We start from the raw sequence: 57,671 nt of genomic DNA on the forward strand, positions 1-57,671 counted from the left end.
CTAGTAGTCACAAATGATGACTGGAAGCACTGGATAAAAATTATGGGAGCAGAACCATTAGCAGAAGATGTGAACCCTGAAGATATTAAACGTCAAATTTCACGTCCTCGTCCAGGACATGCAGATCTAGTAGGGGGCATGAAATATGGACACCGTGATTTACGTAATGTGTTAGAGCGTTCTTCAGCGCGTGAGACAACAGTTCGTGTAGCTGTAGGTTCTGTTGCAAAAGCGCTTTTAAATGAATTAGGTATTTCCATAGTGGCACATGTAACAGAAATCATTGGTATTAAAGCAGACACTTCCTTAGTAGAAGGAAAATCAGTAGATGAAATTCGTGCCATTGTTGAAGCTGATCCTTGCTATTGTGTTGACCCAGAGGCTTCCGCAAAAATGGTGGCAGCAATCGATGAAGCGAAAAAAGCAGGAGACTCAATTGGCGGTGTTGTTGAAGTCATTGTAGAAGGAATGCCAGCCGGTGTAGGTTCTTATGTTCATTATGACCGAAAGCTAGATTCGAAATTAGCAGCTGCCATGTTATCTATCAATGCATTTAAAGGTGTTGAATTTGGAATCGGATTTGAAATGGCACGCCGTAAAGGCTCTGAAGTCCATGATGAAATTATTTGGTCAGAGGAAGAAGGCTATACACGTGCAACGAATCGACTTGGCGGCTTAGAAGGTGGAATGTCTACTGGAATGCCAATTGTTGTACGTGGTGTAATGAAGCCAATTCCTACATTATATAAACCGTTACAAAGTGTTGATATTGAAACGAAAGAGCCATTTAAAGCTAGTGTAGAACGCTCTGATAGCTGTGCAGTACCAGCAGCATCAGTTGTTGCTGAGCACGTTATTGCCTGGGAAATAGCGAATGCGATTGTAGAACAATTCCATAGCGATCAATTACCTCAACTAAAAGCTCAAATCGACGAACACCGTCGATCTACAAAGGGGTTCTAATTTATGCGAGTACCAGTAGCGACGAAGTCACATCAATATGAGGTTGTCATTGGTCATAATTTTTTGGCAGAAGCAGTAAAAGAATTCGATGATCAGCTTCAAAAAGCCGATAAACTCATCGTTTTTACGGATGCTAATGTGTGGGCAGCGCAAGGAGATTATTTCAAGGCTAATTTCCCTTATCATTTTGAGGTCTTTGTCTTACCAGGTGGTGAGGCATGTAAAACCTTCGAACAATACTTTGCGGCACAAACGTTTTTACTTGAACAAAAATGCTCACGTAAATCATTTGTTTTTGCATTTGGTGGGGGTGCTGTAGGTGATTTAACAGGCTTTGTTGCTGCCACATATATGCGAGGGGTGCCGTTTATTCAAATTCCAACAACGATTTTAGCACATGACTCAGCGGTAGGCGGTAAGACAGCTATTAACCATCCACTAGGTAAGAATATGATTGGGGCGTTTTATCAACCTGAGGGAGTCATTTACGATACTATATTTATCGACAGCTTACCTGAGCGTGAAGTACGTTCAGGAACAGCTGAAGTGATCAAGCATGCGATGATTTCGAATGCAGCGTGGTTAGAGGAATTAATGGCTGTAGAGACGGTTATTCATTTCAGCACAGAAGAATTAGCGAAGCAGCTTAGAAAAGGAATTGAAGTAAAAGCGCAAATAGTAGCAGAGGACGAAACCGAGCAATCCGTGCGGAAATTTTTAAACTTAGGTCATACTTATGGTCATGCCATTGAAGCGGCCGCTGGTTATGGAAAAGTAGCGCATGGCGAGGCTGTAATGATTGGACTCGTGTATTGTTTATTATTAAGTGAAAGATACGGAAAATTAGACCGTAACTTCACTACAGCATTTTTACATTTTGCAGTGAAGAATGGCTATCCATTTGAATCTGTGAAAATGTATACTTTTGATCAGTTAACAGAGTATTTAATGAAAGATAAAAAAGCGGAGTATGGTATTTTACAATTTGTATTATTGGATGAAATTGGTAAACCTTTCGTGCAACCAATTGATTTAACAGAATGCAGAGAAGTAGACACCGAATTCCGACAGCTATTAGCGGAGGTGCTTGTATGATTCGTGGACTTAGAGGAGCAATTACAATTGAATCTGACAGGCCAGAGCTTGTATGGGATGAGACAGCAAGATTAGTGCGTGAAGTAGTAACAGCAAATAACGTGGAAATCGATGATATTGCTTCCATACTTATTTCCACAACACCTGATATTACGTCAGCATTTCCTGCACGTGCTGTACGGTTAATGGACGGATGGCAATATGTACCTGTCATGTGTACGCATGAAATGGACGTGCCAAACGCACTGCCACTTTGTATTCGTGTATTAATACATGCGAATGTAGAAGTGGCACAAAAAGATGTAAAACACTTGTATCTCAATGATGCAGTGAAATTAAGACCAGATTTAGCCCAAGCTAAATAATTAGAGGAGATGTTTAAGATGAAATGGAAACAACAACTGGACGGTATGCAAGCATATAAGCCTGGTAAACCAATTGAAGAAGTACAACGAGAATATGGCTTACAAGAAGTCGTAAAATTAGCATCTAACGAAAACCCATTTGGGTGCTCACCTAAGGTAACTGCTTATTTACAAAATAATTCAGTAAATCATGCTATCTATCCAGACGGCTATGCGCAAAATTTACGTACAGCTGTTGCAAATAATCTAGGTGTCAAAGAAACACAGCTTCTTTTTGGTAACGGCTCCGACGATATCATTGCGATTATTACTCGTGCATTGTTGTATCCAGGTGTAAACACAGTGATGGCAGACCCATCTTTCTCTCAATACTGGCATAATGCTGCAATAGAAGGTGCGGAGGTACGTAAAATTCCTTGTATCGAAGGTACACATGACCTAGCAGCAATGATAGCAGCAATTGATGAAAACACATCGGTCGTTTGGGTTTGTAGTCCAAATAATCCAACAGGTGTTGTGATACCAGATGTTGAATTACGAGCATTTTTAGCTAAAGTACCAAGTGATGTGCTAGTAGTATTAGATGAAGCTTACATCGAATACGTAACACATCCTGGTCACAGAGATACTCTACCTATTATTGACGAGTTTCCAAATGTACTATTGTTGCGTACATTCTCAAAAGCATATGGTCTTGCTTCTTTCCGAGTTGGTTATGCAATTGGGCAACCAGACGTGATTGCTAAACTAGATCCCGTAAGATCGCCATTTAATAATACAATTCTAAGTCAAGCGGTTGCGACAATCGCTTTAAGTGATCAAGATTTTATAAAGGCTTGCCGAGAAGCAAATGAAAAAGGTAAAAAACAATATGTTGATTTTTGTGAAAAGCATAATTTGCAATACTTCCCGTCTGATACGAACTTTATTTTCTTTAATACGAATGCCGATAGTGATGTTGTTTTCAATGAGCTAATGAAACGAGGCTTTATCATCCGTAGTGGAAATGCATTAGGATTACCTGGGTTTATCCGCGTGACAATCGGAACAGAGGCTCAAAATGAAGCGTTGCTAGGTCACCTTGAAAACGTCTTAAAAGAGCAAGGAGTTTTTGCATGACGACACGTAAAGTGCTCGTTATTGGGCTAGGCCTCATTGGAGGCTCAATTGCCTTAGCGTTACAAAAGGCACCCGAAACAAAAATTATTGGCTATGATATGGATGAGAAAACACGTGAACATGCGAAAACGTTAAATATTGTGCATGATATTGTGACAGATCCAAAAGAAGTGGTGGACGACGTAGATGTTATCATTTTTGGAACTCCCGTTAACGCAACTCTTGAATGGATGGAACAATTAAAAACATGGCCGTTGAAAAATAAAGTAATCGTAACAGATACAGGTAGTACAAAAAAGAGGATTATGCAAAAGGCTGGGGAACTACGTGAGTTAGGCATTACCTTTATTGGAGGACATCCAATGGCAGGCTCACATAAAAGCGGTGTTTTAGCTGCAAAGGCTCACCTTTTTGAAAATGCGTATTATATGCTAACACCACTTGCTGGTGAAGAAATTGTCCATATGGCACAGCTTGAAAGTTTATTAAAGTTTACACATGCAAAGGTTGTAAGTGTATCTGCTCGTGAGCATGATCATATGACAGCTGTAGTTAGTCACTTCCCGCATGTAATTGCTGCTTCTCTTGTGCACCAGTTGGGCGGAGAAAATGGTGAGTATCCGATGACACGTTCACTTGCTGCAGGGGGCTTCCGTGATGTAACGCGTATTGCGTCATCCAATCCGATTTTATGGCGAGATATTACATTGCAAAATCGAGATGAGCTAATTGCACAGCTAGATGGCTGGGAAAAGGAAATGAGTCGTGTTAAGGAGCTCCTTTTAAATGGTAGCTCGGAGGACATTGAAAAATACTTTGCAGTTGCCAAAGAGCTAAGAGATGAATTACCGATTAGTGCTGGAGCAATGTTTACATCATTTGACTTATATGTTGATGTTCCTGACTATCCGGGTGTTATTTCTGAGGTGATAGGCATACTTGCAGATGAAGCGATTAGTATTACGAATTTACGTATCGTAGAGTCACGAGAGGACGTGTTCGGAATCCTTGTTATTAGCTTACAAAGCGAAAGTGACCGTGAACGAGCAGCAGCGTGTATACAAAAGCGTGCTAAATATGAAACATATATTTCATAGGCAGACTAGAAAAGCTTAATAAGAAATACATTTTTTAAAGAAAGCGTCGAAATTACGGCGCTTTCTATCTTCATATTGGGGGGAAGAAAACGATGAGTGAAAAAGTATTACAATATGATAAACCTTCCTTACAAGGGACTTTAACGATTCCAGGTGATAAATCTGTTTCTCACCGTTCCGTTATGTTTGGAGCGATTGCAACGGGTAAAACGACAGTTGATGGCTTTTTATTAGGGGAGGATTGTTTGAGTACAATTGATTGCTTCCGAAAGCTTGGTGTGAAGATTGACGTGGAAGGAACAAATGTATCTATCGACAGTCCAGGTATAGAGGGGTGGCAAGAGCCCACTGAGGTACTATACACAGGAAACTCTGGTACGACGACGCGTTTGATGCTAGGGATTCTAGCCGGATCTAATGTCCACTCAGTAATGACAGGAGATGCGTCCATTGGAAAACGACCGATGCGCCGTGTTATTGATCCGTTACGTCAAATGGGTGCACACATTACTGGAAGGGCAGATGGACAATATACACCATTAGCCATTCAAGGTACAACATTACAAGCTATTGATTACCACATGCCTGTTGCGAGTGCTCAGGTGAAGTCAGCTATTTTACTTGCGGGTTTACGTGCTGAAGGTACGACAATTGTGCGAGAAACGGAAGTATCTCGAGATCATACTGAGAGAATGCTACGTCAATTTGGTGCACGGGTTGACGAGGTGGATGGTGTTATTGCATTACAAGGAGGGCAAACTCTAACGGGGACGCATGTTTCTGTACCAGGTGATATTTCATCAGCAGCATTTTTCTTAGTAGCAGGAGCTATTTGTGAAGGTAGTAAAATAACGCTGGAAAATGTCGGAATTAATCCAACACGAGATGGTATCATCGAAGTACTTCATAATATGGGTGCATCGATAACGGTTATGCCGAATGAAGATAGCCAATCAGAGCCGACAGCAACAATTACAATAGAAACGTCAGCATTAAAAGGAACTACAATTGAAGGAGATATTATTCCTCGTCTTATCGATGAAATCCCGATTCTTGCTTTATTAGCAACGCAGGCAAATGGCAAAACGATTATTAAGGATGCCGAGGAGTTAAAAGTGAAGGAAACAGATCGGATAACGGCTGTAGTGGATGAATTGAAAAAACTAGGTGCTTCTATTGAAGCGACTGAGGATGGAATGATTATTGAAGGACCAACTCCATTACGTGGTGCTCACTTAAAAACTTACGGTGATCATCGTATAGGCATGATGGGCGCTGTTGCTGCATTAATAACAGACGGTACTATAACTTTAGATGATGCAGAATGTATTGCGGTTTCTTATCCATCGTTTTTCGAGCACATAGAGGAAGTAAAGTAAAGTCTATCTTTATTCAGCAGAATACTCCTACCTCTGACTGTGGAGAGATGATTGCGGTTGAGGTTTCTTTTTAGTGGATGTACCAAACGCCTACTGAAATGTAGGAACTCACTCTTAAGCATGCCACGTTCTGTGCCAATACCGAAATGGCCGACATCGTGTCGGCCATCGTGTGCAGACCTGGGCACAATTCAAAATCCGGACTAAATTGCGCCAAGGCGAAATTAATCCTGACTCTCCAAGTCTTTTGGGGAGTTTTTTCTTGTTTCGAAAGAAAATGTTTTGTAGCATAAAGATATAAATGAAAGAATAGGTGAATGACTGTGAACAATGCGATGACTGAAATGATGCAAGCACTTGAACAAGGAGACTTAGCATTAATTGAACAGCTACTTGAATCATTTTTAACGAAGGAGCTACCTGAGGAAATTTATACGATAGCAGAAATGTTTATGCAGTATGGGTATATGAAGGAAGCTGACCGTGTACTGGAGCATTTACAATTTTTATTCCCAGAAGAGGCACAGTTGAAAATTGATCGTGCAAACGTCTTAATGGAACTTGGCGCTGAAGATGAAGCGCTAGATTTTTTATTAGAAATAGAGGAGACATCTCCAGAATATCCCCAAGCATTATTAGTATTAGCGGATTATTATCAAATGCAAGGGTTATTCGAAGTAGCGGAAATGCGTATTAATGAGGCCCTATCTATATTACCAGACGAGCCATTATTACAATTTGCTAAAGCGGAGCTTTTATTTGAAACGGGTCGTTTTTTAGAGGCTGCGAGACTATATGAAGAATTATATGAACAACAAGTTGAATTTGCAGGGATAAGTCTTGTTGAAAGACTTGCTGAGGTGTATCGTGCTGGAGCTGCCTATGAAACGGCTTTAGATTACTATTTAAAAGCACTTGACGATGAAATAAAGCCAGATGTTTTATTTGGTGCTGCATATTCGGCCTTTCAATCACAAAAATATGAGATGGCCATTAAACAATTAGAAGAATTAAAAGAATTAGACCCTGATTATTTTTCTGCCTATTTATTGCTTGCTGAAAGCTATGCCATGACGGAGGACAATAAAAAAGCTTATGCTGCCATTCTAGAAGGATTAAAGCGTGATGAATATGATAAGTCCTTATATTTATTTGCAGGTAAAATGGCTTTAAAAGCTGGTTTGCCAGATGAGGGTGAACAGCATCTACGTGAAGCTATTGCCTTAGATCCTGAATACATGGAGGCAGTATTGGCATTAATCTCTGTGTTGGCACAGCAAGAGCGTCATGAGGATGTAATAGAATTATTTGAAGAGTTGCAAAAAAATGATTTTGAATGGAGCACATTATACCCATTTGCTGCGGTTGCATATGAAAATTTAGAATTGTACGACCGTGCATACGAATTTTACCGTTTGGCATATAATGATTTTAAGGAAGACGCAGCATTTTTAGAAAAATATGTTTATTTCCTATTAGAAGAAGGAAAGCGTTCAGAAGCAAAAGAAGTACTTAGCCAATTAATAACTATTCAACCTGGTGAACTAGAGTGGCAAGAGAAGTTAGAAACCTTAGAATTTGAGTAAAGGAGGGAGTGGGTATGACTGCTTCTGTATCAGTTGTCGATAAAAAAGCATTTGTTAGATGGTTTTTAAAGAATTATCAATTGAAACGTCGTGAGTGTGTATGGATTTTGAATTACTTATTAAGCAACGATGAGTTATTAAAACGAATTCGATTTGTTGAAGAAGCTCATTATTGCCCTAGAGCAATGGTAATGTCAACAGTTGACTCAACAGGTGTGCCATTTCGTTTCTACAAAGGTAATGTAATGACAGCAGATGCTGAGAAATCTTTTCATGATTTACGCTTACATGAACATGAAGATATGTATATACAATTGAATTTTCCTAATGTACCTCCAAGTGCACAATACTTAGCAGTTCTTGAAGAAAACCCTTATATGCCGGAAGCACTGATTGTCAGTGAAAAAGATCGTTTACTGGCAGAAGAGCTGCTTTCCAACAGCTTACTCGTATTCCAAGAAGAAAAATTACTCGCACAAATTGATGAAGCTCTCGATCAAGGAGATGAAGAGCGGTTTTATGAATTGTCTAATTTGTTACAAGCTCTAAAGGAAACTGCTAATTTACATTAGTTATAGGCAAAAATTGAATGTCCTTTATCTACCTCAATATGATAACATAACAAGTGAATGATTGTTTTCACTTTTTATTGGTTATCCTATTGAAGAGTGGAGAAGGGCATTTTTTTATTTTCATTACGTAGTTACGTTATATGTAACATGAGGAGGTTTGTGAGATGTATTTTAATGCAAGCGATGTGACATCGTTTATGGCACAGAAGGAATTTATCGATACAGCAATTGTTCCACTCGTAACCGTCGATTTATCTCCTGAAAAAATGAAACAGAGTGGTACAGAGGCAGATTTTTTGTTATCGCTTACATCTTTTATTGAGCAACAGTTTAAAGGCCGTCTATTACTGATGCCACCATTTTCGTATAGTGCAACATTAAAAAGCGAAGATATGCCGAAGGAATTAGAGGCACAATTACATAATGCTGGTTTTAAGCATGTGTTCTTCATTACTTGTGACCATTTTTGGACAAATATTGGAGAGGAAGTAAATGTTGTTTGGCTACCAGCGATTCCGTTAGAAAGTATGGATAAAGGTGTGAAAAACTCTATTCTTGAAGATCAATTGCGACAAGTTATTCCGATGCTTTCGACCAAATGGGCACAGATTTAACAATTTGTTTCAATAAATGTTCACATTCTCCAGCTTTCCACAGAATGCTATATTGACCAAGCTATGGAGTTGATATATCATAGATATGTCCTAGTATTACTATTTGTAAAAAAATGTCCGTTGGACTGACCTTTAAGTTAGAGGGGGGAAAAAAATGAGTAATAATCGAGTTTCACGTCGTCAATTCCTAAGCTATACACTAACTGGTGTAGGTGGCTTTATGGCGGCAGGTATGCTGATGCCGATGCTTCGTTTTGCAATTGACCCAGTACTACAAAAACATACTGGTGGGGACTTTATAAAGACAGAGCATAAAATCGCTGATATTACTAAAGAACCTATTAAAGTTGACTTAAAATTTGAACAAGTTGATGCATGGTACAAATCAGAGGTAACAAACGTAGCGTGGGTTTTCAAAGAAGGCGATCAAATCGTTGCATTATCTCCTGTTTGTAAGCACTTAGGTTGTATGGTGAACTGGGGAGAAGATTCTGCACACCCAGATCAATTCTTCTGTCCTTGTCATGCTGGACGTTACGAGAAGAATGGTAAAAACATACCAGGAACACCACCAACAGGTCCGTTGGATGAATATGAAGTTAAAGAAGAAGATGGTTACTTATTGCTTGGTCCAACTAAAGCAAATACTCTAGTTAAGTAAGGGGGTACAAAACAGTGCTAAATAAAATTTATGATTGGGTCGATGAACGCTTAGATATTACACCTATTTGGCGTGATATTGCCGACCACGAAGTGCCAGAGCACGTGAACCCTGCACATCATTTTTCAGCATTCGTTTACTGTTTCGGTGGATTAACTTTCTTCATCACGGTAATTCAAATACTATCAGGTATGTTTTTAACAATGTACTATGTACCAGACGTAGTGAATGCTTGGAAATCAGTTTATTATTTACAAAACGAAGTAGCATTTGGTGAAATCGTACGCGGTATGCACCACTGGGGAGCTTCATTAGTAATCGTAATGATGTTCTTACACACGCTTCGTGTATTCTTCACAGGTTCTTATAAGAAACCACGTGAATTAAACTGGATGGTTGGTGTAGGGATTTTTGGTGTAATGATGGGTCTTGGTTTTACAGGATACTTATTACCATGGGATATGAAAGCATTATTCGCTACAAAAGTAGGTATCGAAATTGCTGCATCTGTACCGTTTATCGGTGAATGGATTAAAATCTTATTAGCGGGTGACTCAACTATTCTTGGTGCTCAAACGTTAACACGATTCTTTGCGATTCATGTATTCTTCTTACCTGCAGTATTGTTTGGGTTACTTGCAGCACACTTTATCATGATTCGTCGTCAAGGAATTTCAGGGCCGTTGTAATAGTTCTTGACGGTTCGATGATTTTTTAAAGGAGGGGACATAATGCATCGCGGAAAAGGAATGAAATTTGTTGGTGATTCTCGTATTAAAGCGAATCACAAAATGCCGAACGTTCCAAAGGATTATTCCGAATATCCAGGTAAGACGGAAGCTTTCTGGCCGAACTTCTTACTAAAAGAATGGATGGTTGGTGCTGTATTTTTAATAGCTTATTTATTATTAACAGTTGCACATCCATCACCTCTTGAAGGACCAGCTGATCCAACAAGAGCATACGTGCCATTACCGGACTGGTACTTCTTATTCATGTATCAATTATTAAAATACTCATATGCTTCAGGTCCATATAATGTTATTGGAGCAATTGTAATTCCAGGTCTTGCATTTGGAGCGCTATTATTAATGCCATTTTTAGATAAAAGTCCAGAACGTCGTCCATCTAAACGCCCATTACCAACAGCGTTTATGTTATTGACATTGGCTGCTATGTTCTACTTAACTTGGGAGTCAGTTGTTAACCATGACTGGGAAGCTCAAAAAGCTATGGGTGCAATTGTAGAAGAGGTTGAGGTTGATATTGATGAATCTCTACCAGGATTTGCAATTTGGAACGGTGACACTGGTGAACAAGCTAAAACTTGTATCGGCTGTCATGCTGCTGACTTAAAAGGTGGTCCAGCGGCTCCAGCATTAGTTGGTAATAAACTAACAGCTGAAGAAGTAGAAGATATTATCCACAATGGTCGTGGCAATATGCCAGCTGGTGCTTTCGCTGGTACAGATGAAGAAGCGAAACAATTAGCTGAATTTATTGCGAGCTTAAAGGCTAAGGAATAAGCTTTGTTTTAAAAGAGTCAGGAAACTGGCTCTTTTTTTCTAGTCTAATAATGTGACTGTTACAGCTTCAAAAAAGTTCCCGTACAATATATTATTGCAACAATAATATTTATTAGGATTTACATACTATTTAAGATCGAGACAAATGCCCATTCACTCCTGTGGGAAACTAGCAATTCAATGCTGTATGTGTGAACAAACCGAGGAGGCAAAGCGGTAAGTTGTTGAAAATGCGGGGAAGTCACTAGAATTTATGTAGTGCTACACAGTGGGCAATACCACAATATTTGATGCAGTCTATGTTTAAGAGGAATATTAGAAAAAAGCTCATCTACAAAGGTAAGGATGACATTGGTTAAAACCTAAGCTATATAAGTTGATTTCCGTTACGACTGGGCAGGAAAGCGCCCAGTCGTAACGGAAATCAACCCTACATTATGGTTATACGTAAAAAATACTGCTACTATTCAATATTGAAAGAACGTGGCAAATTAACGACTATTTAATACATAATAACAGACAAAAAAGGCATCTTAGTAAAGACAGAAGATAAAGGAGTTTTAATTATGCAAATTACACGTGCAAACGTCTGGTATCTCCTTACACATAAGTCATTTTTAATACTTTTACTTATTATCAATCTATTAGGAACTATTTACGGTTATTATTGGTACGGATGGCAGCTTGCTATAACGGAACCGATTTTTTATATTTTTGTTCCGGATAGTCCGACAGCCAGCTTATTCTTTTGCTTCGTATTGTTAGCTTGGATCATGGGGAAAAAATGGCCTCTAATGGAGGTGCTAGCCCTTATTACATTAGTTAAGTATGGAATTTGGGCTGATGTGATGAATATTTGGACGTTGATTGAAACTGGATCTATTGGCTGGCAAGGCTGGATGCTTGTAGGCTCGCATTTTATGATGGCCTTCCAAGCGATTATATACCTTGGTAAATATGTTTTTTCATATTGGCATATTGCCGTGGCAGCCGTATGGACATTGCATAATGATGTGATTGACTATGTATTTGGCCAAATGCCGATGTACCGTGATTTAGCGGATTACACAAGCTATATCGGTTATTTTACTTTTTGGTTATCGATTGCATGCATTTTTCTAGCGATCTTCTCAATTAGGTGGCGCAAATATTTGCCGAATTAGGTAATTGATTATAGAATTATAGTATCGAGATAGAAAGGGGTTAGAAAATTGTCAACAACCATGTATATTGTTTATTTTGCAATAATAATGCTACTGCCGCTTTACGCACAGATGAAAGTAAAGGGCACGTATAATAAGTTTGCAAAAGAACGTACAATGAAGGGACAAACTGGTGCAGAGATAGCGCGTGCGATTTTAGATGCAAATGGCTTATATGATGTACGAGTTGTTCCAACACAAGGTGTATTATCTGATCATTATAATCCGGCGACAAAAACAGTTGCTTTATCGGAAAGTAACTTCTACGAGGCGAGTATTGCTGGAGCTGCAGTTGCTGCCCACGAAGTTGGCCATGCCATCCAGCATAAAGAAGCTTATTCAATGCTAACATTACGTAGTAAGCTAGTGCCGGTTGCAAATATTTCATCAAATATGTCTTGGATATTTGTTATGATTGGTATTTTTGCAAGTAGTACAAATATGTTACTTTTAGGTATCATATTATTGGCAGCAGGTGTGGTTTTCCAATTAGTAACGTTGCCAGTAGAGTTTGATGCATCCAAGCGCGCGTTAGTGCAAATGAATTCTTTAGGGATTATTACAAATGAAGAAGAGCGTCCAGCGCGTAAAGTGTTAAGCGCTGCAGCATTAACATATGTTGCCGCAGCAGCAGTAGCTGTATTAGAATTATTACGTTTAGTATTAATCTTTACAAATATGCGAAGTGACGACTAATTAAAGAACTTGTTGTAGTGGTATTTCACTATAGCAAGTTTTTTAATCCGTCAAATTGTAATATGTAAAAAAAAGCCTACCTCAACGAATGTTTTATTCGAGAGAGCAGGCAAATTGTTCATTTTAATGGAGTGGTTGTTTTTGGTCGTCGAGCGTGAAGCCTTCTCCTGCCACATCCCGTACTTCTATTATAGAGACGAAAGCGTGAGGATCGACATCATAAACAATAGATTTTAAACGTACAACTTCATTGCGACCAATGACACAATAAATAACTTCTTTTTGTTGCTTCGTAAAATGGCCATGGCCTTCAAGTATAGTAATACCGCGTTCCATTCGTAATGCAATCATTTCAGCAATGGCGCTAGATTTTTCAGATATAATAAGTGCTCCACGTGCTGCATAGGCTCCTTCTTGAACAAAATCAATGACGCGCGCGCCAACAAATACCGCGACAAGGGTATACATCATAGAGCGTGCATCTAAAAACGTTATCCATGACAGTGTAATGACAATTGCGTCAAAGATGAACATCGTTTTACCCATACTCCAGCCAAAATATTTATGCCCAAGGCGAGCTAAAATATCTACACCGCCAGTTGTACCACCGAAGCGAAAGACGATACCGAGTCCTAATCCAACAAAAACTCCTGCAAAAAGTGCAACTAGTAGTAAATCATCCTCTAAATGAATAGTAAATTGATATTTTTGGAAAATTTTTAGGAAAACTGAAACAGATAAAGTTCCAACGAGCGTATAAATAAATGATTTTTTTCCAAGTAAACGATAACCAATAATAAACATAGGAATGTTTAATAGTAAATTCATGAAGGCAGGGTCCCAGCCTAGTGTAAAATAAAGTATGAGTGTAATCCCACTTAGGCCACCTTCACCAAGTTGATTTTGCATGTTGAAGTGGACGAAGCCGAAGCTAAAAATTGCAGCTCCGAGCATTATTGCGATGATATTGATGACTTTGATCTGTTTTAGCATATGACCTCCTGTAGTCCGAAACAATTGAAGTTGTGCTATCTATTATCTGACATTTTATTGTTTTTGACAACAATGGTGTAAATTTTATACGATGGTAAGTAGGAGTGTGATTTAAATGACTGAACAAGTAACAATGCAAGCTTTACAGCAGCGTGTGGATGATTATATAGGACAATTTAAGGAAGGTTATTTCCCACCATTTGAGTTATTGGCTCGTCTAACTGAGGAACTTGGTGAATTGTCTCGCGAGGTACAGGACGTTTACGGGCAAAAGAAGAAAAAGAGTACAGAGGATGCTAACAGCATTGAAGAAGAATTAGGTGACTTTTTCTTTGTTTTAGTTTGCTTTGCAAATGCACAAGGCATTAAATTAGATGAAGCACTTTTACGCGTTATACATAAATTTGAAACAAGGGATAAAGATCGCTGGACTAGAAAGGATGAAGAATAATGTCAATTCGTGTAGCTATTGCAGGACCTAGAGGAAAGATGGGGGCTGAGGCTGTACATACGGTCATGAAGCATGACAAAATGGAATTAGTAGCTGTACTAGATTATAAGGAAGTAGGAAAAACATTAGCTGATTTGGAGATGTTTCCAGCAAGTTATACTGCTCCAATCTTTACAGACATGTCAGAGCTTGTAGAGGCAACTGCACCAGATGTATTAGTTGATTTAACAAACCCGCATGCAGTATATAAACATACTAAAGAAGCCTTGCATTTAAATGTACGCCCTGTAATTGGTACAACGGGCTTTACAGATGCACAACTAGTGGAATTATCAGCAATGGCTAAAGAAAAAGAGCTTGGCTGCATTATTGCTCCGAACTTTGCGATAGGGGCAATCCTTATGATGAAGTTTGCTAAGGAAGCGGCAAAATATTTACCTGATGTTGAAATTATTGAAATGCACCACGATCAAAAGTTAGATGCACCATCTGGAACAGCTGTTAAAACAGCACAATTGATTCAAGAGGTGCGAGCACAAAAAATGCAAGGACATCCAGAGGAAAAAGAAACACTTGAGGGTGCAAGAGGGGCAGAATTGGACGGCATGCGCCTTCACTCTGTTCGTTTACCAGGTTTAGTGGCACACCAACAAGTGTTATTTGGTGGAGACGGACAGCTTTTAACAATTCGTCATGATTCATTAAACCGTAATTCTTTTATGTCTGGTGTAGCATTTTGTGTAGAAGAAGTCATGAAAATGGATCAACTTGTATATGGTTTAGAAAACATCATCTAAAGATTGGGATGGAAGCATTATGAAAATCGCATTAATTGCACATGATCGCAAAAAAGATAATTTAGTACAGTTTGCTATTGCTTACCGTAATATTTTAAATGAGCATACGTTGTTTGCTACAGGTACAACAGGACAGCGCGTTATTGAAGCTACAGGCTTAGAGGTAACACGTTTTCGTTCTGGACCACTCGGTGGCGATCAACAAATTGGCGCAATGATTGCCAATAATGATATGGACATGGTCATTTTTTTCCGTGATCCTTTAACAGCACAACCACATGAGCCAGATGTTTCTGCACTGATCCGACTTTGTGATGTTTACCAAGTGCCACTGGCCACAAATATGGGAACTGCAGAAATATTACTAAAAGGCCTACAGGAAGGCTTTGTGGATTGGAGACTGATTCAAGAAAGACGAAATTAAAAAAAGGCGTGATTTAGAAAGGATGATAATCGAATGAAAAAGCTAAAAATCGGCATTACCTGTTATCCAACTGTTGGAGGCTCTGGTGTTATTGCAACAGAATTAGGAAAAATGCTTGCAGAGAGAGGACACGAGATTCATTTCATCACCTCAAGCGTACCATTTCGATTGAATAAAATTTATCCAACCGTCTTTTTCCATGAAGTAGAAGTTAATAATTATTCAGTATTTCAATATTCGCCATATGATATAGCATTAGCGAGTAAAATGGCGGACGTGATTAAGGATGAAGAGCTAGATGTGCTTCATGTGCATTATGCAATACCACATGCGGTCTGTGCTGTCTTAGCTCGTGAAATGAGTGGTCGTGACATTGGGATTGTCACAACGCTACATGGTACAGATATTTCGGTACTTGGGCAGGATTCCACTCTTTCACAGGCAATTAAGTATGGCATTGACAAATCTGATATCGTAACGACAGTGTCAGAGGCATTAAAGCAACAAACCTATGAGCTTATCGATACAGTAAAGCCGATTAATACGATTTACAACTTTGTAGATGAACGTGAATACTTCCCGCGCAATTCAGGAAGCCTAAAGGAACAATTCGGAATTGAAGAAGACGAAAAAGTTATTATTCACGTATCTAATTTCCGTAAAATTAAGAATCTTCCTCATATAATAGACGCATTTATGAAGATTCGCGCAAACATGAAGGCAAAACTGTTGCTTGTAGGAGATGGACCTGAAAAGCATCGTGTAATGGATCAAGTAAAGGAAAGTCCTTACATGAAGGATGTTTTATTTTTAGGTAAACAAGAAAATTTAGCTGAATTGTATGCAATCAGTGACCTTAAATTATTACTATCACAGCAAGAATCATTCGGATTAGTCTTACTTGAAGCAATGGCTTGTGGTGTACCTTGTATTGGATCGGCTGTAGGTGGTATTCCAGAAGTCATTGAACACGGTGTAGACGGTTTTATAGTGGAATTAGGAGATACAGACGCAGTGGCAGAATATGCTGTGAACCTCTTGAGTGATGAAGAGAAATTACAACGTTTCCGTGAAGCAGCCATTTGTGCTGTTGATGAAAAATTCCATTCATCAAAAATTGTAGAACAATATGAAAAATTGTATGAAAAGGTTGCTGAAAGAAATCATGCAAAACAATAAAGAATGGCAAGCGGCCTATTCAGTTATTGAACAACTAGAAAACGCGGGCTTTGAAGCAGTAATCGTCGGTGGTGCGGTACGAGATGCCATACTCGGTCGCCCTGCCCATGATGTAGATGTTGCAACAAACGCCATGCCAGACGAAGTAAAATCTGTCTTTAATCACACGGTTGATATAGGAATTCAGCATGGGACGGTACTTGTTATCGTGCCAGCTGGATCGGTGGAGGTAACGACATATCGCACAGATGGGGAATATACAGATCACCGTAGACCAGAGGAAGTGCAATTTGTACGTTCGCTAAAAGATGATCTACAGCGCCGAGACTTTACGATGAATGCTATAGCGATGCGTCGTGATGGCTCATTTGTTGATTTTTACGGGGGGCGTCAAGATATTGAGGCTGGTGTCATTCGAGCAGTAGGTGACGCACAGAAACGCTTTTCGGAAGATGCATTACGAATGCTGCGAGCCGTACGTTTTTCAGCGCAACTAGGTTTTCTAATTGAATCAGAAACCTTGCAAGCAATGCAGGGCAAGGCTGATACTATTTCTTGGATTGCAAAGGAGCGTATAAAGGCAGAGCTCGATAAGCTATGGGTAGGGAAAGATGTTTTTAATGGTATAAGAAAGCTTGAGGAAAGTAGCTTAGTGAATCATTTAAGTGGTACTTTTCAAGCAGATGACTGGTGTAAATTTAACACGCAGGACAAGCTATTAGGCTGGGCATATTTTTCAATGTTACAGGGTGATCATTGGCGAGAAGTGCTAGGTAACTATCGTTTATCGAATAAAGAGATGGCATTTGTAAAAGGTGTGCTAGCAGCCATAAAGGCTTTAAAAAATGGCTGGACGAATATGGATTACTTTTCGCATACACAACAGGAACTCGAGGCAGCTTGTTATTTTGCCGAGCTGAGACAGCTTGACGTTCAAATACCACAGCAAAGTATACAAGAAATTCAGACAAAGCTTCCCATTAGACACAAGCAAGAGCTTGTTGTAAACGGGACGAATTTATTAAAATGGTCTGGAATAAAAGGTGGCCCATGGGTAAAAGAAGCATTGCAGGCAATGCTTGAAGCGGTTGTCAATGGCGAACTTCAAAATGACCGACAGCACATAAAGAATTGGATAGAACATGATTATTTCAAAAAAGAATGATAAACGTTGATTTTTATCATTTCTGTATGATGAGGAACCGTCTTAAAAAGAATAAGACGGTTCCTTATTAATTTAAGCTCTATTTTTTGATTTTATAATATATTTTCTTATCTTTAAAAGTTGGATGTGACGTTTGTTAATACGTATACCATGTACTACGTTATGACGGTGATCCAACGATACGAAGTAAAATAGTTAAAAATAACGAATAAACAGTGTCTAAAAGATATTTGATGATATTGTGGTCAATTGTCATAATTTACAGTATGATTAATACTAATTAAAGTTTATAAATAACAACAAAAATTTAAATAGCAGAGTTTATTAAAGGATTGATTAGCATGAGTATTTCTATGAAGGATGAAATTTTAAAAAGAATATTAGCTGCTAATGGTGAAGCAGTTTCGGGTCAGGAGCTAGCAGATTCCCTTGGAGTATCACGTACTGCTGTATGGAAACATATGCAGTCGCTACAGGAGGAAGGCTATACGTTTGAAACGGTAAAGAAAAAGGGCTATGTACTGACGGGTGTTCCAAATAGCTTAAGCCCAACACAAATTGAACTATTTTTAAATACGGAACACTTTGGACGTGAAATCCATTATTTTGATGTTGTAGATTCAACACAAACAATCGCCCACAAGCTTGCACAGGAAGGTGCTTCACATGGCACGATTATAATCGGTGAGGAGCAAACTGCCGGTCGTGGTCGTATGGCCCGTCCATGGGAATCTGCAAATGGCACAGGTATTTGGATGACTGTTATTGTGAGACCAGATGTCACTCCTCAACAAGCTTCATCGTATACACTTGTCGTAGCAGTTGCGATTACGATGGCTATTAAAACATTATATAAACAAATTGAGCCAGCCATTAAATGGCCAAATGATTTGCTTATTAAAGGTAAAAAATGTACAGGTATATTAACAGAAATGCAGGCAGAGGCAGACCGTGTACAAGCATTGCTAGTAGGTATAGGTATTAACGCGAACCAGGTTGACACAGATTTCTCACCAGAAATCGCGGATATTGCTACATCTTTACGTTTAGAAGCGGGTGAAGAAATTAATCGAGCTGCCCTTGTCGCATCAATTTTACAATACTTAGAACAATTTACGGAATTATACGTGAAGGAAGGCTTTTCCAGCATTAAAAAGCTATGGGAACAAATGTCATGTACGATTGGACAACGTATTGAAGTTACGACTTTACGTGGGCGCTTTGAAGGTATTGCCAGTGGGATTACGGATGAAGGTGTACTACAGCTAACAGAGGATAATGGCACAGTTCGGACAATTTATGCTGGAGATATAAAAATTTTATAGAAACATAAACTACAATGTGCATTCACTTATCCAACAAGAACGTATATTTTCGAATGTGAAAGTATACGTTCTTTCATATTTTTCGAAATACATTTAGCTCTATATATTTTTTTCTCGTTTGTAGTCTTGTCTAAAGAAGATCAGAGAAAGAATTAGTAAAATTATTGGAAGAAAAAACAATCCTGAGTCATATTTAACTGAATGCTCCATTTTTAGTCCGAACAAATAAATGAATAATGTAAAAGAAACCGATAAAGAGATCGTTCCCGCTATAGTTTTCATTACATGCCCCCCAAAGGAAAACGCTTATTTTATTTTTTCTATTAACGTATCAATATCATCCCATACATAAATAAGTTCTTCTACTATTTTTCCGCCAATTTTAATTTCGATGTTATTTACATATTGTGCACCATAATATTCATAGAAATAACGTGTTTTATTTTCTGCTAATACTTCTACAAATACTTTTTCGTATCCTTTTTGATTAAAATAGGTGAATATTTCTTTGAGTAGTTGTTTCCCAATACCCTTTCCATGATATTCTTCTAAAAGATATATAGAAGTCAAATCAGTTGAATTTACTACTGAATTTGTCTTTCGTGTACCACTAGTTGCAAAGCCGATTATTTCTCCTTGTTCATTTTCAGCCACCAATACATAATTCGTAGCATCTGAAATATTATTCTTCCATAGCTCTGTTCGCTGCTCGTAAGATAATTTATTCAAAAAATCATCTGGCAAAATGCCTTTATAAGTTGTTCGCCAACTGTCAACATGTACTTTTCCAATACTTTGAGCGTCTTGAATGTTTGCTTTTCTAATTTTCATATTAACCACCTCGAAATTCGAACTTTATTTCAAATGAATACGGACGTTTTTGACCCATTTCACCTTGGATTCCTCCTTAACTTTAAAAAAATTTAGCACTACATAGTAGTATGACTAATATAGAATTAATGGAAATCTGTTACTGATACAATGGGAAATCATATAAAATTTTTACTAAAAAGGCATTATCACATGGGTATAAATTCTACCTTCTAGATATTGAAAAACGAAATGATCAAGGAAGGAAATATTTATGGATGTTGTGCCGTTTTTAAGGAGAGAGGAATTCTGTCCTAGCCTTTGATTTAAGCTTCTTTGGATCCACTATTCCCAGCCCTGTTCAGTAATCTATGGCCGGTAATCCAAACTACTACACCGGTCCCCCATAATATCAGAGCTGAGCTAAAACCCACAGATGTCCACAATACCATAATTTGGTAATTACCCCAGGTAACTCTTACGGGTAAAGTAAACAGTGTGATTGCCGATAGCAGGCAAAGAAGTGAACCCGAAATATAATAGAGATTGACCTGAAAAAGGTACGCTAGGGGAAAGAAATGAGCACCAACAATGAGAGCCATAATAGGAACAAACAAATCCAAGTGATTGGTAGATTGACAAATTACGGCGGCAGTGGCTATCAAAACGCCTTCTAAACCGAAAATAATACCGAACCACAAATTTTTTCGTTTCCAACGATGGGAATCCTCTCCCATCATCTCGTTTGATAATCTTTTAGATTTCATTATCAAAACGATTCCTCCAACAAGCAGTACAACACCAATCAACAAGGATAAAATCAACAGCCAGAGAAATCCCCAGCCGTGCAATCCTCTAATTCCAATTCCTGCCCACAGAGTACCGAAAAATGCCATGAAGATAACGCCAGAGGCTGTTCCGCGCACAGCAGCTCTAGGAATGATGGTTTGTGACATATCATGAACCCTCCTCTTTCAATTTCATTTTAACTTCTTTCAGCAAATGTTTTCGTAGCGAAAGTGAAACGTCAGCTACAAATGTTTTCGTAGCGAAAGTGAAACGTCAGTTACTTTTCAGCAGGTGTCCAAACGTCCGCTGAAATGAGGAATCAGTCTAAGACCTTCACATCCTGTGAAAACGCCTGAATGAGAGTGTAGCGAATCCACGTCAACGTACAAAATATTTTTGCTTTCACTGTAGTGACTACAGGTGGGCCTACTCAATAACCAATGGATACACTGGTGTTCGTAGGAATTTTTTGGCTAAGTGGTGGGGAGTTAAAGACGAATCTCTAATAGAATATGTATACTAACACCTCAGTAATAGTATGAAATGGAAGTGCAATTTTTGTACATCTTTATTCAAGCGGGAATGTACATAGTTAAATTAGCATTTAAACTCAGGGAGCGGAAAGAATGAAAAACGAATATGTACAAATTGAAATTATCGAAGATGAAACCCGCAAATCATTTACTGGAATAGGATTTATTATAAGGGAGTATGAAAGTGGTGGAGTCGTATGTTTAACTTCTTTCAGCAAGTGTTTTCGTAGCGAAAGTGAAACGTCAGCTACAAGTGTTTTTGGCAGTTATAGAAGTCTCTCACCTCTATAGGTGATGAGATGAATGCGGATTTAAACTACTTTTCAGCGGGTGTTTGGACACCCGCTGAAAAAGAGGGACTCACTCTAAGACCTTAAATAGATGAATCTTGTAGCCAATTTTATTTCAATGTTAACTGTAAGTCACCATGAGAAACAGTTACTTTTAACTGGTTATCACCATTATAAGATTGTGATACTTTGCTGTTTTGTTCCTTCTTATCAACTGTAAGATCCCCGAAGTCAGTTTGTAATTCATAGCCAAGCTCACCTATTTTATTTTGTAAGCGAAGCGTAGTATCTCCAAAGTTAGACGTAATAGTAGATTGACCATTTAATGTTCCATCTATGTTAATATCACCATGTTCACTTTCAACAACGAAGCCATTACTTGAAAATTGTTGTAGCTTTATGTCACCAAAAGATTGTGTAATCTCTGTTTTATCACCGGTAGTGTCTTTAAATATAATGTCCCCGAAATCTTCAGTTAGAGTTAACTCCAGGTAGTTTAGACCGCGAATGGTTGTATCCCCGAAATTACTATTAAGGACGACGGTTTTCAATGTTACATCTGAAGGAACATAGATTTTGATGGAAGGATTTCTGAAGCTAAAAAATCCGATTTGTAAACCATTCTTTTTCTTACTCTTTGTTTCAACAGTTAATGTATGATCTTTTATACTGTACGTCACATCATTATCTTTAATAACATTTGTTTCTAATGCAAAACGATCACTAGCAACAATTTCAACATCGCCATAGTGATTGATAACATTGATGTTAGTGAAATCATCTAGTTTATAGGAATTGTTTAATAGTGTATCGTTCTCTGGCAATTGGATGCCTTCATCAGTTAACACAAGACTCCATTTTCCACCAGAGAAATAACCAACGAGAGCTAACAGTATGCCGAAAGCAATCATAGTAATGGCTATATGGGTATGTCGAGACGTCATTAGTATCCCTCCTTCCGCTTCTTTGTTATTTTGTGGAATATTTTACCTAATGCTTCGACACAAACAACAACGATTGTTTTGATCACACGAGCAACAATTGGGAATAGCAGGATACCGAGACCAGTTACAATAAAGCCAACCCCCATAAAGAGAATCGCTGTCGGCCAGTGCTGAGTTAAAATGAAGAAGCCTGAAATAAGTGCAACGATTCCACCAAAAAAGATACTTAATACAGTTGCAATAATCGCAATGATAACGCTGAATACAACTGCTCCAAATGAAAAAATAAGTGCTATAGCAACCGCAAGTAACGGTAATGAAAGTGGGGCTGATAATATTGCTAGAATGATAATCCAAATCGCAGACATATTTTTCTTAGTCGAAGTTGAAGTTGTTTCTAAATCTTTTAATGCATAGTCCGCCATTATTTGTGATGCAACATGAGAAGGAGAACCTAGCTGTTGAATGATCTTCTGTTCGTTCTCTTCTCCTGCTTCATCGAAATATTCCTCATAATAGGCAAGCGCAATATCAATTTCATGCGCTGGAAGACGTTGTAATTTCCCCCGTAGCTTTTTCAGAAAGCTAGCTCTATTCATCATATTTCCCTCCTATAAGTACACAATCAACCATCTCTTTATACTTTTGCCATTCTTTTAATAGCTCCAGTAATCGTATCCGACCTTGTTCAGTAATTTGGTAATAGCGTCTATTCCTCCCTTGGTAGGGCTGATCGTAGGTTGTTAAGCAATCTGCTTTTTGTAAACGACGTAATACTGGGTACAGCGTAGATTCTGATATTTCCATCACAGATTGTATCTGCTGTGTTAACGAGTAGCCGTATGCATCCTCTTTATCGACGATGGCAAGTACACAAGCGTCAAGTAAAGCTGAGCCAAGCTGAAATGTCATCTTTTCTCACCTCACAATGTTATACCTATACAAGGTTTTATATTATACGTCGTATAGTATGGTGGAAGTATATTACATATCATATTGAAATGTCAAATTTTATTAAAAAGTTCAAGCGAAAAATAAAAATGATAGTAGTGTCATTTAAAATGTTTGGAGGTAGAGATAATGCCAAAAGTAAGCCATGAATATGTACAGGAAAAGAAAAACGGCATTTTAGAGGCAGCCACAGCAGTATGTAAAGTTAAGCCTCTCTATGACATTACGATGAGGGATATTATTAAGCGTCAGGAGTAAGTCAGGGTGGGATTTATCGTTATTATTCAGACTTAGATGAAATACTTATAGATGTTATTAATCAAGTAAATGCAAATGCAGACTATAAACATACTATCGATGGAATTACAGTTACGAGTAATTCTCCCACAACAACAATCATTAAATGATTTAATTTTCTTGGAGAGTACATGAAGGAAAACGTATCAACAGTTGGTAAAATCCAATTTGAGCTTACGATTTTATTTACTAACAATCCAGATAGGGAAAAGAAAATTTTATCAAACATTATTGAGAATGAAAGTGGACAATATTTGATGCAACAAATTTTTCATTCGATCCATGAGGGAATTTCTTCAGGGTGCTTTGAGCCTGAAATTTCGATAGAGGATCTATCTACTTTTATGATGACATCGATTGATGGCATTGTGAGAGACGTTGTCTTGCAAAAATGTTACGGAGTGTTCTCAAATAAGCACGTGCAGTTTGATGAGATTCGTTTGATGAATACACTTTGCAAATCCGTATTATTACTATTGGGTACGAAAGAAGGAGAGGATTAAAGTTGGGATTAGAGGTATGAAGATTTCTATTTTATACCTTTGCAACGTCTTGGATAATTTGGGGCAGTTTAGCCTTATTAACACAGCTAAATTTGCTGAAGTTTGGCAATGCAATATATATGCTATTGTTTGTTCTCGGCGGAATTACTCCTGCAATTTGTGAGATTTGGTTGAAAAAGAAATATTCGACTAAAGAAGAGTTCAAATCATTTATCCATAATGTAAAAAATCCTAAACATCCTGTATCTTGCTATATATTTGTAATTGGATTGGCATTTGCGGCTTTTTTTACCAACGCTATGGGGCGGAGCAACTTTGGAGAATCCAATGTATCTGGCGTTAATTGAATTGCCAATCATGATTATTGGAGGAAGGGTAGAAGAAATTGGCTGGCGTGGTTTTTTACAGCCTACATTACAAAAAAGATGGTCTCCCTTCACGAGTACAGTTATTGTGGGCGTTATTTGGGCAGTTTGGCATCTGCCATTATGGTTTGTCATTGGATCAAATCAAATGAACATGAACTTCCTAGGGTTTTCTCTAATAACTTTAGCGTTATCCTTTTTATTAACGATTATTTACCTATCCACTAAAAGTATTTTTCTCTGTATTATTTTCCACGCTTTCACCAATTCATTTTGGGATGTTTTTGTACCAGTTACAAATGTAACGTCTGGTTTATTTACATTTTTATTTGCTCTGTTGCTATTTACAATGTTTGAAGTTTATCGAAAATCAACCTTTCAGAAAAGAATGGTTTGAAGTTAGATATATTTTTCAATCGTAATTATTAGAAAATAATATTTGAAGATTACTAGGGGAATCTGTTATAGTATGTGCGAAGGGCAGTATCCTTTTGTGAACGGCACCTTCAAAACGTTAGAACAATTTACAATAAATATCTGCCTTGATCTTTTAATGACAGGGACGGAAGAAAACAAACGTTCAAAAAGATAACTTAATTCAATGGAATGGGCAATTCTCATAATGAGATTTGATTACGATTCTTTTATTAAGTTATGGCCTCTATTCAAGAATTAGAGGTGATTTTTGCTAACGAACGAAACACTACCCTTCTGTCTATTTTAAGAACAGAAGGGTTTTTCTGTTTTCTTTCCTTAAAAAAGGAGGACTACATGATGAAAACAACTTCAGATTTTTTAAAGATGAAGGCAGCAGGTGAGAAAATCGTTATGCTTACTGCATATGATTATCCTGCTGCAAAATTTGCCGAAGAAGCAGACGTCGATATGATTCTAGTGGGAGATTCACTAGGTATGGTAGTACTAGGCTATGATTCTACAATGCCAGTAACAGTAGCAGACATGGTCCATCATGCAAAAGCAGTGCGCCGTGGGGCGAAGGATACGTTTGTTGTTGTTGATATGCCATTTGGTTCGTATCACGGTGATATACACGAGACGTTGAAAACGGCAGTAACTATGATGCAACAAACAGGAGCAGATGCACTAAAGTTAGAGGGAGCAGACGATGTACTACCAGCAATTCGTAAATTAACGTCAGCTGGCATTCCAGTGGTTGCTCATTTAGGTTTACTACCTCAATCAGCAGGCGTGCTTGGTGGATACAAGGTTCAAGGTAAAACAGCTGAACAGGCAACGAAGCTCATTGAAGATGCAAAAAAATGTCAAGAGGCAGGAGCGTGTGCTGTCGTTTTAGAATGTATCCCCCATCAGCTAACAGAGATGGTATCTGCTAATCTTATTATTCCAACGATTGGCATTGGAGCTGGTGTACAGGCTGATGGACAAGTTTTAGTTTATCATGACATGTTAAGCTATGGTTCACATCATGTACCAAAATTTGTGGAACAGTTTTCGAATATGGGCCAAGAAGCAAGCCGTGGAATTGCTAGTTACGTAGAAGCAGTAAAGGCGGGTACATTCCCTGCACCGAAGCATTTCTTTACGATGAAAGAAGAAACATTGGATCAGTTATACGGGGGCGTAAAGTAATGAAAGTCGTCACTACTATCCATGAGCTAACTATAGAAATCCAAGCAGCTAAGCAAGCTCAGAAAACAATTGGACTCGTTCCAACAATGGGCTATTTACATGAGGGTCATTTAACGCTAGCAAAAACAGCTCGCGACGAAAATGATTTAGTCGTGATGAGTATATTTGTCAACCCAACTCAATTTGGACCAAACGAAGACTTTGAAAGTTATCCGCGTGATTTGCCACGGGATACTGCTTTAGCAGCGTCTGTCGGTGTTGATATTGTTTTCGCACCGAGTGTGGAAGAAATGTATCCGCATGATGGCGGTATTCGTATTCATGCGGGTGAACAGGCAACCATTCTTTGTGGGGCGAGCCGTCCAGGACATTTTGATGGCGTTTTACAGGTCGTAGCAAAATTATTTCACTTAGCACAGCCGACACGGGCTTATTTCGGACAAAAAGATGCCCAGCAGGTGGCAATTATTGCGACAATGGTACGCGATTTTAATTTCCCTTTGGAAATGCGAGTAGTACCCATTGTACGTGAGGAGGACGGTTTAGCGAAATCCTCTCGCAATGTGTATTTAAGTGAAGCGGAACGTCTTGAGGCACCCGCCATTAATGAAGCGCTACAGCTTGCTCGTAATAACTTTATAGCAAATGGTGATGCAGCGAGTGCGCTTGCTAAAGCAAAGGCACACATTGCAGCACGTACACATGGCGAAATTGACTATATTGAACTGTTAGCGTATCCAGATTTAACACCCGTATTTCCTGAAACGGAGCAAGTGCTTTTAGCGGCAGCCGTCTATATTGGTAAAACTCGTTTAATTGATAATTGTATCTTTAATGTGAAAGAAGGATTGTAAAATGTTACGAATGATGATGAACAGTAAAATCCACCGAGCTACAGTGACACAAGCAGATTTAAACTATGTTGGTTCTATTACGATTGATGAGGATATTTTAGATGCAGTAGGAATGCTGCCAAACGAAAAGGTGCATATCGTTAATAACAATAATGGCGCACGCTTTGAAACTTATATTATTGCAGGGGAACGTGGATCAGGCGTTATTTGTGTGAACGGAGCAGCAGCACGCCTAGTACAACGTGGAGATATTGTAATTATTATTTCTTACGTGTATGTAGATAACGAAGAGGCAAAAGATCATAAGCCAACAGTAGCTATTATGGGCGAGGGTAATACAATTAAAGAAATGATATCGTATGAGCCAGAGGCAACAGTGATGTAGTGTGATAAAAGTTGCTACTACTTTGAAACTTTAAAGACAATTTTTTTATAAGGTGATTGAATTCATCATAATTTGAAAGTGTACATTACTAAGTTAAAGCCTTAGGACGCAGTTATGCCGAGGTATAATTAGTTGATGTACACTTTTTAATATGTCCAAAAATTGTTAAAGAAAGGGTTTATCATATGAGCATTAAAGTGAATTTGAAAATTTTACAAACTAGAATTGCGTTAAAGATATGTTTTTAACTCATCATCAAAAGTTGTGGATAACAATTTTTAAGACGAAATTCCTTGAAGTTGATCTTCGTTCCGGCTGGGCGACTCCTCGGGGATTAGCGATATAGAGGAACGAAGGCTAGAAGCATCACTTCCTGTGATAACGCCTTCGTGACCAACATTGTGCTGCTGTCGCTACGTTGCACTCACGCTTTCGCGCAAAAGACATTTGTTGGCCCGAGACCCTGCAGCGAAGCGGATGTTTTCTGTGCGAAAGCGAAGCGGCAGCTATAAAGCGCTCAGCCGGAATGGAAATCAACCACACATAATGGTGATAGGTCATATTTTTACAATTGTATTAATTTGGAGATTCTTGATGATAATCAACAATGGCAGAGGGATGCCGCTGAGCCAAATATGTGATAAAATTCATCTATCTAATGTGAACTGTGAGTTGAGATGTATGATGGAAAGTCAAAAGTATGCAATTGTTGATTTAGAGACGACTGGTCATTCACCGGCAAATGGGGACCGAATGATTCAAATAGCAATTGTTATTATGAAAGATTGGGAAATTGAACAAACGTATACGAAGTTTATATATCCAGGTAAAGCTATTCCAACGTTCATTCAGGATTTAACGCATATTACGGATGAGGATGTAAAGGATGCCTTGCCGTTTGAGGCACATGCCGACTACATATATGAACTGCTTGCCGATTGTGTATTCGTCGCGCATAATGCGGATTTTGACTTATCCTTTTTACAAGCAGAGTTCAAGCGTGCGGGTTTATCAAAATGGCAGGGTAAAAAGATGGACACGGTTGAGCTTGCCAAAATTTTGTTCCCAATGTCACTCAGCTTTAAGCTAGGTGATTTAGCGGCAGATTTAAATATAGAGCTTACAAATGCACACCGAGCAGATGACGATGCCCGTGCAACAGCGGAGCTCTTTAAACGATGCTGGAAGGAGTTACTCAGTCTCCCTCAGCTAACCCTAGAACAAATGCATAAACGCTCATTCAGATTGAAGTCAAATTTATCCCAGCTTTTCTTCGAGGCTCTTCAAATTAAACGACAGCATGTAACTGCTAATGAGAATGTCTCCTACTACCGCAATTTGGCTATTTGTGATGGGCGAAAAAAGTATACAAATCATGCGGAGGTTGTATCATATCCTCAAACAGCAGCTGACAAAACAGCATTAATGACAAAAGCCATGTCGAATTTTGAGCAACGACCAGCGCAATTCGAGATGATGGACACGATTTGGCAAGCGCTCAATGACAAAAGGGAATGCGTTATAGAGGCCTCAACAGGTATTGGTAAAACAGCAGGCTATCTACTTCCTGCGATTTTGTATGCTCGAGCAGTCGATAAAAAAATTGCGATTAGCACATATACGTCACACTTGCAGGAGCAACTTGTTGAGGAAGAGCTACCAAAGATTGAAAAAATCCTTGGCACAAAAGTCAATATCGCTGTGCTTAAGGGCATGCAGCATTATATTGACGTTGCACGCTTTGAGCAATGTATGGCATATGCTGATGAAACTTATGATGATACATTTACGATTTTGCAAATTCTTGTCTGGTTGACTAAAACAGAAACAGGTGTGCTAAGTGAGCTCAATGTATCTGGGGGCGGACAATTATTTTTAGAGAAAATCCGCAAAATGCCTGATGAAAAACCTTCAAAGGGCTTTGATTTTTATGAGCAAGCGTTAAAAAATAGTGAATTTGCTGATTGTATCGTAACGAATCATTCTATGGTACTCAGTGATTTAGTCCGTCAAACACCAATATTTACACAAATTGACGGATGGATCATTGACGAAGCACATCAATTTATACAATCTGCTATGCAGCAGGATGAAGTTGTCTTCTCCTATACGCAGTGGAAGTACATTTTTGGCCAAATTGGAACGATGGAGGAAACTGCTTTGTTCCAGCAATTTAGTCAGGCCGCTAAGAAGAAACACCGTGTTTCTATGCAAAGCTTGCAGCGACTAGATGCACAATTTATACGTCTACAACGGACATTCGATGAAACTATGCAACGGGCTGTACAAAAAATGCAGCAACAAATAAAAGGGAAGCAAGCTAGTAGTAAATGCACTTTGTTTTTAGAGGATGTAACGCTAGCAAAAGAGCCGCTTCTACAAGTGAGTAAGCTCACACAGCAATGGCTTGATCTTGCTACAGAAGTGGGGCAGGCCTTTGAAAATAATATTGAGCAATTAGATAAAAATGAGCTCTTTATTTTATCTGAGTGGCATTATTGGATCCGTGAATTAAAAGTAAAAATCGCGGAATGGGAAGAAATTTTCCTATCGTCACAGGATGATAATTCAGTATGGCTAGAATTTGATGTAAGGAGCGTTCCTGGGAGCTTACACGTCTATAAAAAGCCTGTTAATGTCACACCTATCATTGAAAAAGTACTTACGCCTCTTCGTAAGCAGGCAAGTATTGTGTGGACTTCAGGCACTTTAACGGTGCCAGGTAATGAGCGTTTTGTAACGAGTCAACTTGGTATTTCTAATAGTGTGCAAGTAATAAAGCTCCAAGCACCACCATCCTATTATGCAGGTGCTAAGGCATTTATTGTCACTGATATGCCTGAAATTCAACATGTGACTCAGGACGAATATATTGAAGCGGTCGCCCATGCAATTACACGTACCGTGCGAATGACTGAAGGACGTTGCTTTGTCCTATTTACCGCTCAGGACATGCTTCGAAAAACAGTGGAGCTTATTCAAGATAGTGAACTCCTTGATGACTATATGCTCTTTGCACAAGGAGTCACGGGTGGTAGCCGTATGCGAATTCTGAAATCATTTCAAAAGTTTAGCCATGCCGTTCTTTTTGGTACAAACAGCTTCTGGGAGGGAGTAGACGTTCCGGGTGACGCTCTTTCATCGGTGATCGTTGTACGCCTGCCGTTCTCCTCACCGGAAGAGCCTGTATTTAAAGCGCGAGCAAAACATATTACAGCACAAGGTCGCAATTCTTTCAATGAGCTTTCATTACCAGAAGCCATTATGCGGTTTAAACAGGGCTTTGGTCGTTTAATCCGTTCATCACAGGATAAAGGAGCCTTTATAGTTTTGGACCGCCGTATTTCAACAAAGTCGTACGGTAAGGAATTTGTTAAGGCGTTACCACCGATTGATGTGAAGAAATTGCAGCTACCGGAGTTGTTAAAGGAACTTAATAATTGGCAGAAATAGTTGAAATCCCTTTTAGTAGTTTTGCTAAAAGGGATTTTTTGGTAGATTTTATCCCGAAAGTAAGGTTATCTGAGCGAATTTTGAAGAAAATAAAAATCCAGGTGACTCGAGCCAATATAAAGTAGAAAACAGAGATCCCGAGCTATATAGTCTGCAAGCCGAGAATCAGATTTTCTCACTAAAAAAGCCCTCGACGATTGCGGGGGCTAGTTGCTATTATAAAACTTCTTTGGTCTGCCGAAAGGACTAGACATTTCGTAATCATCATACCTTCATCAGTAATGTTATTAATCTTGCCACTAATAATTGCTATAGAATCTTTTGCATCTTCTCTTGAGCTTTTACAAAGCCTAGTTCTATAACTTTGTTTTATATTGTTGTCTAATAAATCGGTAGTTCAAAAAAGGATTCCTACCATCTACGGAAACCAGGTCTAAAGCCGGGGAAAAACGGTCTTCCTGGGAAGAATGGGCTTATTGGAAAAAACGGGCTTATTGGAAAAAATGGGCTAACAGGGAAAAACGGTCTTCCTGGGAAGAATGGGCTCCCTGGGAAAAAGGGTCTTCCGAATTGGCCCATACCTGGAGAAAATCGGCGTCCGTCATTAAAACGCATTGGATTTACCATTTTTATAACTCCCTTCAATTGATATAGTATAGGCTATGTTCAATCAATGAAGTGGCTTAGACTAAGACACAGGTTTGGGATTCTATTTCAGCGTAAAAAAGTCAAATATATTACCGAGAAAGAGTGGACATTTCATAAAAGTTCTGCCAAGGATTAAGCGATAGACCTCTCACATTGGAACTCTTATGGTGACGATTTATTGGTGTGCCAATATATCTTCAATCAAAAATGCGATATAGAGATTTGTTTTTGTAAATGGATTACTTAGGTCCATATCTAAAAGCGTCTCTATTTTTTTTAGTTTATAAAGTACTGTGTTGCGATGAATAAATAGTCGTTCACTTATCCTACGAGTACTACCATTCTCCTCGAGAAAAATGCGTGAAAATTGTACATAATCTGTATTATGCAATTCATCATAGTGATAAAGCTGACCTAAAATATCTTGGCTATATGATTTGATCAATGTTTGATTTTGCACAGCCATAATAATTTTGTAGGCACCAATTTCTTTATATTTATATAGGAAGCGGTTGTTATGAAGCTTTGCTAATTGGATTACTGTTAATGACTCATCATAGCTTTTGCGAACATTTTCAAGCTCTTTATGAAAATTTCCTTTACCAATAATAATATCTAAGTAACCATTTTTTTGTGTAATTTTATCGTAAATTTCTTCAACAATTTTTGAGAAGGGAGTATTAGGTGTATTGATTTGTGCTTTGTCGATTAAAAAGATGAGGTGATTTTTATGCTTTAGTTTTAAGAAGCGTTTATATCTATTTTGAAATGCAAATTGGATCATGACCTCGTAACGGTCAATGTTAGCTTGTACATTATTTGTTGTACATGAAATGATGGCTAGTTCTCTACTTTGTGGAAATCCTAGTAGTGTTAATTGATCCTTAATATAGTTGGCGTTTTGTTTGTAGTGAAAAAGTAAGTTATAAAGAACCTTTTCTTCGATAGACAGCTCTTGATGGTGATTGGCAATAAATTGAAATGTTGTTTTTAATAGATCGGCTATTCGATAATTCCATGGCATGAGAAAAATAGGGAAATCATGTTCGTTAGCAAAAGAGATGACTGAATCTGGTATATTTGGAATATAAGGACCAGTATTAATAATGAAACCTGCTACTTTTTTAGAGAAAGCTAGTTTTACAAGCTGCTCTAAGGAATCTCCATCAGAAGATAAATTAATACCTGTAGTCACGACTAATTCATTAGGTCTACAAAACATAATTAAATCGATGCTTTCTACTACGTTAATCCCTGTAACTCTTCGATACGTTCCGTTATGTCCAGCTACTAATGTTAGCATTGGGAATTGAACTCCCTCTACAATTTTGCGAATTGTCCCCATTTCTTCCCCCCTTATTATGAACATAACTTACCATATATTATGTGCAGATGCACATATTTTTTTAGTTTGCTAGCTATATCTCAACATTTTTATCTTTTATAGAATGTGAATAACTACTGTGAAAGAGAGGAATTGCATATGTATAAGTGTAATAGTAGACGATTGCAAGAGTTAATTGAACAATTTAGTCAATTTGGAGCTACCGAAAATGGTGGTGTAACTCGTTTGTCTCTTTCGAATGAGGATGTATTAGCAAGAAACTATTTTTGTGAGTGTTGTGATGAATTAGGAATGGACATTAAAGTCGATGATATGGGCAATATTTATGCTATTCTCCCTGGGAAAAAGGATGTCCCTCCAATTGTTATGGGGTCACATTTAGATTCCGTTGAAAAGGGTGGGAAATTTGATGGTGTACTAGGCGTTTTAACGGCTATAGAAGCCATTAGGACATTAAAGGAAAACGAGATTGAACTAGATATCCCTATAATGATTATTAATTTTACGAATGAAGAAGGTGCTCGTTTTGATCCAGCAATGATGAGCTCTGGTGTCATTTCATCTAAATTTGAAAAAGAAAAAATGCTGCAATCTGTCGACAAGTATGGCACTAGTTTCAAAGAAGCACTGCAAGCAAGTGGGTATGAAGGAGATCAAGAAAATCGTTTAAAGGAAGCTCTTGCTTATATCGAATTGCATATTGAGCAAGGACCCGTTCTGGAGGCGAAGCAACTTGAAATAGGAGTTGTTGAAGGTGTATTAGGAATGGTTTGCTATGAAATTACGGTTACAGGGCAGTCCAATCATGCTGGAACGACACCGATGACAATGCGTCAAGATCCGATGATCGTAACTTCAAAAATCATTGCGCATTTACATGAAGAGCTCGGAAAAATTGATGAACAGTTAGTATTTACCTTTGGCCGAATGAATGTATCTCCCAATATCCATACCGTTATACCGAACAAAGTGACGTTTACGATTGATTCACGTCATCAAAAACCAGAGATTATGCAAAAAGTTGAAGATATACTGGATCATCTTCCTACAGAGGATATGGGCTGTAATATTAAGCCGCTTAAGCTTTGGGGGAGAGATACAGTTTATTTTGATACTCATATTTGTAATGAAGTGGCAAGGGCTTGTCAGAGCTTCGGCTATACTGCTCATCGAATGTTTAGCGGAGCGGGACATGATGCGCAATATATGGCAAGTATTGTTCCATCAGCAATGATTTTTGTTCCTAGTATTAATGGTAAGAGTCATTGTGAAGAAGAGGAAACAACATTTGAGGATTGTGCGAAAGGTGCAGATGTATTACTTGAAACAGTGTTGACGCTGCAAACAAAGTTCAGTATGGGGGAGACCTACACGTTACATTAAGGTAGGTTTTATGAATTAATTGAGCGTTCTCCATTATTTTACGAAGGGTGAGGGGCAGAATGAAAAAAATTATTAAAGGTGGACGAGTAGCAACAGCTGCAGATGTTTTTGAGGCAGATATTTTAATTGAAAACGGAAAAATTGTTCAAATAGGTAAAGATTTATCCGAAGTGGGCGCAGAAATTATTGATGCTACGGGTAAAATCGTGATGCCAGGTGGGATTGATCCGCATACTCATTTAGATATGCCATTTAACAATACTGTGACTGATGATGATTGGAAATCTGGTACCATTGCAGCGGCTTTTGGAGGAACGACTACTATTTTGGACTTCTGCTTAACGGCTGGCGAAGAAAAACTTTCAGCTGCAGTTGAAAAGTGGCATGGCAAGGCGAAGGGGAAATCAGCTATCGACTATGGATTCCACTTAATGATTGGTGATTTAACGCCTGAAACAGAAGCTGAATTGCCGCAAATTTTAGAGCAGGAGGGCATTACTTCTGTAAAGGTGTTTATGGCTTATGCGAAAGAATTTCAAGCAACCGATCGCACCCTTTTTAAAGCTTTTAAAATAGCAAAGGACCTCGGTGCTGTTGTTATGGTGCACTGTGAAAATGGTTCTGTTATTGATGAGCTTGTGGAAGAGGCGCGACGTGCAGGTCATAAGGAGCCGATTTATCATGCGCTCACTCGCCCAGCTGAATTAGAAGGTGAAGCGACAAAACGTGCGATCGAGTTAGCCCATATTGCTGACGCTACCCTTTATGTAGTACATGTAACTTGTAAGGAGGCAGTAGATGAGATCATTGCTGCGCGTGAAAAGGGTTATAACGTCTACGGTGAAACATGTCCACCATATTTAACTTTGGATCAATCTGCTTTGGCACAACCTGGTTTTGAAGGGGCAAAATATGTTTGGTCCCCACCACTTCGCCCGAAATACCATCAGGCTCATTTATGGAATGCTCTAAAAGCAAAACAACTACAAACAATTGGCTCTGATCAATGCTCGTTTAGTTTCAAAGGTAAAAAACAGTTAGGATTAAATGATTTTTCTAAAATTCCTAACGGTGGGCCTTTTATCGAAGACCGTTTCAGCATTTTATATTCAGAAGGTGTAGCAAAAGGAAAAATTTCTATCAATGAGTTTGTCGATATGATTTCCACAAGTGCAGCAAAAATATTTGGCTTATTCCCACAAAAAGGAACGATTGCAATCGGTTCTGATGCCGATATCGTTATTTTTGATCCAGAGGTAAAACGAGAAATTTCGGCTAAAACCCATCATATGAACGTTGATTATAACCCATATGAAGGATGGGAAGTAACAGGTGAACCAGTAAGTGTACTAGTTCGTGGGGAATATGTCATTAAAAATAAAGAATTTGTTGGTGTACTAGGTAGTGGACAATATATAAAACGCCCATTAAAAACAACTGCTGCAGAAGCACTTAATATTTAGCTTATGACCGATTGCTTTGGTGGAGAACAGAGCAATCGGTCTCGTAATATCTTCATTTAGCTACTGAAGACTATCTTCTTTTAATGATGGTGGGTTGAATGTTGAATTTAGCTCTTTGAAGGAAAAAATGAACACATGAGGGGGATGTGGAAATGGTTCTGAATCAAGAAAAAACAATGTCCCAACAGTTAAAACGTAATTTTATGGAATTGACTAGCAGGATGACAAAGAATGAGGCAATTGAGGAATCAAATCGCTGCCTTTATTGCTACGATGCACCATGTATTAAAGCTTGTCCAACGAGTATTCAAATCCCAAATTTCATAAAAAAAATTGCTTCTGGTAATATGAAGGGCTCTGCTACGACTATATTAGAAGCAAATCCAATTGGTGCAAGCTGTGCAAGGGTTTGTCCAACGGAAGAGTTATGTGAAGGGGCGTGTGTGTTAAATTCCTCAACAAAGCCAATTAAAATTGGAGAGCTACAGCGCTATGCAACAGATTGGGCAATGGAAACGAATGCACAGCTATTTAAGCAAGGGCAAAGTAATGGGCAAAAGGTAGCGATTATTGGTGCAGGTCCCGCTGGTTTATCGGCTGCTCGTGAACTAAGTCGTTTTGGCTATCATGTCACAATCTATGAGGCTGAAGCAAAAGCTGGTGGTTTAGGTAATTATGGTATTGTGTCGTTCCGTTTACCGAATGAAGTCGTTGATTGGGAAATTGAACAGATTGAAAAGCTTGGCGTAGAAATCAAAACAAACACAACTGTCGGCGTTGATATTTCTGCTGAAGAGATCTTGGAGCAATACGACAGTGTTATTTTAGCAGTCGGTATGGGAGCTGTTCCGAATCTAGGCATTGAAGGAGAAGGCTTAGAAGGTGTACATGATGCGATAGAGTTTGTCAGAAAGACAAAAATGGGACCGCTTACACAAGATATTGTTGGGAAGCGAGTAGCTGTCATTGGTGCTGGTAATACCGCGATTGATGGTGCTACATGTGCAATGCGTTTAGGTGCTGACAATGTTCAAATTCTTTACAGAAGAACACAAAAAGAAATGACTGCGTACAAATTTGAATATGAATTTGCCAAGCAGGATGGTGTGGAGTTTAAGTGGCTGACAGCACCGAAAAAAATTGTCGGTAATGAGTCAGATGAGGTTGTAGGTATTGAATGTGTGAAAATGAAGCTCGGTGAAGCGGGTGCTGATGGTCGACAAAGGCCTGAAGAGGTGGAGGGCTCCAATTTTATTATTGAAGTGGATACTGTTATAAAGGCAATTGGGCAAACACGTTTTGTGTCACTGATTGAAGCTTTTGGGCTCCAGCATACAAATGGCGTTGTCGATATTGATGAAACGACAATGCAAACTTCGAATGACCAAGTATTTGCATGTGGAGATGTCGTCTTCGGAAATGGCCAGGGCGAGGCGATGGTTGTAACAGCTGTACAGCAAGGAAAAGACGCAGCATACAAGATCCATGAACGTTTAAGAAAACCAAGTGAGATTGCATAAGGGAGGAACTAATATGGCAGACTTACGCATTGACTTAGCGGGCATCAAATCGCCGAACCCATTTTGGCTAGCATCAGCACCACCAACGAATTCAGGCTATCAAGTACAACGCGCATTTGAAGCGGGGTGGGGCGGTGCCGTTTGGAAAACGTTGGGAGATCCGATTCTAAATGTTTCTTCACGCTTTGCAGCTGTTAGCTTTAACGGACAAAGAGTAGCGGGCTTCAATAATATTGAACTGATTACGGATCGTCCGCTAGAGGTAAATTTAAAAGAAATTTATGAAACGAAGAAAAGGTTTCCAGATCACGCGATAATCGCTTCCTTAATGGTGGAGCCAAAGCAAGAAAAATGGCATGAGATTGTTAAACGAGTCGAAGATGTGGGTGTTGATGGTCTTGAGCTTAACTTTGGGTGTCCACATGGGATGGCAGAACGAGGAATGGGCTCTGCCTCTGGTCAAGTACCTGAATTGGTGGAAAAGCAAACGTATTGGGTGAAAGAGGCAGCAAAAACACCGGTAATAGTGAAGCTAACGCCAAACATTACCGACATAACGGTAACAGCAGAAGCGGCCACAAGAGGTGGAGCAGATGCGATTAGTATGATTAATACGATTAACAGCTTAGCGGGTGTTGACTTAGATACATGGAATACAGTGCCTCATGTAGCAGGAAAGGGTGCGCATGGTGGCTATTGCGGTCCTGCCGTTAAACCAATTGCACTTAATATGGTTGCAGAATGTGCTCGTAATCCATTAATCAATGTTCCGATTTCGGGCATTGGTGGTATTTCCAACTGGCAAGATGCTGCCGAGTTTATATTAATGGGAGCAACGGGCGTACAAGTTTGTACAGCAGCGATGCATCACGGTTTTAGTATCGTTGAGGATATGATTGATGGACTGGGTAACTATTTAGATGATAAAGGGATTGCCTCAGTTATGGATTTAGTAGGTCGCTCAGTTTCTAGATATTCTAATTGGGGCGACTTAGATTTAAACTATAAAATCGTAGCTGAAATTAATAATGATGTTTGCATTAACTGTAACAAGTGCCATATTGCATGTGAGGACACATCGCATCAATGTATCGATTTATATACAGAAGATGGTCGCCCGATGCTGAAAGTTCGAGAAGAGGACTGTGTAGGTTGTAATTTATGCTCAATTGTATGTCCTGCAGAGGGTGCTATTACAATGGTTGAACGTCCATCTACAGTTCCACCTATGACTTGGAATGAACGTCAAACTCTGATTAGTAGTCTATCTAAGTAAACCTCTAAAATCAATTTCGCCTTTGCGTAATTGTGTTCGGTGGCTAAATCTTCATTCGTATGTGCTGGGACACTAACTAAATGGAGCCATATCTTTATTCATCTCATTACCTTCTAAGGTGGGTGTACTTTGCCGAATGAAGATAACTGAAATTCCATCTTCCTTTAGCGTCGTTGAAGGAATGAATAACCTCATGTAAGTTGTCACGGAAATTTGATAAAAGAAGGAGAGATTAGATGGAACGTGAAGGGAATTATTTAAAATCCCCAGATTTACTTCCAGTGACACATCAACAAAGAAATATTGGAACATTTGGTTTTGCAGTAATTTGGATAGGTATGGCAATTGTATTAGCTGCTTTTGCAATTGGTGGCTCGGCAATCATAAACTTGCCGTTGCCGATGGTGATTTTAGCAACGTTGATTGGCTCTTGTTTAATCGGTGTATTTATGACGTTAATTGGTGATATAGGCATTGAACATGGCTTATCATTCCCGGTATATATGCGTGCTCCATTCGGTACATTTGGCACACATATCCCGTCACTTGTCCGCGGTGTAACGGCTGCATGTTGGTTTGGTCTGAACACTTATTTCGGTGCATTAGCTATAAACGGTATTTTAAATTTACTTTTTAATTTTAATAATTGGTTTATTTGTTTCATTGTCTTTGCAGCACTTCAGTTATTTAATACATCACTAGGTATTAAGTCTATTGAACGCTTTGCAGATTTGGCAGCACCAGTAATTATTTTAATTTCATGCTGGATGTATTATACACTGGCAGATACTGCGGTAGCACAAGGGAAAAATATTTGGACGTGGGTGGAAGCGCCAACAACAGGTTTCACGGCCTTCACTGCATTTATGGTAGTGATTATGGCAAATATGGGCTTTTGGTCGACGCTAGCAGCCGACATGCCTTCACTTTCACGCTTCTTTAAAGCACCAAAAAATGAACGCAATTGGTTCAAACGCAATAAAACACAGCTGGTTGGCTCGTTAATAGTTATGCCGATTACAAATACTTTCATTGTGACAATTGGTGCGGTTTGCTATATGGCTGTTGCCTCAGCTGATCCAATCAATGCATTACAGCAAAGTGCAAGCGGCTTTATTTTAGGCATTTTACTGTTAATGATTGTGTTAGCACAATGGTCAACTAACACCTCTGCAAATGTTATTCCAGCGGCAACGATCTTCTCAAATATTGGTGGTCCAAAAGTGCCGTTTTGGGTTGGGGTTGTTATTGCAGGAATCATTGGTATCCTAGCACAGCCTTGGAGTTTATTTGATGTGTTAGTCAATGCACTTTTAATTATCGGAGGAATTCTAACAGCCATCGTTGGTATTTTATATGCTGATTATTATTTAATCCGTAAGCGCCGAGTGCATGTAAAAGCACTGTATGAATTAGATGGCCAATTTAAATATTGGAACGGCTTTAACTTAGCTGGTTTAATTGCTTGGATTATCGGTGGTGCAGTAGCAAATATATTCTCCACTTATTCTTCATTAGTAGGCTTTTTTGTAGGGGCACTTGTATATTATGTACTAGCGAAATATTGGTGGTTCAAAAAATACCCTCAAGCTGAACTTGAAGATCCAAGTGATGCAAAATATTTAGGAATTACAGCTGGTCACAATTTGGATGAACTATTTGGGCAGCAACAAATGCCAACTCTAACGGTTGTTCCAGATGAAGATGACATCGTTGAACAACCAGATCCGCTGTTAGAAATCAAAGGTGCTGAATAAAAAATAAACACCAAGATATTCACAGAAAAGGTGAGGTGATTGCATGTCAGAACATCAACAAAGTACAGAGGAAATAAAAAAAGTAGATCAGTATTTAGATAGTGGCTTTAAAATCAAATATGTTTATGAAAATCTAAGTGGAATGTTTGTAGAATTTGCCCGTCAAGAAGAAGTTATTCTGATGCAAATTCTAACAGCAGATGCACGCAAATACTTCTCTGCAAAGCTCCAAGAACAGACGTTATTGCAATAACAAAAATAACTCTATTCCATTTATTGCCTTACATGATGGAATAGAGTTATTTTACGTAATAAAATAGGTTTTCACTCTAAGTTAGTTGGTTTATTGGTGGATAGAACAGCAAAAGTCGTGGATAGATCCGTCAAAAACGTGGATAGAACAGCCGAAGTCGTGGATAGAACCGTCAAAATCGTGGATAGAGTCGTCAAATTGATGGATAGAACAGCCAAAGCGGAAAGAACCGCCGAAGTGACGGATAGAACAGTCAAGGCGACGGAAAGAACAGCTGAAGTGACGGAAAGAACAGCTGAAGTGACGGAAGGAACAGCTGAAGTGACGGAAAGAACCATCAAAGCGACGGATAGAACAGGCAAAGCGGAAAGAACAGCCGAAGTGACGGATGGAACCCTCAAAGCGACGGAAAGAATCCCGAAAATCGATGATAGAACAGCTAATAGCGACGAATAGTACCTCCAAAATGCCCCCGGAACCCTAGTCGTATTGCCTTAATTTATGTTTTTCCTAAAAATACAATTGTGTTTTTCTGCAGAATTTATTATTATTATAAAATAATTCATCGTAGAAAGAACTTTGAAAAGAGGCGTAATTTGTGGCAAATAAAGAGTTAAATAGGGGATTAGATGCACGTCATATCCAAATGATTGCTCTTGGAGGTACTATTGGCGTAGGTTTGTTTATGGGGTCCGCTAGTGCCATTCAGTGGACAGGGCCTTCCGTGCTCCTTGCATATGGTATAGCAGGAATATTTATTTTCTTCATTATGCGAGCAATGGGAGAAATGCTTTATATGGAGCCAAGTACAGGTTCCTTTGCAACATTTGGCTATAAATATATACATCCATTAGCTGGTTATTTAACGGCGTGGAGTAACTGGTTTCAGTGGGTTATTGTTGGGATGTCAGAGATTATAGCGGTAGGGACTTATATGCAATACTGGTATCCTGATTTACCGGCATGGATTCCAGGATTAATTGCTATGATTATTTTAGGTGTTGCCAACTTTATTTCTGTTAAAACTTTTGGAGAATTTGAGTTTTGGTTTGCCATGATTAAAATTGTAACGATTGTTTTAATGATTGTTGCAGGCTTTGGGCTTATTTTCTTTGGGATTGGTAATGAAGGCGTGGCAATCGGATTATCGAACCTTTGGAATCATGGAGGTTTCTTTACAGGCGGCTGGACAGGTTTCTTCTTTGCGTTATCATTAGTAGTTGCAGCCTATCAAGGTGTTGAGCTTATTGGGATTACTGCAGGAGAAGCGAAAAATCCTCAAAAAACGATTACGAATGCGATTCAAAGTGTTATTTGGCGTATTTTAATATTTTATATCGGAGCAATCTTTGTCATTGTAACAGTTTATCCGTGGGATGAATTAGGTACGATTGGTAGCCCATTTGTTGCAACTTTTGCAAAGGTTGGAATTACCGCTGCGGCAGGAATTATTAATTTTGTTGTTATTACAGCGGCAATGTCAGGCTGTAATAGTGGAATTTATAGTGCGGGACGTATGCTGTATACGCTTGCCATGAATGGACAAGCACCTAAATTTTTTGCGAAGCTTTCTAGAAATGGTGTTCCAATATTCGGTACAGCAGGTGTGCTAGTTGGTTTGTTCATCGGCGTTATTTTAAGTTATGTTGCGCCAGGAAATTTATTTGTATATGTGTACAGTGCAAGTGTATTACCAGGGATGGTGCCATGGTTTATTATTTTAATCAGTCAAATACGATTTAGAAAAATAAAAGGTGAACAACTTTCCAAGCATCCATTCAAAATGCCTTTAACACCATTTACAAACTATTTAACGATTGCCTTTTTAATAATGGTGCTAATCGGTATGTGGATTAATGATGATACGAGAGTTTCTCTAATTGTGGGAATTATTTTCTTAGTTCTTGTGATTATGAGCTATTATGTTTTTAGAATTGGAAAAGATCGTCCAGTTAATAAATAATGAAATGTTAAAAGGGTGTATTTCTCTACTATGAGATACATCCTTTTTACTTTTTTGATAGAGATATTGTTTTTCAATACAACAAAAGGGACACTCCATTAATAATTGGATTGTCCCTTTCAATTATTGTTCTTTTCGCATAATAAAGCTTAAATGTCTGCCAGCCTGTTTATCTTGGCGGTAGGAAAAACCATCTGGGCTGAGAAATGTGCACGTTGAATCAATCAATATTTGCTTTGAAGGGATACCTACAAGCTCACATTGTTTTTTGACAGTTTGTTGATTATCGATATGATATTTATTTGTTTCTGCATTGTAATACATAAAGTCTTCAGCATAGCCTAGATTGTGGAATTTCTCATAAACATCTGCATCCACCTCAAACTTTTGCTGACTGAGTGCCATACCGATTTGTACGTGAAAATCTTGAGGACTACAATGCTCCTGTTTCATCAAATGTTGGAAAAGCTTTAATGTAACTTCCTTGACAGTCCCTTGCCATCCTGAATGTACCACACCAATAAGACCGTTGACTTCATTATAAAAAATGACAGGTACACAATCTGCTGTAAAACTACATAAAAGTAAATTTGGTTCTACTGTATAAAGTGCATCGGTATTACTAATGGCATTGTCCATCTTTTCAGCGCCAAGTCCTTTATCAGAAATCGTGACTTTATGGAAATTAGCACTATGTGTTTGTTGCGTGCAAATAAAATCATGTATGTCACAATGCAAAGTAGTTGCCAGTTTTTTTCGATTTTCTAGCACATCAGCTTCATGTACACATGTATGCAATGCCATATTGTTTTGTTCTAATTCAATATCATCTTTTAAAGTAGTGCCTGCGATAAATTGGTCATTGTCAAAATAAATTTTAGTTTTCATATCATCACCTCGTTTTACTATATATGATTGGTTCCTGAATGTATAGGCGCTTACTCTTAAGATTTTTAAGAGCCTAGCTATACAAACCTTTGACATAAATAATAGATTTTTTCACATATAGTATCGAAGAATCATTATTAAGAGGAAGGAGTTTGTATACATGACGCAAGAAAAATTCCTACTGATTTGTCAATTAGGAATGGGGTTATTTTGGATTATTACATACATACTAATCATCAAACAAGGATTACAGGATAAGCGATATGGGATGCCCATGGTTGCAATTTGTGCAAATATTTCATGGGAATTTATCTTTTCATTTATGTATCCACAAAACGACTTGCAAAGGATTATTACGTTTGCATGGTTTCTTTTGGACATTTTTATTATGATGCAATTTTTACATTATGGTCATAAGGAATATAAAAAGATAGTTCCAAGGAAAATATTTTATTCATCTTTTTTGATCACACTAGTAGTAAGCTTTTTTACGATTTTAGCAGTAATGCATGAATTTAATGATCTAGCAGGCAAGTATGCAGCATTTATACAGAATTTGATGATGTCAGGATTGTTTATTGCTTTGTTTTTACAAAGAGGGAACTTAAGTGGCCAATCAATGGGCATCGCTGTTTGTAAAATGATTGGAACGATGTTTGCTGCAGTTGGTTTCTATATGTATTTTAGAACACCGTTGATTACTGTTATTTCGCTTGCGACCCTTATTTATGATTGGCTTTATATCGTATTAATTTATAGATTTTATGTGAAATATGCTAATTCACCTTCATTTCAAAAATAAATAAAAATGATGAAATGAAACACACTATCAACAATACACGAATAAGATGTCTCTGTAGTATGACGATAGGGTAGGTGTTTTATTTGAAAAAGAAGTGGATGACCACATTATGTATTATTTGTACGATTGGGCTAGTTGGCTGTCAGGTGAAATCTGCGGATGAGAAAAAGCAAGAACAACCAATTCAAGAGTCAGAGAGAAAAGCTGAGGATTTAAAAAAGCCCGTTGCCATTGAACAACAACAAACAGAATCTGTCGTTGTTGAAATTGTAGACCCTTCTACAAAAGCTATTATCCAAATAATTTCGCCGAAAGAAATGGGCTATGAACGTGATAAACAATCGTATACAAAGCAAATTGAGCAATTAGCAAAAGAGTTGGCGAGAGGGAATGAAAAAACGGCAGGCTATGATAAGCGTATGATACTCGATAAGCTGGACGATCAAGGAAAACTAATGAAAGGTAGTCCTTTAATTGTTTTAAAAGAAAGTGAATTAGTAGATAGAATATTAGAAGCATCAGCTATTGGTGGTAAAGTGGAGATGCCTCTTTATATTACTGAAAGCGGATATTATTTAGAAGATATTCCTTTGTTAGAAAACGTAGTTGTTGCATCCTATACAACTTACTTCAATACCTATGATGTAGGCAGAAATAAAAATATTGAGCTTTCTGCGAAGGCAATCAATAATGTAATCGTTGGAAGTGGAGATTATTTCTCGTTCAATACAGTAGTTGGCCCTAGAGACGAAGCGAATGGTTATCAGCCCGCACCAGAAATCATCAACAAAAAGGTTGTGATGGGCATTGGGGGAGGTATTTGTCAAACGTCTTCTACCTTGTTTAACGCAGTTGATCAAATACCTGTAAAATTTGTAGAACGTCATCACCATTCTTTAGATGTAGGGTATGTTCCAAAAGGAAGAGACGCAACTGTTTCTTATGGTGGTTTAGATTTTAGATTCCACAATACTAGTGATGTACCATTTTTAATAAAAGCTAACTATAGTAAAAATTCTCTTACAGTTGAGGTAAGAACAGCAGAAAAATTTGTAGAAGTCTTGAAAAAGTCATAGTAATTTTAAAAGACACTTAAGCTAAAGGTGTCTTTTTTTTGGTGTCATGCTGTAGTTAAATTGAGGAATTTCAGTATAATCGTGTTATTGGAAAAGGGGAAAAATAATGCATCCAAAGCTACAAGCGATTCTATCGATTTTTACCAGGTAACATACCCAGAAGATGCTTGCATTATAGTTGCTGATCCTGTAGCCAAGTATCGTGGAACAACAACTGAAAAGTCTCTAAGCCTAGGAAAGTTTATGAGGGAAGAGCGAGGTTCTGAAGATTTTAGAATGGCGTATATTGTATCTGCACAGCCCATTTTTGATGGTGAGAAAGTAATCGGTGTGTTAAGTGCCATTATTTCGAATGAAAAAATGGACGGGATGCGATTATTAGCAACTGAGCTTTCGAGTTCTGTTGAAGAAATAACTGCAACGAATGAAGAGTTAGCAGTAGCAAGTGTAGATGTATCCAATCGCTTGGTGGAGCTTTCCAAGTTTTCAGAATCAATGACTGGCGATATTCAACAAATCAATACGATTGTTAATTTAGTAAAAGATTTGCTATAAAATCTAAAATTCTTGGATTAAATGCTTCTATCGAGGCTGCTCGTTCAGGGGAACATGGAAGGGGCTTTGCTGTAGTAGCATCTGAAATACAGAAAATATCGCAAAGTAGTACGGATAGTGCCGAAAGCATTACAAACCAATTAGAAAGCATTAAACAATCTATTGATCAAGTCAATGAATCTGCAAATCAAATCGCAACGTTTACCCAGCAATTTTCTGTGAGTATGCATGAATTAACCGATGCTTATAATGGAATTAATAGCGCAGCAGAAAAATTAATGCATATAAGCGAAGTAAAGGCTTAATAACTTCACGAAATTATGCCCAGGCATAATTGATAAGGATAATAGCAAATTAATCGCTATTATCCTCTTCGTCTAAATAATATTCAAAATTTCTTGTGGTGTAGCAACTTTATAATCGGGCTCCTCTTGTTGTACAATTTCAATAGAGTCATATCCCCAACCAACCCAAATAATAGGCACTCCCGCTTTTTTGCAGGCTGCGATATCTCTTTGTTCATCACCAATGTACAAAACTTCTGATGGTGTAATGCTTTTGTCCTTTAAAAATTTCTTAATCACTTTATCCTTTCCAAAAATTCGGTTTGAACAAAGAACATCTGACACACATTGAATGCCGTTCATTTTTAGAAATTCTAAAATGTTCTCCTGTGAATTGGAGGAAATGATAAGTATTTTATAGCCCCTTTTATCAATTTCCATTAGGACTTCCTTCATACCGTTATAAAGATGAACATCATTTAATGACTGACGATATAAGCGATAAAATTGAGGTAAAATCATCGGCAATTTATACATAGGAAAGTCAAATAATTTACTTCGTTCCGCTATAGATAATTTTTTTAATGATTCAATTTCCTTTAACTCTATTCCTTTAAATTTATATTTTTGCGCAATTGTATTCCAAGCTGATGCTAACACTGCCGTAGAATCTGCCAATGTTCCATCAAAATCAAAGATAATATATTTCATGTAAACTATCTCCTTTATAATCTAGTTGTAAAGACGTTTTTTATTTAAAAATGTTACTGCCTATACTTAAAAAAATGACATGATTATACAGGATATGAAACAGAGGAGTACAAATAACTCTAGATGAGCAATTTTTTCATTAAATTATCATAACGTGTGGTTGATTTCCGTTCCGACTGGGCGTTTTGACGCTGACGCTTCGCTTTCGCGCAGAGCAAAGCTTCCTGAAGGCGTCCGATGAGCCACTTGGGCCAACAGGGTTTTCGTCTGTGCGAAAGCATAGTGTCAACAACAAAAGGGTGTCATGAAGGCGTTATCGCAGGACGTGATAACGCCTTCGTTCCTCTATTGATTTTGAGTGGGGGTGGCATAAAAGTACCTGTCACCCGTTGGTATTAAAGCTGGGTGACAGGTACGACTATAATGAAGCATTTTCAGTTTTTTTTCGTTTTTTTATTAAATAATAGGCATTTACAGAGGAAGTAATAGGAATGATAAGTGCGATTCCAATACCTGCACAAAAAATCATAATAATTTCGGTGGCGAATATTTTAGAATTTATAATTTCGCTAATGGAATAAGATAAATCTTTAAACCATATGAGCAAGCTTAAATATCCACCAAAGAAAGCGAAAAATAATGTATTTGTATCTGTACCTAAAATGTCCTTTCCAATGCTTAAACCTGTTGTAAATAATTTTCTTCTGCTTATTAACGGGTTATGGTGAAGAATCTCATGCATGGAAGTGGCAATGGAAATGGCAACATCCAAAATCGCACCAATTGTACTCATAATAATAACGGAAGCTCCAATTTGTACAAAATTGACGCCAATATTAAGAGAGAATATGTTAATTTCTTCAACGGATTCTTCCCCAAATCCTCGAATCATTGATTTCTCCGTTACAAAAACAATGAAAAGTAATAAAACTACAATCGTAATCATCGTAGAAATAAAAGCGGTCATCGTTTTACTATTCATTTCATTAATAAAAAATAGGCTAATCCAACTTATGACGGTACAGGCAATAAGCGTTAATAAAACTGGACTATTCTTCGGATTGGTCATTAAAAAAATAGTAATAAAGAGTACCCCAAAGTTTAAAAATAAAGATAGAAAAGATTTCACTCCTTTTTTTCCACCAATAACGATCATCAATATGAATAAAATGGTCGTTAACCATACTAATACATTCATTATTTTGCCCTCTTTCGATTAATGAAAAAAATAGAAGTGTAAAGACTAATGGGAATCGTTAAGACAACACCAATCCCACCTGCTAGGGCACGAGCTAATTCTAACGAAAGGTTCATGGAAAGTGTTTGCCCTAATGGATAAGAATTTTTTAAATATAAAATTAACATAGGAATTGAGCCAGAAATATAAACGAAGAACAAAATACTTGTAATCGTTCCCATAACGTCTTTCCCGATATCCATTCCAGAAGTTCTTAAAGCTTGGTCAGAAATATCTTGGTTTTGCTCAAATAATGCGAACATAGAAGAAGCCATTGTTATGGAGACATCCATTACAGCCCCTAGTGCCCCAATAAATAACCCAGCCATAAATATCACTCGATAAGGTCGTGTTAAAAATTGCATTTCTTCATATCGAAGCCCATTCTCGGATGTAACCCACAGGACTAAAAAGCTAATTAATAACGAAATAAATGTTCCTAAAAGTGTTGCAACAATCGCTGCATATGTTTTTTCATTCAAGCCGTTAATGAGAATTAAAGAAATGATTGTAAATAAAAGAACACATACCCCACTTATAAATATCAAATTTATAATTGAATGCACATATAAATCCAAGGCGAAAGATAATACAAGGGAGTTTACAATTAAACTGATGATTGAAAATAATCCTTGTCTTTTACCAACAATCAGCAATGCAAAAATAAAAATCCACGCTACTATTAAGACGAACTGATCACGTTTCACGTCTAAAATAGTCCCAGTTAAATCTCCATTCTTGTCTGTACTTGCTTTAATGGAAACAAATAATTTATTGCCAACTTGATACTCTTGATCGAAGGCTCCGGATGCTGAATACTCATTTGTAAAATGAATAAGCTTACCCTTTTCTCCACCATTTTTTAATACAGCTGTAATAAGCTGAGTAGATAAATGATCATCATTTTCATACATATCCTTTACAGGATTCGATTCTGTTAATTCCGTTTTTATAACTTCTGCAATTGGACGATCATAAAATTCTTCGTTGTGATAAACGAAAAAAACAGAAACGATGAAGCAAATAGTAATAAAGGTATAAAATATAACTTTGTTATACGATTTTTTTTTCAAGATGTTTTGCAATAAAAAAACCTCCATTGAGGGAAGAGAATTTAATCCTATACGTTGTGTTCATTGTTAGAGTTGACACGAATAATGACTCACAATATTACTATAATTTTTTTGTCAAGCAGAGTAAAAAAAGTGCCATGTATAAAGAACGTGCTAATTGAAAAGAAGTTTCTTAATGAAATAATACGGCTAATGGCTTTTTAGCGACCTAAGTTAGTTATAGCATTATTAAATTAGTGTTATTCATTGATGTGAGTTTTAATTTTGCTTGGGAGCGGAAAAGCGGCTCGTCCTTGATTATAGCAGAAACCATCCTTTTCTATTTAAGTGGATAAAAATTTGATGAAGGAATTTGTGTTCTTTATAATATTGTGAGAGATTAGTAAGAACTATTGAATTCGCAAGGAGGTAAAAGTGATGAAAACTGTATTCGCAAAAGGCTTAACAGAAAAAGAGGTGAAATCTTACAGATTGCTTGGAGATTTGCTGTCAAAGGGGGAAGTCTGCCTTTTTTAAGCAAATTTCATATCGAAAACAGATTCCGGAAGCTTTTGCCTTCTTATTTTAACAATTGTAGTCAATAATTTTTGATGATCTTGTATAAATATATTTACGCATTGTAGCGCCGGTTCTGTCCGGCGCTTTTTTACGTTCCGTTGTGAAATATAAGAAATATTTCCCTATTTGTAGGGTTTTTTCGCACTTTTAAGGCGCCGTTCTTTCGGCGTCTTCTTTGTGTTTTAACTTTTTTCCGGCGGATGTCATGGAATCGGAAAGGAGTTCAATATAGGATGTTAGCTTAAAATCATCGCATCCATGCGATAAGTCCAAATTGTATTGTCTAGCTTCAATCCACTGTCTTGGCGCAAAGGTGAACCAGAAGAAGTAGCAGAAGCGGTCCTATTCTTAGCTTCAGATAAAGTAAGCTTCATGGCTGGAGCTACTGTCTCTGTTGACGGTAGTTTGACTGTATAAATTTCATTTTTCTTTGGCACAGCCACACCTTTGATCTTTATTAATGACCAAAGGTGGTGGCTGTTTTTATATCTTCATTTTAAGTAGTAACATTGAAAATGCAACGACAACGAAATTGATTTAGAGAAAAAAATTATTAAGAATTATCTGGATAATAAAATCAAATAGTGTTATCGTAAGAAATAGCTAAATAAAAATATCCTTCAGGGTAGGGTGAAATTCCCAATCGGCGGTGATGAAGCAATTCAAAGTCCGTGAGCGCAAGCTGATTTGGTGCAAATCCAAAACCGACAGTTATAGTCTGGATGGGAGAAGGGTAAAAGTAAGAGCTTTTTAAATTCGCTTGAGTTTATAAGGTTTATTTGATTATGCTTTTAACTACTTCCCATCGTTTAAGTTGGGAAGTTTTTTTATCTTCTTTCGGTAGGCGTTTAGACACCCACCGAAATAGAGGAACTCAGGCTAAGAACTTCACATCCTGTGAAAACGCCTGACCTAAAGCCTCCGGACACAATTACGCCAAGGCGAAGTTGATTTATTATTTAGCTAACAAATTGAATAGCAGTAGTTCTTCGGGGTAGGGTGAAATTCCCAATCGGCGGTGATGAAGTAATTCAAAGTCCGTGAGCGCAAGCTGATTTGGTGCAAATCCAAAACCGACAGTGATAGTCTGGATGGGAGAAGAACGATGAGATGGTAGCCTATGGAAAATTTTAATATCCTTAAGGTTTATTTGTCGACGTCTTATTTATATGAACTCCCAAACCCCTTTAATCTAAGGGTTTTTTTATTTGAACAGAAATTTTTGATTGAGGGAGGAGGTACATAGGGCTCCAAAAGTGGAAGAGTTAAGCTTAAACCAAAGAATAGAAGCGGGTGAAAAAATGTTTACAGGAATTATTGAGGATATTGGTACCGTAAAAACCTTGCAAAGCGATCGACAAAGTATGAAAATTACCGTTATTTCGAAGAAAATGGTAGAGGATGTAAAGCTCGGGGATAGTATAGCGGTCAATGGTGTATGTTTAACAGTCATATCTTTTAATGAACAGGAGCTTACGATGGATGTCATGCCTGAAACGGTAAAGGCAACAAATTTACAGCAGCTCGCAATTGGAGATCCGGTAAATTTAGAGCGCGCTATGTCAGCGAATGGGCGATTCGGTGGTCATTTTGTATCTGGGCATGTAGACGGAGTAGGGAAAATAGTACGCAAGCGGCCGTTAGCAAATGCAGTCTATATTGATATAGAACTATCAAAGGAGTTAACGAGTTTCTGTATTCCAAAGGGCTCCATCACAATTGACGGAACGAGCTTAACACTCTTTCATGTCGAGAAAAACGGTGTCACAGTATCGTTGATACCCCACACGTACAAGGAAACAATTTTAGGTATGAAGAAAATTGGTGATCTCGTCAATATAGAAACTGATTTAGTAGGAAAATACATTTTACATCAACTTAAGTATGGTCAGGAACCGCCGACCATTACAAAAGGCTTCTTAGCACAAAACGGTTTTTAATCAACAAGGAGGTGGCGAAATTGCTACATTCGATTGAAGAAGCAATTGAGGATTTAAAGCGAGGAAAGATAATTATTGTAGTAGATGACGAGGATCGGGAAAATGAAGGGGACTTACTAGCACTTGCGGAATTTATGACCCCTGAAACGATTAACTTTATGGCTACCTATGGAAGAGGTCTTATATGTACGCCCATTTCCCAGCAGCTCGCACAAAAATTAGCATTAAACCCTATGGTTAGTGTGAATACAGATAATCATCAAACAGCATTTACCGTTAGTATTGATCATGTTGACACAACAACTGGAATTAGCGCCTTTGAACGGGCAATGACTATACAGAAAATGCTCGAACCACAAGCAAAAGATGCGAATTTTCGTAAACCAGGCCATGTATTCCCACTAATAGCAAAGGAAAATGGAGTATTAGAGCGTAGGGGACATACGGAAGCTACAATAGATTTGGCAAAGCTTTGTAATAGCGTTCCTGCCGGAGTTATATGTGAGATTATGGGCGACGATGGCAAAATGCTACGCTTTAATGATCTCGTTAAATATGCAGCACAACATCATTTGAAAATGATTTCAATTGAAGCATTGGCAACATATCGTCAACAAATAATGGAAGAAAACACAGTGACTATATAAAAAGGCTTATCACCAAAAGTTGGGGGAAGTTCATTTTAAAACGTATACCATGTATATAGTTGATCTTCGCTACGACTGGGCGACTCCTTGGGGATTAGCAAATAGAGGAACGAAGGCTAAGACCATCACATCCTGTGATAACGCCTTCGTGACCAACATCGTGCCGCTGACGCTACGTTAGCACTACGCTTTCGCGCAAAAAATATCTGTTGGCCCGAGACCATGGAGCGAGCTTTGCGAGTGAAGCGGGTCATCGGACACCCCCAGGAAGCTCTGCTCAGCGCGAAAGCGAAGCGGCAGCAACAAATGTTTTATCTGTGCGAAAGCAAAGCGACAGCAACAACAAAGCACCCAGCCGGAACGGAAATCAACCACACGAAATGGTAATGAGCCATAAAAAAGGAGAAAAGAAAAATGGTTAAAACATTTGAAGCGCAATTAATTGGTACAGATTTAAAAATAGCAGTAGTAGTAGGTCGTTTCAACGAATTTATTACAAGTAAATTATTAGATGGTGCATTAGATGGTTTAAAGCGTCATGGAGTTGATGAGAATTCAATCGACATAGCATGGGTTCCTGGAGCATTTGAAGTTCCATTCATCGCAAAACAGTTAGCAGAAACAAAGAAATATGATGTAATTATTGGATTAGGGACGGTTATTCGTGGCTCAACAACACATTATGATTATGTATGTAATGAATCAGCAAAAGGAATCGCAAATGTGTCGCTAACTACAAATGTACCTGTTATTTTTGGCATTGTTACTACTGAAAATATTGAACAAGCAATTGAGCGCGCAGGGACTAAATCAGGAAATAAAGGCTATGACGCAGCAATGTCTGCTATTGAAATGGCTAATTTAAAGAAGATGATTGGATAAATATTACCTAATAATAGGGTGGGAATTTTAACGCTAAATTATTCTGACAAGCATTTTAAAAAGCGTATTTCCTTGAATATTTTTTAAAAGCATGGAGAAAATATCCGTAAGTGTATTTATGTTATTTTTCATAAATGTACTAATTTGGAGCTGGATCAGTAGGAGATGATAGATATTTCTTCAATGGAACAAGAGTTAAATTTGAAATCTTTGAAGTCACTATTTCAACGCTCTGCTGATGTAATATTCCAAGAGTATGTCTTTCGTCAACATAAAGTACACTTGATAAAATGCGATGCGATGATAAATGAGCGGTTACTGCAGACCGTTATTGTGCAACGAGTTCAATCTTTATTTACCGCAACTTCGGATGAATTGTTAGCGGAGCATATACAAAATCATTTACACATTCCCCGTCTTCAGAGAGTAACAAGTAAAGATGAGGCCATCACAAGAGTCTATAAAGGGCATGTTTTACTATATTTCGAAGATATGGATTTGCTGTATTCAAGTTATATCGCTAAAAAACCAAATCGAGAGCCTAAAGAAACAACTCTTGAATTAGTTATCAAAGGTCCGAGAGATGATTTTATTGAGGATGTTTTAATTAATATTGCTTTAATACGAAAACGATTACCGACTAATTCATTAAGTGTTGAGACATATGAGCTTGGCAAACGATCCAAAACAACCGTAGCTGTACTTTATTTAGAAGATGTCGTAAATAAAAACATGCTTGAGAAAATAAAAATGCAGCTCCAGCGAGTTGATGCAGATGTTATATTTAGCGGAGATATATTGATGGAAAGGATTGAGCAGAGCGATAAAATTCTGCCTAAACATGATTATACTGGACGTCCGGATTTTGCTGTCCAAGCTTTAAGTAGAGGGCGCATTATCATCGTAGTTGATGGAGTATCTTATGTGATTATTACACCTGCAAATGCAATGTTACTTTTTAAATCCGGTGAGGATAATGAACATCCGATTATTGTAAGTTCTATGGAGCGTTTACTGAGAATAGTTGCTATTTTAATAAGTGTACTTTTACCAGGTTTTTGGCTTGCACTTTCAACCTATCATCAAGAGCAATTGCCATTCATCCTATTGGCAACAGTCGTTGAATCAAGAACGGGGCTCCCATTTCCAACAATTCTTGAAATATTAATGATGCTTTTTATGTTTGAATTATTTCGGGAGGCAAATATACATCTACCCAATGTTATTAGTGGTTCCATAAGCGTTGTCGGGGGATTAATTATTGGAGATGCTGCGATTAAATCAGGTGTTACGAGTCCTTCCATGATTATCGTCATAGCTACATCAAGTATTGCAGCTTTTACACTCGTCAATCAATCAATTGTATCAGCAATGAGTATTCTCAGGATAATCATTGTTTTAGCATCTGCATTTTTGGGGTTATTTGGATTCTTCGTTTCGGTGTTTTTCATCCTTCTATATATTGCAAATTTACGAGTATTAGGTGTTCCATATTTAACTATGGGAGCGGATTTAAATTGGCCGGACATAAAAAAATCTTTAGTTCGCCTATCTCCTTCGGGTTACAGTAAGCGACCGAAATTTTTAAATGTTCAGGATGAAACAAAGACATCGAGTAGGAAAAAATAAATACTTCGAATGAAAAGATCAGGTTTTTATAGGCCTGATCTTTTTTTTATTTCCAAACAGACTCCCATTTCAACAATGAGAAAGTATAGCCCAAAAGTAGGAGGCGAAGGTTGATATAGTCAAAACGGGCTTGAGATGATAAACTAAGAACCAATATTCTTATTTAAAGTGGCGAAGAATCCTGAATCGTATTTTCGAACAGTGTGTTTAAGATGGATGTACAAGGGTAAATAGCCATTGTAGTTCAAAACTTCTAAGTTTCTTACTTCTCTTCATCTGATTTTCGGTAGGAAGAGCGATTCACTGCGCAAATAATGATCTTTAAACAACCATAAAAAAAGAAGTATATTGTAGTATAATAGGGTTGTTGGATATGAAATTGTTCCCTAGGTTGAAAGTATGAGATGATGATGTCAACTAACGACTAACAATTTTTATGTAATGCGAAAGCCAAGCTCAATTAAATTAAGATATTATTCATGTCAATAGATGAGGAAGTACCAGTTTGTATGAAAACACGAAAAATAAAACTAATTTTAATACTATCAACTCTCTTATTAGTATTGTTTACAAGTTTAAACATCTTTACATCCTATATAAAAATGAAAAAGACAGTAGAAGAGTCTATAGCTAACCAAAGTCTGGAAGCGGCTATTTCTATCGCATCTACTATTGATGTAGAGGCGTACAAACAATTTTTAGATAACCCCGAGGAAAATGAGTATTATTGGCAAATAAGAAGCTACTTAAATGATGCAAGAGTAAAAATAGGTGCTTTATTTGTTTATACATTAGATATTGAAAATCCGAAGGTATCTAAAGCAATGATCATGGGTTTACCAAGTGAAGTTAAAGGCTTTTATATCGGAATGGACTGTACAGTACCCGAGACACAAGTGCAAAAAGCTTATAATGGAGAAACATTTACAACAGACGTAATACAAGATTCTATATATGGCTCCTACTTAACTGTTGGTGCACCGATTAAGGATGAAAAAGGGGCGGTTATAGCATACATAGGAATTGATATTAGTGCAGACACATTAAATGACATTAAGGGAAAAGTAATCGAAGACAATCTTTTAATCTTTATTTTTAATGGTGTACTCATTTTAATGGTTACCGGCTCAGTTTTCTTCTTACAGAGATGGTATCAAAAAGAAGTAGCAGAAGAGGTTGAAGCGACAGAAGATACATATCAAGCGGAAATTAAAACTTTAATTACTTCCGTGTCCTCTTTAAGACATGATTTCACAAATCATATACAAGTATTACATGGATTTCTACAATTAGATGAACCTGATCAGGCAAAACAATATTTATCTTCATTGTCTAAAGAAGTTCATGATATAAAGTCTCTTAAATTAAATATTGATCATCCTGGCTTGTCGATTTTATTGCAAACAAAAAAACTAACGGCGCAAAATCATAATATTGATATGGATTTCACAGTCTCTCAGGATGCGTTTAATAAAATTAGAACAACGGATCTAATTAAAATCTTATCGAATTTAATAGATAATGCGATTGATGCTGCAAATGAATTATCGGAAGAACAACGTAAAATAACAATTTGCTGTGAAGCCGATGACACGCAATATAAATTACAGGTTACAAATACTGGACCAAATATTGTAGAAGCAGGGCAAATATTCAAGCGAGGATTTTCCACAAAGAAACCGGAAAATGGTAAAACAAGAGGGCAAGGCTTGTTTATTGTGAATGAAATAGTCAATAAGTACGACGGTCAAATTTCTATCGATTCATCAAAACATCTAGAGACAACCGCAATAGTAACCATTCCAATAAAGTAAATTTCGAAACTTCCTACAGAAAATTGTAGGAAGTTTTTTTATTTTTATTAATCTAAGTCCGCAACCGGCAAAGTAAAGGGGGGAGGGTTAATTGAAATATTTGCTAGTTATGCGAAATGCAGTTTCAACTATTACTTTTACATTTTTTGAGTCATTCATTTCATATAGTACTAATAATTGATGGTATTCTATTATGGAGGAGTTGAAATATTTGGATAAATCAATCCTTGATCTATTGAGAAAGGGTGGATTTGTTTTGTATGCAAGGCATGGTCAAGCAACTGTCGGAGTAGATCAGCCATATATAAATTTCCAAGATTGTGTTACGCAAAGAAATTTGTCTGAATTTGGGCGAAGGCAAGCCGTTTACTTTGGACAACTGTTACGTCATTTACAAATTCCGATTAGTTCACCAATAATCGTAAGTCCTTTTTGTCGTACAGTTGAAACGGCACAGCTCGCATTTCCTTATTCTTATATCCAAATTGACCCAATAGGTTATGGAATTTATAAATTGGGTGGAGCTATTCCTTTTATTGAAAAAAATAATATTTTATCAAATGTGCAATCAGCGTTAGAAAGAAAGCCATCGCAAGGAATGAATCAAGTGATCGTTGCCCATAGTTTTCCTGAAGATATTGGACTAGGGAAAATTTCAAACATGGGAATGGTTATTGTTAAGCCAAATGGTCCTGGAAATGGTTTTGAAATAATAAAAAAATTAACTTTAGAAGATTTATCACTTGTAAATTAACGTAGGGATGGGAGAAAAACATGAAAATAAAAACAGTCTCACGGTGCACGTTAAATGAAACTTTAAAAGCTTGGAATAAAGGCTTTGAGGGGTATTTTGTACAAATAGAAATGAATGAAGAGGTGTTTTTAAACCGACTCGTTGGGGAAGGATTATCCCCAGAGCTATCTATCGTCGCATTTGATCAAAGTAATGCTGTTGGCATTGTATTAAATGGCT

The 57,671-nt window shown here is 37.8% G+C and carries 58 protein-coding genes, 2 pseudogenes and 2 riboswitches (2 of these 62 running past the window's edge); of the genes and pseudogenes, 48 read left to right on the forward strand and 12 right to left on the reverse strand.

The features are described 5' to 3' along the window. From aroC to B1B04_RS03395, 14 genes are all read left to right on the forward strand, one after another. A protein-coding gene (gene aroC / locus B1B04_RS03330; protein WP_079559918.1) for a chorismate synthase crosses the window boundary here: on the forward strand, positions 1-963 show its 3' portion. Its footprint begins 219 nt before the window's first position; only the last 963 of its 1,182 coding nucleotides appear in the window; its start codon lies off the left edge, out of view; the stop codon is at positions 961-963. 3 nt (positions 964-966) lie between these two features. Continuing rightward, on the forward strand, positions 967-2,058 hold the full coding sequence (aroB, locus tag B1B04_RS03335; protein WP_079559919.1) for a 3-dehydroquinate synthase: 1,092 nt from the start codon (positions 967-969) through the stop codon (positions 2,056-2,058). Then, positions 2,055-2,423, forward strand: coding sequence for a chorismate mutase (gene aroH, locus B1B04_RS03340; RefSeq protein ID WP_079559920.1), 369 nt, complete (start codon positions 2,055-2,057; stop codon positions 2,421-2,423). Before aroB ends, aroH begins: the two co-directional genes overlap by 4 nt. An 18-nt stretch (positions 2,424-2,441) precedes the next feature. Next, positions 2,442-3,542, forward strand: a complete 1,101-nt coding sequence (gene hisC / locus B1B04_RS03345) for a histidinol-phosphate transaminase (protein ID WP_079559921.1) — start codon at positions 2,442-2,444, stop codon at positions 3,540-3,542. Beyond that, the gene (locus B1B04_RS03350) at positions 3,539-4,639 is read left to right on the forward strand and encodes a prephenate dehydrogenase (protein ID WP_079559922.1); all 1,101 of its coding nucleotides are present in this window, start codon (positions 3,539-3,541) and stop codon (positions 4,637-4,639) included. The genes hisC and B1B04_RS03350 overlap by 4 nt, the downstream gene beginning before the upstream one ends. Before the next feature lie 92 nt (positions 4,640-4,731). Continuing rightward, positions 4,732-6,018: a 3-phosphoshikimate 1-carboxyvinyltransferase gene (gene aroA / locus B1B04_RS03355; protein ID WP_079559923.1), complete on the forward strand. Its 1,287-nt coding sequence runs from the start codon at positions 4,732-4,734 to the stop codon at positions 6,016-6,018. A gap of 317 nt (positions 6,019-6,335) precedes the next feature. Then, the gene (locus B1B04_RS03360; RefSeq protein WP_079559924.1) at positions 6,336-7,604 is read left to right on the forward strand and encodes a tetratricopeptide repeat protein; all 1,269 of its coding nucleotides are present in this window, start codon (positions 6,336-6,338) and stop codon (positions 7,602-7,604) included. Between the two features lie 14 nt (positions 7,605-7,618). Then, positions 7,619-8,176: a ReoY family proteolytic degradation factor gene (locus tag B1B04_RS03365; RefSeq protein ID WP_079559925.1), complete on the forward strand. Its 558-nt coding sequence runs from the start codon at positions 7,619-7,621 to the stop codon at positions 8,174-8,176. 164 nt (positions 8,177-8,340) lie between these two features. Further along, a complete protein-coding gene (locus B1B04_RS03370) occupies positions 8,341-8,790 on the forward strand; it encodes a DUF2487 family protein (RefSeq protein ID WP_079559926.1) in 450 nt (149 codons plus the stop codon). A gap of 154 nt (positions 8,791-8,944) precedes the next feature. Then, positions 8,945-9,451 (forward strand): Rieske (2Fe-2S) protein, encoded by a 507-nt coding sequence (locus tag B1B04_RS03375; RefSeq protein ID WP_079559927.1) that lies wholly within the window; start codon positions 8,945-8,947, stop codon positions 9,449-9,451. Positions 9,452-9,465: 14 nt separating this feature from the next. Beyond that, positions 9,466-10,140, forward strand: coding sequence for a menaquinol-cytochrome c reductase cytochrome b subunit (gene qcrB, locus B1B04_RS03380; RefSeq protein WP_049666761.1), 675 nt, complete (start codon positions 9,466-9,468; stop codon positions 10,138-10,140). A gap of 42 nt (positions 10,141-10,182) precedes the next feature. After that, positions 10,183-10,977 carry a menaquinol-cytochrome c reductase cytochrome b/c subunit gene (locus tag B1B04_RS03385; RefSeq protein WP_079559928.1) on the forward strand — a complete coding sequence of 265 codons (795 nt, stop codon included), beginning with the start codon at positions 10,183-10,185 and terminating at the stop codon, positions 10,975-10,977. Positions 10,978-11,543: 566 nt separating this feature from the next. Beyond that, positions 11,544-12,140 carry a lipoprotein heptaprenylglyceryl N-acetyltransferase LhaT gene (lhaT, locus tag B1B04_RS03390; RefSeq protein ID WP_079559929.1) on the forward strand — a complete coding sequence of 199 codons (597 nt, stop codon included), beginning with the start codon at positions 11,544-11,546 and terminating at the stop codon, positions 12,138-12,140. Between the two features lie 60 nt (positions 12,141-12,200). Beyond that, the gene (locus B1B04_RS03395) at positions 12,201-12,875 is read left to right on the forward strand and encodes a zinc metallopeptidase (RefSeq protein WP_079560351.1); all 675 of its coding nucleotides are present in this window, start codon (positions 12,201-12,203) and stop codon (positions 12,873-12,875) included. A gap of 123 nt (positions 12,876-12,998) precedes the next feature. Here B1B04_RS03395 and B1B04_RS03400 read toward each other — a convergent pair whose 3' ends face one another. Then, entirely contained in the window at positions 12,999-13,868 is an 870-nt protein-coding gene (locus tag B1B04_RS03400) for a YitT family protein (RefSeq protein WP_079559930.1), read from the reverse strand. 115 nt (positions 13,869-13,983) lie between these two features. Here B1B04_RS03400 and B1B04_RS03405 point away from each other — a divergent pair, with 115 nt between their 5' ends. The 6 genes from B1B04_RS03405 (at position 13,984) to B1B04_RS03430 (ending at position 19,209) form a co-directional block, all read left to right on the forward strand. Continuing rightward, a complete protein-coding gene (locus B1B04_RS03405) occupies positions 13,984-14,319 on the forward strand; it encodes a nucleotide pyrophosphohydrolase (RefSeq protein WP_079559931.1) in 336 nt (111 codons plus the stop codon). Beyond that, entirely contained in the window at positions 14,319-15,116 is a 798-nt protein-coding gene (dapB, locus tag B1B04_RS03410; RefSeq protein ID WP_079559932.1) for a 4-hydroxy-tetrahydrodipicolinate reductase, read from the forward strand. Before B1B04_RS03405 ends, dapB begins: the two co-directional genes overlap by 1 nt. A 19-nt stretch (positions 15,117-15,135) precedes the next feature. Continuing rightward, positions 15,136-15,540: a methylglyoxal synthase gene (gene mgsA, locus B1B04_RS03415; protein ID WP_079559933.1), complete on the forward strand. Its 405-nt coding sequence runs from the start codon at positions 15,136-15,138 to the stop codon at positions 15,538-15,540. Positions 15,541-15,573: 33 nt separating this feature from the next. Then, positions 15,574-16,719, forward strand: a complete 1,146-nt coding sequence (bshA, locus tag B1B04_RS03420; RefSeq protein ID WP_079559934.1) for an N-acetyl-alpha-D-glucosaminyl L-malate synthase BshA — start codon at positions 15,574-15,576, stop codon at positions 16,717-16,719. Continuing rightward, positions 16,670-17,884 (forward strand): CCA tRNA nucleotidyltransferase, encoded by a 1,215-nt coding sequence (locus tag B1B04_RS03425; RefSeq protein WP_240518183.1) that lies wholly within the window; start codon positions 16,670-16,672, stop codon positions 17,882-17,884. Before bshA ends, B1B04_RS03425 begins: the two co-directional genes overlap by 50 nt. Before the next feature lie 341 nt (positions 17,885-18,225). After that, a complete protein-coding gene (locus B1B04_RS03430; protein WP_079559936.1) occupies positions 18,226-19,209 on the forward strand; it encodes a biotin--[acetyl-CoA-carboxylase] ligase in 984 nt (327 codons plus the stop codon). Positions 19,210-19,308: 99 nt separating this feature from the next. Here B1B04_RS03430 and B1B04_RS25890 read toward each other — a convergent pair whose 3' ends face one another. The 3 genes from B1B04_RS25890 to B1B04_RS03445 all read right to left on the reverse strand — a co-directional run bounded on the left by B1B04_RS25890 (position 19,309) and on the right by B1B04_RS03445 (position 20,975). Then, positions 19,309-19,491, reverse strand: a complete 183-nt coding sequence (locus B1B04_RS25890; RefSeq protein WP_079559937.1) for a hypothetical protein — start codon at positions 19,489-19,491, stop codon at positions 19,309-19,311. Positions 19,492-19,515: 24 nt separating this feature from the next. Next, positions 19,516-20,040 (reverse strand): GNAT family N-acetyltransferase, encoded by a 525-nt coding sequence (locus B1B04_RS03440; RefSeq protein ID WP_079559938.1) that lies wholly within the window; start codon positions 20,038-20,040, stop codon positions 19,516-19,518. A 305-nt stretch (positions 20,041-20,345) separates the two neighbouring features. Continuing rightward, complete coding sequence (locus B1B04_RS03445) at positions 20,346-20,975, reverse strand: hypothetical protein (protein WP_079559939.1); 630 nt, start codon at positions 20,973-20,975, stop codon at positions 20,346-20,348. 459 nt (positions 20,976-21,434) lie between these two features. Here B1B04_RS03445 and B1B04_RS03450 point away from each other — a divergent pair, with 459 nt between their 5' ends. Continuing rightward, complete coding sequence (locus tag B1B04_RS03450) at positions 21,435-21,632, forward strand: hypothetical protein (protein WP_079559940.1); 198 nt, start codon at positions 21,435-21,437, stop codon at positions 21,630-21,632. A gap of 109 nt (positions 21,633-21,741) precedes the next feature. Here B1B04_RS03450 and B1B04_RS03455 read toward each other — a convergent pair whose 3' ends face one another. From B1B04_RS03455 to B1B04_RS03465, 3 genes are read right to left on the reverse strand one after another with little or no spacing between them, the layout of a single operon-like run. Then, the gene (locus B1B04_RS03455; RefSeq protein ID WP_079559941.1) at positions 21,742-22,575 is read right to left on the reverse strand and encodes a DUF4097 family beta strand repeat-containing protein; all 834 of its coding nucleotides are present in this window, start codon (positions 22,573-22,575) and stop codon (positions 21,742-21,744) included. Then, on the reverse strand, positions 22,575-23,174 hold the full coding sequence (locus B1B04_RS03460) for a DUF1700 domain-containing protein (protein WP_079559942.1): 600 nt from the start codon (positions 23,172-23,174) through the stop codon (positions 22,575-22,577). The genes B1B04_RS03455 and B1B04_RS03460 overlap by 1 nt, the downstream gene beginning before the upstream one ends. After that, positions 23,167-23,487, reverse strand: a complete 321-nt coding sequence (locus tag B1B04_RS03465; protein ID WP_079559943.1) for a PadR family transcriptional regulator — start codon at positions 23,485-23,487, stop codon at positions 23,167-23,169. Before B1B04_RS03465 ends, B1B04_RS03460 begins: the two co-directional genes overlap by 8 nt. Before the next feature lie 168 nt (positions 23,488-23,655). Here B1B04_RS03465 and B1B04_RS26340 point away from each other — a divergent pair, with 168 nt between their 5' ends. From B1B04_RS26340 to dinG, 7 genes and pseudogenes are all read left to right on the forward strand, one after another. After that, positions 23,656-23,784: a hypothetical protein gene (locus tag B1B04_RS26340; RefSeq protein WP_276207735.1), complete on the forward strand. Its 129-nt coding sequence runs from the start codon at positions 23,656-23,658 to the stop codon at positions 23,782-23,784. 170 nt (positions 23,785-23,954) lie between these two features. Then, the gene (locus tag B1B04_RS03470; RefSeq protein WP_079559944.1) at positions 23,955-24,326 is read left to right on the forward strand and encodes a hypothetical protein; all 372 of its coding nucleotides are present in this window, start codon (positions 23,955-23,957) and stop codon (positions 24,324-24,326) included. Positions 24,327-24,379: 53 nt separating this feature from the next. Further along, positions 24,380-25,088: pseudogene (locus tag B1B04_RS26630) on the forward strand (CPBP family intramembrane glutamic endopeptidase). 377 nt (positions 25,089-25,465) lie between these two features. Further along, entirely contained in the window at positions 25,466-26,302 is an 837-nt protein-coding gene (gene panB, locus B1B04_RS03480; RefSeq protein WP_079559945.1) for a 3-methyl-2-oxobutanoate hydroxymethyltransferase, read from the forward strand. Further along, positions 26,302-27,156 (forward strand): pantoate--beta-alanine ligase, encoded by an 855-nt coding sequence (gene panC, locus B1B04_RS03485; protein WP_079559946.1) that lies wholly within the window; start codon positions 26,302-26,304, stop codon positions 27,154-27,156. The genes panB and panC overlap by 1 nt, the downstream gene beginning before the upstream one ends. A 1-nt stretch (position 27,157) precedes the next feature. After that, positions 27,158-27,541 (forward strand): aspartate 1-decarboxylase, encoded by a 384-nt coding sequence (gene panD, locus B1B04_RS03490; RefSeq protein ID WP_079559947.1) that lies wholly within the window; start codon positions 27,158-27,160, stop codon positions 27,539-27,541. 681 nt (positions 27,542-28,222) lie between these two features. Continuing rightward, positions 28,223-30,994, forward strand: a complete 2,772-nt coding sequence (gene dinG, locus B1B04_RS03495; protein ID WP_079559948.1) for an ATP-dependent DNA helicase DinG — start codon at positions 28,223-28,225, stop codon at positions 30,992-30,994. An 823-nt stretch (positions 30,995-31,817) separates the two neighbouring features. On the opposite strand, the gene B1B04_RS03505 is transcribed toward dinG, so the two are convergent. Beyond that, a complete protein-coding gene (locus tag B1B04_RS03505) occupies positions 31,818-32,987 on the reverse strand; it encodes a PucR family transcriptional regulator (RefSeq protein ID WP_079559949.1) in 1,170 nt (389 codons plus the stop codon). Positions 32,988-33,125: 138 nt separating this feature from the next. On the opposite strand from B1B04_RS03505, the gene B1B04_RS03510 reads away from it, so the two are divergent. The 8 genes from B1B04_RS03510 (at position 33,126) to B1B04_RS03545 (ending at position 42,602) form a co-directional block, all read left to right on the forward strand. After that, a complete protein-coding gene (locus B1B04_RS03510; RefSeq protein WP_079559950.1) occupies positions 33,126-34,370 on the forward strand; it encodes a Zn-dependent hydrolase in 1,245 nt (414 codons plus the stop codon). A gap of 59 nt (positions 34,371-34,429) precedes the next feature. Continuing rightward, positions 34,430-35,833 carry a dihydropyrimidinase gene (hydA, locus tag B1B04_RS03515; RefSeq protein ID WP_079559951.1) on the forward strand — a complete coding sequence of 468 codons (1,404 nt, stop codon included), beginning with the start codon at positions 34,430-34,432 and terminating at the stop codon, positions 35,831-35,833. 152 nt (positions 35,834-35,985) lie between these two features. Further along, the gene (locus tag B1B04_RS03520; protein WP_079559952.1) at positions 35,986-37,353 is read left to right on the forward strand and encodes an NAD(P)-dependent oxidoreductase; all 1,368 of its coding nucleotides are present in this window, start codon (positions 35,986-35,988) and stop codon (positions 37,351-37,353) included. Positions 37,354-37,366: 13 nt separating this feature from the next. Then, positions 37,367-38,629 (forward strand): NAD-dependent dihydropyrimidine dehydrogenase subunit PreA, encoded by a 1,263-nt coding sequence (gene preA, locus B1B04_RS03525; RefSeq protein ID WP_079559953.1) that lies wholly within the window; start codon positions 37,367-37,369, stop codon positions 38,627-38,629. Between the two features lie 236 nt (positions 38,630-38,865). After that, positions 38,866-40,386 carry an NCS1 family transporter gene (locus B1B04_RS03530; protein ID WP_079559954.1) on the forward strand — a complete coding sequence of 507 codons (1,521 nt, stop codon included), beginning with the start codon at positions 38,866-38,868 and terminating at the stop codon, positions 40,384-40,386. Positions 40,387-40,429: 43 nt separating this feature from the next. Next, positions 40,430-40,639 carry a hypothetical protein gene (locus B1B04_RS03535; RefSeq protein WP_079559955.1) on the forward strand — a complete coding sequence of 70 codons (210 nt, stop codon included), beginning with the start codon at positions 40,430-40,432 and terminating at the stop codon, positions 40,637-40,639. A gap of 93 nt (positions 40,640-40,732) precedes the next feature. Next, positions 40,733-41,095 carry a hypothetical protein gene (locus tag B1B04_RS03540; RefSeq protein ID WP_170938887.1) on the forward strand — a complete coding sequence of 121 codons (363 nt, stop codon included), beginning with the start codon at positions 40,733-40,735 and terminating at the stop codon, positions 41,093-41,095. Positions 41,096-41,237: 142 nt separating this feature from the next. Beyond that, positions 41,238-42,602, forward strand: a complete 1,365-nt coding sequence (locus B1B04_RS03545; protein WP_079559957.1) for an amino acid permease — start codon at positions 41,238-41,240, stop codon at positions 42,600-42,602. A gap of 123 nt (positions 42,603-42,725) precedes the next feature. Here B1B04_RS03545 and pgeF read toward each other — a convergent pair whose 3' ends face one another. Further along, positions 42,726-43,490, reverse strand: a complete 765-nt coding sequence (gene pgeF, locus B1B04_RS03550; protein WP_079559958.1) for a peptidoglycan editing factor PgeF — start codon at positions 43,488-43,490, stop codon at positions 42,726-42,728. Between the two features lie 160 nt (positions 43,491-43,650). On the opposite strand from pgeF, the gene B1B04_RS03555 reads away from it, so the two are divergent. From B1B04_RS03555 to B1B04_RS26020, 4 genes are all read left to right on the forward strand, one after another. Beyond that, a complete protein-coding gene (locus B1B04_RS03555; protein ID WP_079559959.1) occupies positions 43,651-44,292 on the forward strand; it encodes a transmembrane-type terpene cyclase in 642 nt (213 codons plus the stop codon). A gap of 83 nt (positions 44,293-44,375) precedes the next feature. After that, positions 44,376-45,368, forward strand: a complete 993-nt coding sequence (locus B1B04_RS03560) for a VanW family protein (RefSeq protein WP_079559960.1) — start codon at positions 44,376-44,378, stop codon at positions 45,366-45,368. 81 nt (positions 45,369-45,449) lie between these two features. After that, positions 45,450-45,923 (forward strand): hypothetical protein, encoded by a 474-nt coding sequence (locus tag B1B04_RS26015; protein ID WP_240518184.1) that lies wholly within the window; start codon positions 45,450-45,452, stop codon positions 45,921-45,923. Between the two features lie 29 nt (positions 45,924-45,952). Beyond that, positions 45,953-46,228, forward strand: coding sequence for a methyl-accepting chemotaxis protein (locus B1B04_RS26020; protein WP_240518217.1), 276 nt, complete (start codon positions 45,953-45,955; stop codon positions 46,226-46,228). A gap of 72 nt (positions 46,229-46,300) precedes the next feature. Here B1B04_RS26020 and B1B04_RS03570 read toward each other — a convergent pair whose 3' ends face one another. From B1B04_RS03570 to B1B04_RS03580, 3 genes are all read right to left on the reverse strand, one after another. Continuing rightward, a complete protein-coding gene (locus tag B1B04_RS03570; RefSeq protein ID WP_079559961.1) occupies positions 46,301-46,918 on the reverse strand; it encodes an HAD-IA family hydrolase in 618 nt (205 codons plus the stop codon). A gap of 418 nt (positions 46,919-47,336) precedes the next feature. Continuing rightward, the gene (locus B1B04_RS03575) at positions 47,337-48,116 is read right to left on the reverse strand and encodes a YibE/F family protein (RefSeq protein ID WP_079559962.1); all 780 of its coding nucleotides are present in this window, start codon (positions 48,114-48,116) and stop codon (positions 47,337-47,339) included. Further along, complete coding sequence (locus tag B1B04_RS03580; RefSeq protein ID WP_079559963.1) at positions 48,116-49,255, reverse strand: YibE/F family protein; 1,140 nt, start codon at positions 49,253-49,255, stop codon at positions 48,116-48,118. The genes B1B04_RS03575 and B1B04_RS03580 overlap by 1 nt, the downstream gene beginning before the upstream one ends. Positions 49,256-50,092: 837 nt before the next feature. Between B1B04_RS03580 and B1B04_RS03585 the strand changes: the two are divergent. The 8 genes and pseudogenes from B1B04_RS03585 to B1B04_RS03620 all read left to right on the forward strand — a co-directional run. Next, positions 50,093-50,203 (forward strand): annotated as a pseudogene (locus B1B04_RS03585) (SDR family oxidoreductase); the annotation flags it as partial. A gap of 195 nt (positions 50,204-50,398) precedes the next feature. Beyond that, positions 50,399-50,524, forward strand: a riboswitch (FMN riboswitch). A gap of 243 nt (positions 50,525-50,767) precedes the next feature. Then, a riboswitch (FMN riboswitch) is annotated at positions 50,768-50,893 on the forward strand. Between the two features lie 194 nt (positions 50,894-51,087). Next, a complete protein-coding gene (gene ribE, locus B1B04_RS03590) occupies positions 51,088-51,726 on the forward strand; it encodes a riboflavin synthase (RefSeq protein WP_079560353.1) in 639 nt (212 codons plus the stop codon). Between the two features lie 11 nt (positions 51,727-51,737). After that, positions 51,738-52,373, forward strand: a complete 636-nt coding sequence (gene ribB / locus B1B04_RS03595) for a 3,4-dihydroxy-2-butanone-4-phosphate synthase (protein WP_276207736.1) — start codon at positions 51,738-51,740, stop codon at positions 52,371-52,373. Positions 52,374-52,787: 414 nt separating this feature from the next. Then, entirely contained in the window at positions 52,788-53,255 is a 468-nt protein-coding gene (gene ribH / locus B1B04_RS03600; protein ID WP_079559965.1) for a 6,7-dimethyl-8-ribityllumazine synthase, read from the forward strand. Positions 53,256-53,420: 165 nt separating this feature from the next. Further along, the gene (locus B1B04_RS03605) at positions 53,421-54,884 is read left to right on the forward strand and encodes a spore germination protein (RefSeq protein ID WP_481817170.1); all 1,464 of its coding nucleotides are present in this window, start codon (positions 53,421-53,423) and stop codon (positions 54,882-54,884) included. Positions 54,885-55,393: 509 nt separating this feature from the next. Continuing rightward, positions 55,394-56,698: a sensor histidine kinase gene (locus tag B1B04_RS03610; protein ID WP_079559967.1), complete on the forward strand. Its 1,305-nt coding sequence runs from the start codon at positions 55,394-55,396 to the stop codon at positions 56,696-56,698. A gap of 211 nt (positions 56,699-56,909) precedes the next feature. Further along, on the forward strand, positions 56,910-57,452 hold the full coding sequence (locus tag B1B04_RS03615; RefSeq protein WP_079559968.1) for a histidine phosphatase family protein: 543 nt from the start codon (positions 56,910-56,912) through the stop codon (positions 57,450-57,452). 20 nt (positions 57,453-57,472) lie between these two features. Further along, positions 57,473-57,671: the beginning of a GNAT family N-acetyltransferase gene (locus B1B04_RS03620; RefSeq protein WP_079559969.1), read on the forward strand. Its footprint extends 653 nt past the window's final position; 199 of the gene's 852 nt are visible here — the first part of the coding sequence; its start codon is at positions 57,473-57,475; its stop codon lies off the right edge, out of view.

Source organism: Lysinibacillus sp. KCTC 33748, from assembly GCF_002237755.1.
GTDB lineage: Bacteria > Bacillota > Bacilli > Bacillales_A > Planococcaceae > Lysinibacillus.

Excerpts from the sequence above, each read along its gene's own strand:
- B1B04_RS03440 (WP_079559938.1), bottom strand. The coding sequence starts at position 20,040 with ATGAAAATTAGAAAAGCAAACATTCAAGACGCTCAAAGTATTGGAAAA.
- B1B04_RS03555 (WP_079559959.1), top strand. The coding sequence starts at position 43,651 with ATGACGCAAGAAAAATTCCTACTGATTTGTCAATTAGGAATGGGGTTA.
- pgeF (WP_079559958.1), bottom strand. The coding sequence starts at position 43,490 with ATGAAAACTAAAATTTATTTTGACAATGACCAATTTATCGCAGGCACT.
- dapB (WP_079559932.1), top strand. The coding sequence starts at position 14,319 with ATGTCAATTCGTGTAGCTATTGCAGGACCTAGAGGAAAGATGGGGGCT.
- B1B04_RS03450 (WP_079559940.1), top strand. The coding sequence starts at position 21,435 with ATGAAAAACGAATATGTACAAATTGAAATTATCGAAGATGAAACCCGC.
- B1B04_RS03535 (WP_079559955.1), top strand. The coding sequence starts at position 40,430 with ATGTCAGAACATCAACAAAGTACAGAGGAAATAAAAAAAGTAGATCAG.
- panD (WP_079559947.1), top strand. The coding sequence starts at position 27,158 with ATGTTACGAATGATGATGAACAGTAAAATCCACCGAGCTACAGTGACA.
- B1B04_RS03510 (WP_079559950.1), top strand. The coding sequence starts at position 33,126 with ATGTATAAGTGTAATAGTAGACGATTGCAAGAGTTAATTGAACAATTT.
- B1B04_RS03460 (WP_079559942.1), bottom strand. The coding sequence starts at position 23,174 with ATGAATAGAGCTAGCTTTCTGAAAAAGCTACGGGGGAAATTACAACGT.
- B1B04_RS03405 (WP_079559931.1), top strand. The coding sequence starts at position 13,984 with ATGACTGAACAAGTAACAATGCAAGCTTTACAGCAGCGTGTGGATGAT.
- B1B04_RS03425 (WP_240518183.1), top strand. The coding sequence starts at position 16,670 with ATGAAAAATTGTATGAAAAGGTTGCTGAAAGAAATCATGCAAAACAAT.
- bshA (WP_079559934.1), top strand. The coding sequence starts at position 15,574 with ATGAAAAAGCTAAAAATCGGCATTACCTGTTATCCAACTGTTGGAGGC.
- B1B04_RS03370 (WP_079559926.1), top strand. The coding sequence starts at position 8,341 with ATGTATTTTAATGCAAGCGATGTGACATCGTTTATGGCACAGAAGGAA.
- B1B04_RS03385 (WP_079559928.1), top strand. The coding sequence starts at position 10,183 with ATGCATCGCGGAAAAGGAATGAAATTTGTTGGTGATTCTCGTATTAAA.
- B1B04_RS03470 (WP_079559944.1), top strand. The coding sequence starts at position 23,955 with ATGAAGGAAAACGTATCAACAGTTGGTAAAATCCAATTTGAGCTTACG.
- B1B04_RS03350 (WP_079559922.1), top strand. The coding sequence starts at position 3,539 with ATGACGACACGTAAAGTGCTCGTTATTGGGCTAGGCCTCATTGGAGGC.
- B1B04_RS03395 (WP_079560351.1), top strand. The coding sequence starts at position 12,201 with ATGTATATTGTTTATTTTGCAATAATAATGCTACTGCCGCTTTACGCA.
- B1B04_RS03465 (WP_079559943.1), bottom strand. The coding sequence starts at position 23,487 with ATGACATTTCAGCTTGGCTCAGCTTTACTTGACGCTTGTGTACTTGCC.
- mgsA (WP_079559933.1), top strand. The coding sequence starts at position 15,136 with ATGAAAATCGCATTAATTGCACATGATCGCAAAAAAGATAATTTAGTA.
- B1B04_RS03610 (WP_079559967.1), top strand. The coding sequence starts at position 55,394 with ATGAAAACACGAAAAATAAAACTAATTTTAATACTATCAACTCTCTTA.
- B1B04_RS03570 (WP_079559961.1), bottom strand. The coding sequence starts at position 46,918 with ATGAAATATATTATCTTTGATTTTGATGGAACATTGGCAGATTCTACG.
- dinG (WP_079559948.1), top strand. The coding sequence starts at position 28,223 with ATGATGGAAAGTCAAAAGTATGCAATTGTTGATTTAGAGACGACTGGT.
- panB (WP_079559945.1), top strand. The coding sequence starts at position 25,466 with ATGAAAACAACTTCAGATTTTTTAAAGATGAAGGCAGCAGGTGAGAAA.
- B1B04_RS25890 (WP_079559937.1), bottom strand. The coding sequence starts at position 19,491 with ATGAAAACTATAGCGGGAACGATCTCTTTATCGGTTTCTTTTACATTA.
- B1B04_RS03580 (WP_079559963.1), bottom strand. The coding sequence starts at position 49,255 with ATGGAGGTTTTTTTATTGCAAAACATCTTGAAAAAAAAATCGTATAAC.
- B1B04_RS03445 (WP_079559939.1), bottom strand. The coding sequence starts at position 20,975 with ATGTCACAAACCATCATTCCTAGAGCTGCTGTGCGCGGAACAGCCTCT.
- B1B04_RS26340 (WP_276207735.1), top strand. The coding sequence starts at position 23,656 with ATGCCAAAAGTAAGCCATGAATATGTACAGGAAAAGAAAAACGGCATT.
- B1B04_RS03365 (WP_079559925.1), top strand. The coding sequence starts at position 7,619 with ATGACTGCTTCTGTATCAGTTGTCGATAAAAAAGCATTTGTTAGATGG.
- hisC (WP_079559921.1), top strand. The coding sequence starts at position 2,442 with ATGAAATGGAAACAACAACTGGACGGTATGCAAGCATATAAGCCTGGT.
- aroH (WP_079559920.1), top strand. The coding sequence starts at position 2,055 with ATGATTCGTGGACTTAGAGGAGCAATTACAATTGAATCTGACAGGCCA.
- B1B04_RS03520 (WP_079559952.1), top strand. The coding sequence starts at position 35,986 with ATGGTTCTGAATCAAGAAAAAACAATGTCCCAACAGTTAAAACGTAAT.
- ribH (WP_079559965.1), top strand. The coding sequence starts at position 52,788 with ATGGTTAAAACATTTGAAGCGCAATTAATTGGTACAGATTTAAAAATA.
- B1B04_RS03375 (WP_079559927.1), top strand. The coding sequence starts at position 8,945 with ATGAGTAATAATCGAGTTTCACGTCGTCAATTCCTAAGCTATACACTA.
- aroB (WP_079559919.1), top strand. The coding sequence starts at position 967 with ATGCGAGTACCAGTAGCGACGAAGTCACATCAATATGAGGTTGTCATT.
- hydA (WP_079559951.1), top strand. The coding sequence starts at position 34,430 with ATGAAAAAAATTATTAAAGGTGGACGAGTAGCAACAGCTGCAGATGTT.
- B1B04_RS03605 (WP_481817170.1), top strand. The coding sequence starts at position 53,421 with ATGATAGATATTTCTTCAATGGAACAAGAGTTAAATTTGAAATCTTTG.
- panC (WP_079559946.1), top strand. The coding sequence starts at position 26,302 with ATGAAAGTCGTCACTACTATCCATGAGCTAACTATAGAAATCCAAGCA.
- B1B04_RS03455 (WP_079559941.1), bottom strand. The coding sequence starts at position 22,575 with ATGACGTCTCGACATACCCATATAGCCATTACTATGATTGCTTTCGGC.
- aroA (WP_079559923.1), top strand. The coding sequence starts at position 4,732 with ATGAGTGAAAAAGTATTACAATATGATAAACCTTCCTTACAAGGGACT.
- B1B04_RS03575 (WP_079559962.1), bottom strand. The coding sequence starts at position 48,116 with ATGAATGTATTAGTATGGTTAACGACCATTTTATTCATATTGATGATC.
- B1B04_RS03530 (WP_079559954.1), top strand. The coding sequence starts at position 38,866 with ATGGAACGTGAAGGGAATTATTTAAAATCCCCAGATTTACTTCCAGTG.
- ribE (WP_079560353.1), top strand. The coding sequence starts at position 51,088 with ATGTTTACAGGAATTATTGAGGATATTGGTACCGTAAAAACCTTGCAA.
- B1B04_RS03360 (WP_079559924.1), top strand. The coding sequence starts at position 6,336 with ATGACTGTGAACAATGCGATGACTGAAATGATGCAAGCACTTGAACAA.
- lhaT (WP_079559929.1), top strand. The coding sequence starts at position 11,544 with ATGCAAATTACACGTGCAAACGTCTGGTATCTCCTTACACATAAGTCA.
- preA (WP_079559953.1), top strand. The coding sequence starts at position 37,367 with ATGGCAGACTTACGCATTGACTTAGCGGGCATCAAATCGCCGAACCCA.
- B1B04_RS03400 (WP_079559930.1), bottom strand. The coding sequence starts at position 13,868 with ATGCTAAAACAGATCAAAGTCATCAATATCATCGCAATAATGCTCGGA.
- B1B04_RS03430 (WP_079559936.1), top strand. The coding sequence starts at position 18,226 with ATGAGTATTTCTATGAAGGATGAAATTTTAAAAAGAATATTAGCTGCT.
- B1B04_RS03505 (WP_079559949.1), bottom strand. The coding sequence starts at position 32,987 with ATGGGGACAATTCGCAAAATTGTAGAGGGAGTTCAATTCCCAATGCTA.